The following is a 57671-nucleotide window of genomic DNA, read 5'->3' on the forward strand; positions in this document are numbered from 1 at the left end:
AACTCGGAAGTTAAGCTCTCCAGCGCCGATGGTACTGCGACCGAGAGGTCGTGGGAGAGTAGGTCGCTGCCAACCCTTTATTTAAAAAGCCCGCCCCGTTCTGCGTAAGTAGAGCGGGGCGGTTTTTTTTTGTTTTTTGGTCAGGGGAGAGCGGTGGGGATTGGGGGGAGAGCGGGCTGATGCTTACGCGCCGCGTCATCGATCGTGGCTGGTCGGGGCAGATTGAGCTGAGTATGCTTCGGCCGGGAGTGGTCTGAGGCGGCGTATCTAAACAGCAGGAGCGTGCGATGGGTGATGAGACTACGGAAGGCGGTCGGCTGGTGAGTTTTTCGGAGGTTGAGGCTGCCCGGGCGCGGGTGCGCAGCTATATTCCTAACTCTCCGTGTGCGCACAGCGAGGCGTTCAGCGCGCAGTTCGGGTGTAAGCTCTACCTGAAGCTGGAGAATATGCTGCGTACCGGTAGTTTTAAGGAGCGAGGGGCCTGCAATAAGTTGCTGCAGCTCAGCGACGAGGAGAAGAAACGGGGGATCATTGCGGCTTCTGCGGGAAATCACGCTCAGGCCGTGGCCCTGTATGCGACGACTTTTGGCATCGACTCTAAGATTGTGATGCCGGAGGGGACGCCGCTGGTGAAGATCTCGCGTACGCGGGGATTTGGCGGGCAGGTGGTGCTTCACGGCACAAATTTTGATGCGGCGTATGCGCATGCGATGGAGCTTGCGGAGGCTGAAGGGCGCATCTTCATCCATCCTTTTGATGACCCTGCCATCATCGCCGGCCAGGGGACCGTGGGCCTGGAGTTGCTGGAGCAGAATCCGTATATCGACACGGTTGTGGTGCCGATCGGTGGCGGTGGGCTAGCCTCGGGGATAGCCATTGCCATCAAGGAGACCAATCCCAAGGTTCGGGTGATCGGTGTCGAGGCGGAAGTGCTGGCCGGCATGAAGGCCTCGATTGCGAAGAAGTCGGTTGTTGAGCTGCCGCCGGCGACCACGATCTGCGATGGGATCGCGGTACGACGGGTTGGTGATCTGGCGTTTTCGACGCTCTCCCACTACCTCGATGATGTGGTGACGGTGAGTGAGGAGGAGGTCGCCAGTGCCATTCTCGTGCTGTTGGAGCAGGAGAAGATGGTGGTGGAGGGTGCGGCCGCGGCAACGATTGCGGCGCTTACTGCCAGAAAGATTCCCAACGTGGAGGGGCGCCGGGTTTGTGCGATTATCAGTGGCGGGAACATCGATGTGAACGTGATCGCGCGCATCATCGAGCGGGGGCTTGCGGCGTCGGGGAGAATATATCGGCTGGATTTGCAGTTGGCCGATACGCCAGGGGCGCTGGCGCAGGTGCTCGGGCAGATCGCTCGACTGCGGGCGAATGTGCTGGAGATTCATCATAATCGCACCTTCGCCGACGGGGCCCCTTTAGGTATGACCAATGTGGAGCTAAAGTTAGAGACGCGTGGTGTCGAGCATATCGAAGAGCTGCGCGCTGAGATGAAGGCGACCGGTTACAGGATTCTCGACCACCTCTGAGGTCGGGGAGACCGGCGCGTAAGCAGGGCGCTCGAAGCGGAGCGCAGGGAGAAGGGTTTGAGAAGAGATGCAAAACGACAGGGTGTGTTGACGGTTGGGCTGATGATTGTGGCCGGTCTGGCTGCGTTTGCGGGGTGCAAAGGGGAGCCGGCCGCTGACCCGGGTGTGCAGGGGGTGGAGGCTCAGGCGCAGGGAGCGGAGCCGGACCAGGAGGAGCCGACCGGGGCGGCGACCTCTGGCGAGGTTGAGGAGCGAAAGCATTATTATTCGCCCTACTATTTGACGTTGACGGGGGGAGACTTTGTGTTCCGGACCGTGACGTTTCAGGATGTGGGGATGAAGCAGCCTGAGCCCGGGCCAATGGCGCCGGAGGTGTTGGAGACGATCGCGCATTCTCTGGCCGAGAAGTTCACCGAGCATGAGGGGTTGACCTTTAGCTCGCAGGTCTTTGTCGATCGGGCGTTGGAGGATCCGAACAACCACCTCTTCTGCGAGTCGGAGCACCTTTATGTGGCGCTCTGGCGCGGGTATTCGCCGGACCGCTGGGGATACTCTTTGTGGTCGGGCTGTGCGGAGGAGCATCAGTTTGCCTGGGAGGAAGTGCTCGACCCGGTGGGGGTGGATAAGGATGTGAAAGGGTCGGTGGAGTACCTGACCGAGAGCATTGCGGAGAGCGTGAGCAAGGCCTCGGAGGCGAAGTGTTTTCTGGCCAACTGCTGAAGGGTTGCAAGGTGGGGGGATCGCGATGAGTGTGTTTCGCGCGGGGCTATTTGCGGGAACGGTCGTCGTGATCACCGGCGGGGGGACGGGGATTGGTCGGGCGCTGGCCCTGGCCTTTGGTGAGCTGGGGGCGAGGGTGGTGATTGCCGCCCGGCGCGAGGGTCCGCTTCGGGAGGTGGTTGAGACGATCGAGGAAGGTGGGGGACGCGCGCGTTTCTACACGCTGGATGTTCGCGATGAAGCTCGGGTAGAGGCGGTCATCGGGCAGATCTGGGAGGAGGTTGGCCCGGTGGATGTGCTGGTGAACAACGCCGGGGGCAATTTTGTAAGCCCTGCGGCGGCGATGAGCGTGGGTGGGTTTAAGACGGTGCTGGACATCAATCTGGTGGGGAGCTTTCTGATGAGTCAGGCGGTGGGGCGGCGCTGGCTTGAGGCAGGACGCGGAGGGAGCATCATCAACATGAGCGCGACCAACGCTGAGTCGGGCTCACCGCTGATGGTCCACTCCGGGGCGAGTAAGGCGGGGATCAACAGTTTGACGCAGACGCTGGCGGTGGAGTGGGGCGGGGCCGGTGTGCGTGTGAACGCGGTGCTTCCCGGACCGGTGCGTACTGAAGGAAGCGATGAGCGGCTGTGGACGGATGAGAAGGTCGTAAAACGTCTGGAGGATGGGATTCCGCTTGGGCGCTTTGCGCAGCCGGAGGATGTGGTGGGCGTGGTGATGTTTCTGGCGTCGGAGGCCGGAGCGTTTTTGACGGGGTCTTTGATTGCGGTCGATGGTGGGGAGCGTCTGCGGAGGTTGATCTTTTGAGTGAGGGCGAGAGGGTGTGGACGCGTTTGTATCCGGCAATGGTCTCGGTGTTGGGCGGAGTGGGATTGGGGCTGGCTCTGACGTATCTGGTCGGGGCGTGGCTTTCGGCGCAGCCCGGCTGGGAGTTGTGGGCAGACTTCTTTCGACCGAAGGCGATGGGCCTGATGCTGGTGCCCTACGTCTTTCTGCTCGCTCATCTCTTGCTGCGGGTGCACGTGGGGCATTTTTTGCTGTCGCGCGGGGAGATTGAGGCGGCTGAGCGTTATGCGAGCCGGCGTGCGCGCCCCTCGGTGTTGCGGAGTCGGCGGGAGGCTGCGAATCAGCGGGGAGTGTGGGCGCGGGCGCTGGTGCGGCAGGGGCGATACGATGAGGCCCGTCAGGTGCTCACGGAGGGGGTGAGGTTTGCGCCGGGCTATTATGAGGCGGAGCTTCGCCGCTGGATGATCGAGGTGGCGTTGCGGGAGGATGATCGGGAGGCGGTGCTCGAGCAGTTCGGGCTTCTGGGCGATGATCTGGGCAAGGGACATCGTCAGGCGGCGCTTCGCGCGTGTCGGGCGGAGCTGGCGCTGCGCCAGGGGGATATGAAGGGCTATGAAGAGGAGATGACCCGCTCGTTGTGGGCCGATCCCGGGCATCCGCGGGCGGGGGTTACGCGGACGCTGGCGATGGTGGAGTTCGCGGGAAAGGCGGCCGAGCGCAGCGATGCGCTGGCGATGCTTGCGCTTGTCGAGGGGCGAGTTGGCGACGAGATTCCAGCGCGTAGGAGTGAGTTGGCCGCGTTGCGCGCCTGGTTGCTGGCGGCGGAGGGGCGCGAGGAGGAGGCGCACGACGCGCTGGAGGAGTCGTTGTCTGGTCCGCAGGACGGCTGGTCGAGGCAGGTGATTGAGAGCGTACGCGCGGAGATCGCGGCGCCTGAGGTCGTGACGCCTGAGTAAGCGCAGCAGACCGCTGAGGACGGGGCAGCCGTAGCGGTCGAGGTGCGAGATGCGGGTACGCAGGGACTGTCGGGTGGGCCTGGCCTATAAGGTATGCGATGGGCGCGGTGAGCTGATCGAGGAGGTCAGTCGCTTTCAGCCCCGCTATTACATTCACGGCTACGAGCAGATTTTACCGGCGCTGGAGCGTTCGCTGAGCGGACTTCATTGTGGGGAGCGCTTCTGCGTGACGTTGAGTCCGGCGCAGGCGTTTGGGCCATACGATGAGCGTCTGTGCCAGCGGGTGGCGCGGTGGCGTTTTCCGGCGGACGTGATGCTTGTGGAGGGGGCACGCCTGGAGCTCGGGATCGACGATCACGGGCTGGGGATTGCGGCGGGAGCGGTGATGTTCTGCATCAAAGAGGTAGGGGCGGAGGAGGTTGTGGTCGACGGCAATCACCCGCTTGCCGGCAAGGACCTCATCTTTGATGGGGAGATTGTGGAGGTGCGGCGGGCGACCTTCCGTGAGTTGGAGGCGATGGGGCCACCGCCGGGGGCGCGTCTGCGTCTTTAGGAGCGCTGTCTGCTGTTTATGGCGCGATCGTCCATTGCAGGGGGGGCGGGCTGCTGAGCCCCGGGGTCTGCGCTGAGACGGGGCCTTCGGGGGTGAGGAGGAGGTCGGCGGTGTCGCTGAGGGATTGCTCAGAGAGCCAGATCGCCGGTGGGGTGGGGAGGTGTTGTGCGGCGGCGCGGTGGGCCAGGGCGGTGATGGCCAGTTGGGCGCGATCGGGACGAAACTCAAAGGCGACGAGCGCGCGGGAGAGGTCTTCGTGGAGGGTCCAGTGGCCCCTACGCTCGGGTACGAGGAGGGTGTTCTGGAAGCTCTCGACCAGGGGATTGCGAGAGGCGATCAGGGGAAGGAGGGAGATGGTGAGGCGTCCGGGGCGCAGGCCGCCCGCGGCACCCTGTGGGGGGAGGAGGTGTTGGAGAAGTGCGTCCCGGGTGGGGGCGACGGGGCTGACCTGCGGGGTCTGGGGCAGCCACTGGCCCAGGCTGTAGCGGGGCGCGTTGGCGTCGGGGCGGCCGATGATGAAGGGGTGCGCGTTGAGCGTGTCGCATTCCAGGGGGGCGTCGGAGCGCAGGGTGAGGTTGGGAGGTGACGTTCCGGGGGTGTCGGTGGCCAGGATGAGTTCGTAGGGGGTCTGCTCAAGGTCCTCTCGGAGCGCGGCGATCGCGGGTGTCTCCCACCAGTTTGAGGGGATGATAAAGCTCGCGCCGAGGTTTTGCTGGAGAAGGCCGCCGTTGCCGTAGCGAGGATCGTCGGGGTTGGAGTGGCCGAAGATCAGGGCGCGGATGCGCCTGGCGAGCTCATCGGCGTCGCGGGAGCGGCCCTCTTCCCAGGGATCGCCGCCCCGGTCGACGGGTTCGGCGAAGATGGCGATAAGCTGCGAGGTTGCGCCAGGAGGAGCCAGGGCCGCCCGGGGCAGGGGGGCTTCGCCATAGTGGAGTGTCAGACGAAGTGAGGTGGGGGCGCTGATGAGGCTCTCGCAATCGTGAGGCAGGGCGTTGAGGCGAAGTCGGGGCGGTGATGCTGATGTGTCGAGTGTGGCGCGGACGGGGCCATCGACGGTGATGCTCAGGGGGGCCTGCTCCCCCTGCAGGGTGAGGGCGGAAAGTGGCGCGTCGGCCAGGTCTTCGATGGCGTCGGTGCTGGCGAGGAGGTCGGCCGGGTAGGCCCGCAGGGGCAGGTCGGGAAGTTCGATGGACCAGTCGCCGCGGCTGAGGTCAGCCTGAAGGTCGAGGATGGCGAAGGGGGCGTTCTCCGCCATCCACCAGGTGGCCTGGTCGCCGTTATCGGCGCGGGCGGAGAGGGCCGTCCAGTCGCTAATGAGGAGCTGTTGGAACTCCCAGTGCTGCGGGGTGGGCGCGGGGGTGGGGGAAAAGGCGCTCCCACCGGGCAGGGTGAGCGTGGCGTCGCCGGCGAGCCGCCATTGCAGTTCGGGGGCGTCTTCGGCCCGGGGCCAGCGCGGAGCTTCTGCCAGGGGGGGAGCGGGAAGATCGATCGCGGGGTCGAGGGGAGGATCGACGTTTTGAGGCCAGAGCAGCAGGGCGGCCAGGGCCAAGAGGAGTAGCGCGGCCGCGGGAATCGCGATGCGGAGATATGGCGAGTAGTTGGCCATGGGCGGGCCTGTGAGGTCCGTCGATGTGAACGAGCATGGTGGGTTTGCGCAGGCTCATATGGGAGCGCTGCGCGAGGCCGCCGGGGTTTTAGGCGGGTTATGGGGTTGTATGCGCAGTGAGGCGTATGCGCCAGAAATTGGGGGTGTTGTCGACGACCGGGGAGAGGCGAGGGATCAGAAGAGGCTCCAGATCTCGCGCAGGGCGTCGCGCTCGTAGACGCGGGTCGGGGTGTGGAGTTGAAGGTGGGGGGCGCTGTCGAGGAGGCGTCGGATTTCGGTGGCGAGCACGCGCAGACGGTCGTGGGTGGGGCCGTCGAGCAGGGCCAGGCGTGTAAGCCAGGGGCGATCGGTGAGGGGAGAGACGGGGAGGTCGGCCGAGAGTGGGAGCGTTTCGCGGCGGGTGATGAGGGCCTCTCGGAGCTCGATGGTGCGCAGGATGTCGGGTTGGGCGGGGGGCGTCCAGATCAGGCGCGCGTCGGTGAGTTGACTGAGGATGCGGGCGCGGCGCAGCTGCCAGCTCAGCCGGCGCGCGCAGGATTGAAGGCGGCGGTAGATGGCGTCTTCGTCGAGGAGCGCGATGGGGTCGGCGTTGGTGTCTGCGTCGTCGTCGGTGTTGCTATCGGGGAGAGTGTCGTCTTTGTCTTCGGCGTCGGGCTCGGGGTCGGGAGGTGGCCAGAGTGAGGCGCCGGCGCGAAGCCAGGCTGTGAGCGGGCTGAAGGTGTGCGTGGTGAGGCGGTGATCGCGCGCGAAGCGCGCGCGGGCGCTTGAGGCGGCCTCGGTGGGCCAGGGCTCCTCCAGCGACCAGATGGCGCGGGCCTCGTGAAGAGCGCGAAGGGAGAAGAGCGGGCCGAAGCGGTGGTGTGAGTCGAGGTGCTCGGAGGGTTCGGCGTGGTGGTTTAAGAAGCGGGCGGGGCGCTCTCGGGGCAGAAGCGCCTGGTTGTAGGGCGGGGCGAGTGTTTTGATGGCGTCGACTTCAGCCAGGGCGGCCTCCAGCGCGGTGGCTTGAGGGTGGGTCTCGACCCGGGCGACCTGGGAGACGAGCTCCTGGCGAGCCTCACTGAGGCCGCGGCGGGTGCGGAAGTAGGAGTTGACCCGCGCGCGAAGATCGGTGGCTTTGCCGACGTAGAGGAGGTGGTTGCCGCGATCGTAGAAGTGGTAGACGCCGGGGCTGGAGGGGAGGCTCAGGCGATGCTCGCGCGCGATGGCGTAGCGCGACGCGTTCTCAGTGGCGGTTTGTGAGGCGGGGGACTCCAGCCAGCGCTCGAGCTCATCGAGGGTTTCGACGTCGTGTTCTTCCCAGAGCATCTCGACGAGATGGCGCCAGATAAAGGCGGTGGCCGCGACGTGTGCGGAGGCGCTGTGTTTGGAGTTTAAGCGGTGCCCGAAGAAGCCTGCGATGGCGGTCAGCCCGGCGCGGGGGATCTGCGGGAGGAGGCGTCGGGCGATGGCGTGGGTGCAGATCCAGCGCGCGTTGAGATCGGGGAGGGCATGCTGGAGGAAGCGGCGCTCGAAACGGGCATAATGGGCGATGATGAGGGGCCGCTCCCCCAGGCGTGATGCGATCTTCTCCCAGGCCTCATCTGGCGAGAGGGCGTCGGGCCGAGGCTCGTCGAGGCCATGCATCTTTCGGACGTGGCGCGTCAACGCGGCGTCTTCCGGCAGCGTGAAGGTCCAGCATAAGGGCTCCGCGTCGCCGGGGTGCTGCATGGCGAGCTCCAGGGGATGCGCCTTCGGCGGTGAGCCGCCGGTGGTCTGCACGTCGAGCAGGGTGGCGTCGAGTTCCTGGAGGAGCGGGGTGGGGCGTTGTTTTGAGGTCATCGGTGCTATGTTAACCTTCGCAACGTGATGATGTCAGCGCGTCCTCCCCGGTGGTGGCGAGGGCTGGCGGGCTTGTTCTGGACGTGAGGGTGTGATGGTGCGGCGAACTTCGTGGCTGGCGCGGTGGTGGTTTCTGGGGGGGATAGTGGGGCTACTGCTATGCGGTGGATGTATCGAAGATCCGGACCTATTCCAGCCCCGGGTGTTTGCCGATGCCGGAGATGTTGCTCCAGATGGGGATGATGGTGGGGTATGTGCGGCACAGCCCTTTGACTGCGAGGCGCAGGGCGGGTGCGGGCTCTTTGAGGATGGGTGCGGAGAGCAGGTCGACTGCGGATTTTGCCCGGGTGAGGAGCGGCTGACGCTGCGACCGGCGGAGGTGGTGCTGGAGCTCGGCGAGAGGGCCACGCTCGAGGCGGTCTGGCTCGGGGTGGACGGGGAGCGCGCGGTGGAGGAGGCGTTGCAGTGGACGAGCTCCTCAGACGCGGTGGCGGTTGATGCCGGCGGGGAGGTCGAGGCGCTGGCGCGTGGAGAGGCGGAGATCGTCGCTGAGCTTGACGATGGCAGTGCGCGGGCCGAGGCAAGCGTTTGGGTGGCGGCGCCGCTGGCGTCGATTGTGCTGGAGCTGGAGCCTGCCAGGGTGCATGTGGGGGAGGGGCGCGAGGTGAGCGTAAGCTACTTCGACGCGAGTGGTGCGCCGACGGCCCCCAGAGAGGTCGTCTTTTCTTCGAGCGATCCGTCAGTGATGGGGGTTGATGAGGCGGGGCGAGTGAGGGGTGTGGCCAGCGGCCAGGCGACGCTGCGCGCGCAGGTTGGCGAGGTTGAGGCCGAGCTTGCTGTGGAAGTCTACTTTGAGTGGCGGGATGTCGCCGCCGGTGGGGCGTTTAGCTGCGGGCTCTCGCAGGTGGGGCAGGCGTATTGCTGGGGGCTCAACACCCGCGGGCAGCTCGGTGATGGGACGCTGGATGGGCGGGCGGAGCCCCGGGCGGTTCAGGGCGAACTTCGTTTTGAGAGCCTGAGCGCGGGGCGGACCTTCGTGTGTGGTCGTAGCCCGGGTGGGGCCACGTATTGCTGGGGGGGCAACGGGGCCGGGCAGGCCGGGGTGGCCCGAACTCAGGAGACGGCGCGGGTGTTGGAGCCAACGCAGCTGATGCAACGTGCGGAGGGCGTGGAAGAGGCGGAGGCTCTGGCGATGCTTGATTCAGGGGCGGCGTACAGCTGCGGGGTGGTGGCAAACAGCGGGCGTGTCGTGTGCTGGGGCATCAATGATGAAGGGCAGATCGCACGAGCCCCGACCGGTGGAAGCGGTGACTTCTTCGATACGCCGACGCCGGTGGGCGATGCCTCGTTTATGGCGAGTGTGGTCGGGGCGGCGCAATCGATGGCGTGCGCTCAGAGCGAGGGCGGGGAGGTCGTCTGCTGGGGAAGTCAGGATGTGATGAATCTGGAGTTTCGGGAGAATGTAGGAAACATCATCACCGAGCCTGTGGCGCTGGAGAGCACCGTGAGCTTTGCGATGATGGAAGGGGGGACGCGCCATTTCTGCGGGTTGACTGCCGCCGGAGAGCTTTATTGCTGGGGGATCAACTCTAACGGGGAGCTCGCCAGTGGGGATGGCAACGATCAGAAGACGCCGAATCTGGCGGATACGGCCTCACGTTATGTGGAGCTTGCCGTGGGGGCGAGCCACGGCTGTGCGATCACCGACGATCGCGCGCGGCTGGAGTGCTGGGGGGCCAATGATCAGCGTCAGGTCAGCGAGGGTGGGGGTAAAGCGGAGTCTCCGCGTGCGGTGGAGCTGGGGGTGACGGGCTTTGATGCGGTGAGTGTCGGAGACAACCACAGCTGCGTGGTCACGCAGGCCGGAGATCTTCTGTGTTTCGGGCGGGGCGATGAGGGGCAGACCGGTCCGGGAGAGGGATGGCTGCGCACTCTGCCGCGTTTCTGAAACGGGCGATGCGTCGTGTGGGGTTGACGTGCATCACGGCATTCTAAACGAAAAAAAGCGCGCCCCGGCGGGGCGCGCTTTTTCGTGATGATGTTGGTTGCCGACGTTCAGTCGTCGTACTCGTCGCGCAACTTCTCCAGGCCGGTGGCCTCCACCTGGCGGATGCGTTCGCGCGTCAAGTTGAGCAACTCGCCGACCTCCTCGAGCGTGATGCCGCCGCGGTCGGCCACATCCAGCGCGCAGGTCTCGGAGAGCTCCCAGACTTCCAGGCCGGGGAAGTTCAGCTTGATCGAGCCCGTGTGCGGGTTGACGTCGAGGTAGAGGTGGTACTTGCAGGAGACGTAAGGGCAGGGGCGCTCGGCCATGCGGCACTGGTCGCGGTGGGCGGGGCGCTTGCTTTCAATGGAGTCGAAGACCTCGGCGATCTCCTGGCGTTCGGCCTCCGAGAGCTTCTTGAGGGCGATCGTCTTGCTACGACGAAGCCCTTTGCGGGCGCCGCGTTTGTTTGCGGTGCGCCGTCGCTTCTTGTTCTCAGCCATGCGCGTCGACTGCCTCAGGGGGTAGCGGGTGTGGGAAAAACTCCAGCCGAAGGTAAGCCGGGGCTCTCGGATGTGTCAACCGCGCTGGCGTCTGGCCACAGCGGGGCTTTCGAGCGGAGGTTGGGCGGGTGTGGGGCGTGCCGGGCCGGCGAGGGTTGCGGGGGCGCGGCGGGCTATGCGATGGCGATGAATGAAATCGCGGCGCGGCGACGTCTGAGGGAGAGCGCCCCGGGGCGGTCGGGCCCTGGCGAGGGCGGCGGCCGGACGGGCTTTGCTCGGAGCGCGGGCGCAATGGTGTTAGAGTGGCGCGCGTTCGGCACGGGCGGCTCTGGAGAGCGGTCCGGCGTGCGCCGCAAAGAGGGGCCGCTTTAAGCGACCTGGCAGTTGAGCGACGATGGCACTTCTCGATGACATTCAGTTTCGGGTCTACCGAAGTTACGTGAAGATCCCGCTGGTCTTCTTTCTGCCGGCGCTCATGCTGATGAGCCTGTGGGCGCTGGTGTATTTCGGGGCGAACCATCCGGCCAGTTGGAGGCTTGTCGAGGGGCAGCTGCATCGCGTGCTCGGGGGCTACATTGAGTTTGAGTACGCCGACCTGGGGCCGAGTCTGACCCGGGTGCGGGGCTACGAGGCGCGGATGCTCACGCCGGAGCGCGAGGCGGTGATTGAGGCTCCGGAGCTTCGTGCGGATCTCAGCGCGTTGATGCTCATCGGGGGGCGGCTGGAGTTTGATGAGGCCTATGTGCGGGAGCCGCGCGTCGGGCTGTATTTTAATGAAGATGGCGAGCTCAATATTCTGCGGGCGCTGGGGGTCGATAAACGTGAGGAAGACGAGGATAAGGGCGAGCCCGTCTCGGTGGGCTTCTCGCGGGTGCATCTTCAGGATGCGGACTTCGAGTTTGCGGAGACGCGCTTTGACTTCCGGGTGCCCGATATCGTGATCGACGGGGGCAGCGTGTACGTGGAGCCGGAGACGGTGCTCATCAACGTCGACGCGCTTGATATCGCCCGGGCGGATTTTCGCTTTAAGCCAGAACTCTTTCGCTTTGATGAGGAGCGTGGCGACTGGACCTTTGAGGTACGCGACTTTGCGCTGCGGGGCTGGCAGTGGGCCAACCAGGGCTTTGCAGTCGAGGAGGTCGTGGCCGACATTGAGGGGTTCGGGCTGCGCTTCGGGGGCACGATGTCTTTTCCGGATGAGGCGAAGGCCGGTGGCGGGGGGATGTTTTACGACGCCTGGGGGCAGCTTTCGGCGCCTTATCACAGCCCGCTTCTGCATTATTTTCTGCAGGATAACCTGCATTTTGACATCGAGCGCCTGGATCTGGAGGTGACCGGGAGTCTGGAGGAGATCCGGGGGCAGGGGAAGGTCAAGGCGGCGGTGCTCGAGGGCAACGGGCTCTTCTTTGAGGATGTGGAAGGGACGCTGGAGCTGAACAACCGTTTTGTGACGACCAGCGATCTGCGGGCGTCGTTTTATGAGGGGGAGCTTGAGGTTTACGAGGCGTTTTTCAACATCCTGAAGCAGCGTTTCGGGGCGTACGCGCGTATGGAGGATGTGGATCCGGCGCTGGTGGCGCTGGATCTCAATCAGGATCAGCCTTTTTTGCACGGGAAGATGAGCGGGGAGGCGATGCTCACAGGCGAGCTTCCGGTGGGCTCGGAGTTTGATCCGGAGCGGCCTTATGCGCTTCTGCACGCCGCGCACAGCCGCTTTTTGCAGGTGGAGGTGGCGAGCCAGGTGAGGTTGGTGCGGGACAACGACCTGCTCTTTCCCAACCAGGAACTTGTGATGGAGCGGGGCAGTGAGGTGTGGCTGGACTCCTGGCGGGTGGGGGTGCCCTATGCGCGGGTGCGCTCGGGAGAGGATCGCCTGCAGATGCGCGGCTACATTCAGGATATCGCGTCGATGCGGCTGGCGGACTATGCGCCTCCGCCGCGTTTCTGGGGGACGCTGGCCGATATGGCGCCCTATGCGGACTATTTCGGGATGGGCGGGCTGAGCGGGCCGGCGACTATCGATATGAGGATGGCCGGGTTTGTGGGGAGCCCCGAGCTTGAGCTTGAGCTGCGCATGGACGAGCCCGGCTGGAGGCTCGATGAGGCCAACACGCTGGTTGGCGACGGGCTGGCGCTCGATCTGCAGATCGACGATGGCGATGTGATCATCACTCGCGGGGAGTTCGACTCGAACTTTGGCAACCTGCGGGCTACCGGGCGGGTGGGGTGGATGGCCGGGCCGCCGGAGCCCGGTGCGCCGCAGCCCTGGCCGGTCTGGGAGCAGCGCGCGCGTCAGCCGGTGGATCTCGATGTGGAGGTGCGGGGGTTGGAGCTGGCGCTGATCAGCGCCGAGATTCACCCGGAGCTGATGGCCACCGGCAAGCTCGACGCGGAGGTGGAGCTTGGCGGGGCGTTGCAGGGCTTTGCCGGTGCGTTTGACGCGCGCTGGGAGGGAGGGTCGTTGCGCGGGCAGGTGCTTGAGCGCGCCCGCGCCCGGGGAGAGTTCAACCCGCGGGGTGTGGAGCTTGCGCGGAGCTGGGCGAACTTCGGGCCGGCCGGCAGGCTGAGTTTTGAGGGGCGCTACGATTATGATGGGGAGCTCGATGTGGAGCTTGAGGGGCAGTCGATGGAGCTCGGGCAGGTGCGCGAGCTTCAGGGCCTTCCGATGGCGCTCAGCGGTCAGGGGCGTTTTCATCTAACGGGGCGCGGCACCACCGAAGATCCGATCTTCTCGGGCGGGGCGGAGGTGCAAAACCTCGGGCTGGACGGGCGCGTGTACGGGGATGTGGCCGCGGCGATTCATACCATCGACGGGGTGGTGCACCTGGCCGGGGGGCTTCTTCCCTGGGTGTCGGTGTCGATGGAGCTGCCCCTCGACGGGGAGTCCCCTTATTACGCGCAGGTGGGCATGGAGGAGCTCAACTTGATGGCCTTTATGCCGGAGCTTCGCGACAACGCGATGCTCGATGAGGCGCAGGTCACCGGTGTGAGTGAGGTCTTTATCGAGCGGGACTTCTCGCGCTACCAGGCGCTCTTCTACCTGACGCAGCTTGAGGTGGAGAGTCGCGGGCGCACTATCACCAACCGCGGGCCGGTGGCGGTGGGGTATAACAACGGGGATCTGATTCAGTTTCAGCAGGCCACGCTGGGGAGCGGGGGGCGCTACTTCAACCTCACCGGCGGGGTGCTGCTCGATCCGCAGCTCCTCGATGTGCGGGTGGAGGGGGAGGTCGACCTGGGGCTTTTAGAGAGCGTGCGGGCGGGCTTTCCGGAGTATTTTCCCGACTTCTTTGTGGAGGCCACGGGCAGCGCGCAGATGGACATGCGCGTGAGCGGTCCACCAGAAAACGTACTCGCTGAGGGGGTTATCGACTTTGGGCCAAGCGACTGGGATGTGCGCTTTCTGCCTGAGCCGATTGCCCTGCAGGGCGGGCAGATGATCTTCAGCGACCAGGGCATTGAGATTCCCCGCGAGCGCCCCCTGGCCGGGGTGGTGATCGGCGGGCAGACGCGGGTGGCGGGCACCATCGGCTACCTCTCCAATCAGCCGCGCACCCTGGATTTGCAGATGTGGAGCCACAACATGAGCTACCGCATCCCGGAGATGGTGCAGCTGGCCTTTGATACCAACCTGCGCATGCAGGCGACCGACTGGCAGCGTTGGGAGACGTGGTTTGTGACCGGTGACTTGAACATCCTCGACGGGCTCTACACACAGCAGGTGCGCATTGTGGAGCAGCAGCTGGCCGGACGCGTGCTGGGGGCGTTTAACCGGCGGGCGCAGCGTTATGAGCAGAGCCTCTTTGAGTTGATTCCGGCGCTTAACGATGTGCGTTTTGATATGAACGTGCGCGCCCGCGATGGCTTCCGGCTGCAGAGCCTGGTGGAGCGGCTGGAACTCGACCTGGAGTTTCGTTTTGACTTGCGAGTGCGCGACACCCTGGTGGCGCCGCGCATCAGCGGTACGGTCGATGTGATCGACGGAGAGGTCGCGTTTCAGGGGGAGTCGTTTGAGGTGCGCTCGGGCACGGTGCGTTTTGATGATGATGTGGGTAACCCCTACCTCGACATCGTGGCCGGGGCTGATGTGCGCAACACCTGCCGGGAGTCGGACTTTCTCGATGAGCTCAGCTCGAATATGACGCTGAGCTCGAACCTCGACGCCACCGGTCAGGAGTATTATCACATCATCATGAACATCCGCGGGTATCTCGATAACCTGGATCTGCTCATGGAGAGCAACCCTTACGCCGATCAGCGCGATATTTTGAGTCTTCTGCTGACCGGGTGCACCGTCGATCAGCTCACCGCGTCGAGCGCCAGCCGCCCCACGCTGGAGATCGCGTTGGGACCCTTGCTCGGGCGGCTGGAGCGGGAGATTCAGGATGTGGTGAAGGTCGAGGAGTTCACGATCATGCCCGGGGTTGAGCGCACCCAGGTGCGCATCGGCGATACCCTGACGCGGCGGCTCTCCTGGCGTTTTCAGCTGGATACGGGGTTTGCCGATGCGACCGGCGGGCAGCAGTACCAGCTGGAGTATCGCTTAAGCGATCACTGGTCGACCGAGCTCAGTGAGCGAAGTCGCACCGAGACCAATCAGTTCTTGATCGACTTGAAGCTGCGCTACCGGCTGCCCCTGGATTGAGGGCGGGGAGTATGGCGAGGTTGTGGCGGGTGGCCGGGCGCAAGCCCTGCTGTCAGATGTAGGCCGGAGCGGGTGTGATTGAGGTTGGTGGACAGGCATGGCGAGGGGGCTGGCAGCGGGTCGCGCTGTGGATCCTTCTGTGGGGCATGTGCCTGTTGGCGCTGCCGCGAGCCTACGCCCAGACTAGCACCGAGGGTGATGGACAGGCGGAGGTGCCTGCCGTCGGCGAGGCGTCTGAACCTTTGCAGGCGCCGTCGGCCCAGTCGCCATCATCGGAGTCGCCAGGCAGTGGCCCGGGCGGGGTGGGGGTGCCGGTAAGTCCGCTCAATCCTCTGACCGAGATCTATGAGGAGCGGGAGGCCGAGCGGGCCGTCGATCAGGAGTTTGACGGGCTTCCGATCGGGCGTGTGGCGTTTCGCTGCGATCTGGAGCTGTGCCAGCGCCCGCTGGGGGTGGACCGGTTTCGGGAGCTGAGCGGTCTCTACGTGGGCCAGACCTACAGTCGTGACGCGATGGAGCGGGCGGAGCGCCGGCTGCTCAAGACGGGGTTCTTCTCGGCGATCACCGTGGAGCGACGTCGGGTGGGGGCGTCGGTCTTCGTCTCGCTGGAGGCCCGCGGCGCGGTGCTGATTCGTCGGGTGGGCTTTGAGGGGCTCAAACCTCCGCCCTTTGAGACGGAGCTTCGCAAGGTGCTGATGTACCGCCCGGGGCAGGTGTTTCTGGAGAGCCCGGAGCGGGCCCAGGCGCAGCTTGCCAGCCTGGCCGCGCTCTTTGAGCGCGAGGGCTACTACGACACCGAGGTGCGCATGGTGGTCAACCCGGTGGATGGGGAGCGCCACCTGGTGGATCTGGTCTTTCAAGTGGCCCGGGGGCAGGAGCGCTCCATCTGTGAGATCGGTCTGCGTGGGGTGCGCGGGATGACCGCCGCTCAGGCCCAGGATTTGCTCTTGAGCGATGTCTCGGTGCTCTCGCGGCGCGTGCCGCTTTTGCTGCCGACCTACACCACGGAGACGGTGCGTCAGGGGCGAGATGCCCTGATCGCCGAGTACCGCCGGCGCGGGTATTTTCGTGCCCGTGTGGTCGATCAGCAGGTCGAGGAGTACGGCGATGAGGGCTGCGTGCGCCTGCTCTTCGAGGTGGATGAGGGGCCTTACTGGGCGCTGAGCTTTGAGGGCAGCCGCCTCTTTGACGACGCCACGCTCACCGCGCAGCTACCCTTCTTTGAGTCGGGCTACGTCGATGCCGATGAGATTCGCGCCGCTGAGAGCGCCATCCGCCAGCTCTATGAGACCCGGGGCTACCCCTTCGCGCGTGTGGATGGTGAAGAAGTCGCCGAAGATCGCCTCAACCGCGCGCTGCGCTTTGAGATCGAGGAGGGGCCGCAGGTTCAGATCAACGAGGTCCGCATTCACGGGGCGCGGGCGTTCTCGGAGGCGGAGCTGCTCTCGGAGTTTGGCACCCAGGCCTTTGGCATCTTTGATACGGCCGGTTTTCTGCAGACCGACAGGCTTCTTGCCGACATGAGCGCGCTGGAGGAGCGGATGCGCGAGCAGGGCTACCTGCAGGCACTCGCACCGATCTTTATGCTGGAGGTGGATGACTCCGGTGCGGGGATGCGGGTGCGGGTGGAGGTGCGTCAGGGCCCGCAGACCCTCGTCGATCGGGTGGATATTGAGGGCATCCGGGCGCTGCCTGCGGGAACGCTCGAGGCGATGCTCTCCGTGAAACCCGACGATCCCTTTGTGCCGATGAACGTGCGTGCCGATCAGTCGAGGATCTCGCAGTATTACGGCTCGATCGGCTATCCGCTGGCGAAGGTCACCACGACCTGCCGGCTGCTTACTGGCGAGGTGGTTCCCTGTGAGGCTCCGCAACTTCCGCAGACATGTCGGGCGACGAGTTTTGCGGAGCTGGAGCGCGGCCGCTGCGAGTGGCGCGAGGGGGTGACTGCGGCGCTGGCGTGTGAGCGCGTCGAGCGCAGCCCGGTCTGCGAGTTCTCCGGCGGGGTGATGGCCGAAGCGGTGCGTGTGCAACATCGCATTGAGGAGGGGCCGCGGGTGCGCGTTGGCGAGGTGCTGCTCAAGGGGAACTTCCGCACGCGCTCCTCGGTGATCTACCGGGAGTTGCCCCTTGCCACAGGCGATCGTTTCGACGTGCAAAAACTCATCGAGGGCCAGGGCAATATGCGCCAGCTGGGCCTCTTCGACTCGGTCAGCATTGAGACCATCGGCCTGGAGAATGTCGAGGAGGGAGCCGAGGAGATCGAGGCTGCGCTGATCATCAGCGTGGAGGAGTCACGGGCGCGTTTTGTGGAGTTCAGCGTGGGGCTGGAGGGGCGAGATCTGCTCGGGGAGAGCCGCCGCCTGCTGCTGACTGGCGAGGCGCAGTTCACCGACAACAACCTCTTTGGCACGGGCCAACGTTTTCGGCCGCGGCTGATCTCGGCGGTCGATACCCTGGAGCTTGCGCAGCTGGCGCGCGCCGCCGGCGAAGGGGGGACCGGGGAGCGGGGGCTGGACTACCTCTTTGGCGCAGAGCTTATTTACAGCCATCCGCGTTTTTTAAAGAGCCAGACCGGCATCGATAAGCTCTTTTTGACGATCACACCTTTTTATCTGCTCGATCTTCTCGGGGTGACCAACGACCAGGTCTTGCGCGAGGAGTGGGGGCTTCGCCTGGAGCTGCGCAAGGAGCTTGAGGAGATCGCCGACCGCCTCTACCTGACCTTCGGCGTGGAGGCCAAGCAGGCCGCGACCTGGACGGCCAACGACCCGCGCATCGCTGGCGAGCGCATCTTCTCGCCACGGCGGGCCACGGCGAAGTTGTTGCCGGAGATCAACTTCGACCGCCGCGACAGCCCCCTCAATCCGCGCTCCGGCTACTATGTGGAGATCAAGCCCGAGCTCGTCAGTGGTGATGCGCTCAGCCAGGACGGTGAAGATCTGATCGGCGACAGCTACCTGCGCCTCTCGGCCGCCCTCAGCGCTTTTTTCAGCCTGGATGCGCGGGGCGACTACGTGCTTGGCCAGGGGCTGCGCTACGGTCAGATCGTGCCCTTCGCCGAGCGCCAGAGCCTGGTGCCCCCCGATGAGCGCTTCTATCTGGGCGGGGTGGGCACCGTGCGCGGCTTCCCCACCAACGTGCTCGGGCCGGTGGGGGCGCGCCAGCAGCCGCTGGGCGGCGAGCTGATGATGAGCTATACGGCCGAGCTGCGCTATCCGCTGATTAAGGAATGGAGCGTGTACGGGGCGACGTTCTTCGACGCCGGGCTGCTCGTCGACTGCTTCGATGAGGCCGGCCGACGAAGCTCCGCGCAGTGTTTTGCCAACGCCTTCCCCGATGAGGCGCCCCTCTCACGGGTGCGCACCACCGCGGGGCTGGGGCTTCGCTATTTGATCTTTGACCAGATTCCCCTCCTCTTCGACTACGGCGTGGTGCTCGACCGCCGCCCCGGCGAGAGCTTTGGGAGTCTGCACTTCAACCTCGGGTATTCGTTTTGAGCCGACAGAATCCATGGGGCCACCAAAGGTGGCACAGGGCGGTGTTGCCGCTGCTGGTCGTGCTGGTGATGGGAGTGACACTGCTCAGCGCGGTGCGCCCGGCCCAGGCCTACAACACGCCCTGGGGCAAAGGGTTAAGCCGCCCCGAAGATCTGGTGATCAGTCTGGCGACGTTTAGCCCGGGCGATCAGATCCCGCAGTGGTTTGGTCACACCGCACTTGTGGTCGAAGATCGCCGCTACAACACCGCTCGCCTCTACAACTACGGGATGTTCTCGTTTGGCGATGGGATGTTGATGAACTTCGCCATGGGGCGGCTGCTCTTCTGGGTGGCGCCGGCGCCGGTGGCGCCGACCTACCAGTTTTATATTGCCGAAGACCGTGACGTGCGTGTGATCGAGCTGAACCTGCCGCCTGAGGCTCGGGCGGAGGTGGCGGCGTTTCTGGCCGATAATGTGCGCCCGGAGAACCGCCAGTACCTCTACCATCACTACGACGATAACTGCGCCACGCGGGTGCGTGACATCATCGATAAGGCGGTGGGCGGGCAGTTTAAGGAGGCATTTTCGCATGATGATGCGCTGACGCTGCGCGGGCATACCCGGCGCCACTCCCAGCACCTTAAGCCGATGGACTGGCTCTTGATGTTCCTGATGAACAACGAGATCGACCGCCCCATCGCGGTGTGGGACGCGATGTTCTTGCCGGAAGTGCTGGAGGAGGCCGTGCTCGACTTTGAGTATGTCGATGCCGAGGGCAACACCCAACCTCTGGTGCTGCGCACCCATCAGGTGTTCAAGTCGAGTCGCGCGCCCACGCCCGAGGCCCCGGCGACGCACTGGCCCTTCTGGCTGGGCGTGGGCGTGCTTCTTGGCGCGCTCAGCGCGCTGCTGGGCTGGCGGGCACAGCGCCACCCCGAACGACGCGGACCCCGGGTGGCGTTTGGCCTCTACCTGGGCGCATTCGCCGGCCTCTTCGGTCTGGTGGGCACCGGGCTCTTTGTGATGGCGGCGATGACCGATCACACCGTGACCTACTGGAACCTCAACCTGCTCCTTGCCAACCCGCTCACCCTGCTCGGGGCTTTCGTCGCGCTGCGGGTGGCTTTTGGCAGTGAGGGGAGCCGGCGCGGGCTTCGCCTTATCTGGCGCGCGCTCGCTTCGCTCGCGATCCTCGGGTTGCTCGTACAGCTGGTGGGGCTTATCTGGCCGGCCATCTTCCAGAACATGCTCCTTCCCCTGGCCCTGCTGCTCCCCTGGGTGCTCGGCTCGGCGGCCGGCGTGGAGCTGGCCTGCAAACCCACCGAAAGGACGCAGAGCGAGGCATAACGCGTCGCGGTCTCATCGCGAGACGTTGATATGCGACGCGCTTGAGACGCGCGTGTGATGTCTGAATCTCAGGCAACGCCACGCGGGCCCGGAGGGCCAAAAGTCCAACGCCGGGATGACCTCAGCGCTCCACCCACCTGACGCGCTCCTGCCCCGGCCTCAATACCCGAAGACCTGCACCCAGTAGGTTGAAAAACGCGCGCCCGGCTCCGCATCAAAGAGCCCCACGCCGATAAAACGGGCGTCGGGGTTCATCAGCACCCGGCAATGATCGTCGGAATCAATCCAGCCCCGCACCAGCGCTTCGCCAAGGCGAAAGGTCGCCGCGATGTTCTCGCCAACGGGCTGCCCCTCAAAACCGGCGCGCTCGGCGCGCTCCACAAAATCACTGCCGTCGCTGCCGGTGTGGCTCAGCGCTCCCATCGCCGCCAGATCGTGAGCGTGGGCGGTGGCGGCCATCTCCAGAGCCTCATCGGCTTCGACCGGCCCGACCGCCTCCATCGGCCCGTGCACCCCGCAATCCTGCGCGCGGGCGCGGGCACGATTGGTCGCCTCCACCACCTGCGCGATGCGCGCATCGAGGGGAGGGCGATCCAGATCTTCGAACTCCCAGTTATCCGTGGGCTCGCTCAGAGGATCGACCCCCTCGGCCGGCGGCACACACCCCGCACCCACCATCAGCAGGAACAAAATGATAAGAAATGTAACACCCGGGAGGCGCGCAAAGTCTTTCGAAGTACGTCTCGAAGTCATGATGGCGGGCTCAAACTGGCGATGGAAAAGGGTGTAGAATGGCGAGTGAGGCGTCTAGCCCCGGTCCAGCATTCACGGCGCGCTGAATGGGTCGCCGGGCACCCATTGTAGTGACCAACGATCCATCAACCCAGCCCCATTCCCCAAAATGATAAGAATTGTAATGCCCGGGCACCGCCCACAGACGCTCAACATCGAGATTACGCGCCCTGGTTGGCGGGGGAGTGAAGCGGCAGTTCGAGGATGAAGGTCGAGCCCTGGCCCAGCTCGCTCTCCACGCGGATCTGGCCACCGAGGCTCTCGGTATAAGAGCGAACGATCCACAACCCCAGCCCCATTCCTTTGGTCTGTCGACTGGAGATCACACGTTCAAATCGCTCAAAGATCCGCTCCCGATCTCTCGGCGCGATGCCCTCGCCGCGATCCTCGACCTCGACGCGGGCGCCGTCGGCGTCGCAGAAGACGCGCACCTCAATGGGCTGGCCGCCGCCGTATTTGATGGCGTTGGAGACGAGGTTGGTCAGGATGTGGTCGAGGCGATCCAGATCCCAGATGCCGTGAACGCCGGGCGGGGCGCTGAGGGAAAGCTGGCAGCCCGCATCTTCGAGGGCCTGCTCAAAACGCGAGACGACGTCGCGGGCCACCACGCAGAGATCGCAGGGCCCGAGCTCCGGGGCCATTCCCCCGTCGATGATGCGCGAGACGTTCATCAGCTGGTCGATGAGGCGATCGAGGCGGTTGACCTGCCGGTCGACCGAGCCCAGGCGATCGACGACCATCTGCGGGGTAAAACTCTCGGGGTCGCGGGTGGCGAAGCGCCGCAGCATCTGGGCGTGCAACTTCAGCGTACTCAGCGGCGTGCGCAGCTCGTGGGCGGCGATGGCGATGAAGGTGTCGCGAGCTTTGACCGCCTCGTCGAGCTCGGCGTTGGTCTTTTTGAGGGTGTGGTAGAGGCGCGCCGTCTCTACTTTCATCGCGGCGTGGGAGGCGATCCACTCGATCAGCGCCAGATCGGTCTCATTGTACGCGGCGGTGGTGGTGTGGCGTCCCATCAGGAGCGCGCCGATGCAGTCACCCTCGGTGGTGATCATCGGCGCGGCGATCAGGCTGTGGATCTCGATGTCCAGATCCACACTGGAGCCGGCGGGAAGATGCGGCTCCAGCAGGCGCGGGTTCCAGCGGGGGCGAAAATAATACTCGCGGCGGGCGATGATGCGCTCAATAAGCCCGTCGCCGGCGCGACTCTCTCCCGAGGAGAACGCCCGGTGCAGCGCGGCCAGCGCCTCGGGGTTGGGGTGGAAGGCCGCCGCCGGAAAGACCCCGCGCGCCTCATCGACCAGGTAGACGATGCACAGATCGAAGACCACATCGGCGGTGGCTCGCGCCAGCCGGCGCAGCACAGTGCCGTAGTCGAGCTCGGTATTGGCCATCGCCCGATAGAAGCGGATCTGGGCGTCGGCCTCGGTGCGTTCGCTGAGCTCTTCGGATCGATCGTCGAGACCCTCGGAGCCTTGCTCCAGGGTCTGCGAGGGGTGGTCGGCCATACAGACTCCGCAAAAGGGGTGGCGCGCGACGTGTGCAGTGTAGCAGAGCTGAGCGGGATCGGAAGAGGAGCAGATTTTGCGTGGCGGACCGTGTTACGAATCTGTTTTGGGGTTGCCGCCCGGCTTTCCACGCTCTAATAATTGGGACCGCCTCCCCCCGGGGGCGATTTTGTCGGCAGCGCTTTGTGCGCGGCCTTATTTCGAGAGACGACTCGAAGCTCGGAGGTGCACGTGAGTTCGCAGAGTACGAAGACCGGTTCAGGCCGCCGCGCGCCCACGTCCGTCTCGGATACCGCTTCGGGGTCGGGACCGATCCAGATCGAGATCCGTGGCCAGAAGATGACGATTCGAAGTGATCGCGACGCGACCTTCGTTCGAAACCTGGCGCGTTATATCGACCATAAAGCTGAGGAGCTGCAGAGCGCCGCTCCCAGTGCGCCCATAGATAAATTGATGATGTTGGCCAGCATGAATGTGGCCGAGGAGCTCTTTGAGGCCCGAGAGGAGCTGCATCGCATGCGCGTGCAGCTCAAAGAGACCACCGAGACGCTCGTTGATTTGATCAGTCAGGTCGAGGAGGCCTGAAGGCGCGATCGAAGTTTATCCATCCGACCCCCACCGCGGTGTCTGAGCCCGAACCGAACTTCTGAGCTCGCGACAAGGGTGCCTGTGAGGCATCCCGAAGACGAGTGCAGCGGTGAGCCCAGCAGACGCCCCAGGTTTGCAAAAGACGCGCTTGCGAAAAGAGCTACGCGCGCGGCGTCGGGCGCTGGATGCACCCCTGCGCGAGCGCGAGGCTGCAGCGCTTTGCGAGCAGCTGATGGGCGCGCCGGAGTTCTTCGCCGCGCGCCACGTTGCCGCCTACTGGGCCGCAGGCGCCGAGCTCAGCGTGGCCGCCGCCCTCTACGAAAAACTCAGCCAGGGGGCCCGCGTCTACCTGCCGCGGGTCAACGCCTCCGACCGTCTCGACTTTGTCGACGCCGGCCAGCTCGACCGGCTCACACCCGGCGCCTTTGGCATCCTGGAGCCCGAAGGGCCGGCCTGCGATTTGAGCCAGATCGACCTCTTTGTGGTGCCGGGCCTGGCCTTTGACCGACGCGGCCATCGCCTGGGCTCGGGGCGTGGCTACTACGACCGCGCCCTGGCCGGGGTCACACACGCCTTATTGATCGGGGTGGGATACGACTGGCAGCTCATCGATGAGGAGCTGCCCGACGAGGCCCACGACCGCCCTATGGACATCATCGCGACGCCCACGCGCTGGCATGTGCCAGACCAGGCGTCGTCTTTACATACATCGAAGGAGTAGGACATGGAGCTGATGCTCTATCTGATCGTCGGCGGGATCATCGGGGTGGTGCTGGGCACCCTCATGGCCCGCACTCGCGCCCAGGCTCAGCAGCAGGAGCTCGTCGACCAGCGCGTGGAGGCGCTCAAAGATGAGACCGTCGAGAGCACGCGTCGGCGCGTTGAGAATGAAGTGCGCGCGGAGCTCAGTGAGAGCGTGCGCGCCGAGCTTGTGGAGAAGTTCACAGCCGAGGCCAAAAATGAGGCCGAAGACGCCGCTCAGCGCATCAAGCGCGAGGCCGAGGCCGAAGCCGATAAGCTCATCAAAGATGCCGAGATCAAATCCCGCGAGGTTGTACTCGCCGCACAAAAAGAAGGCGAAGCCGAGCTCAAGAGCCGCCGCGCCGAGCAGCAGAAGATCGAAGAGCGTCTGAGCAACCGCGAGTCCAACCTGGACGCCCGCGCTGAGCGCCTTGATGAGCGTGAAGAGGCCGTGAAGACCCGCGAGCAGCAGGTCGCCGAGAGCGAGGCGCAATTCTCCTCGCGTGAGCTGGAGCTTGAGCGTCAGCGCGGTGAAGTGGAGCTGGTGCTCGAAAAAGTCGCCGGCTACAGCGCCGAGCAGGCCCGCGCTGAGCTTGTGGCGCGTATGGTCAACCAGGCGGAGCTTGAGGCCAACCGCAAGATCAAGGTCATCGAAGAGCAGGCCGAAGAAGAGGCCGATAAGCGCGCCCAGAAGATCATCAGCGTGGCCGTGCAACGCTACGCCGGCGACTTTGTGGCCGAGAAATGCGTCAGCGTCGTGAGCCTTCCCTCCGACGATATGAAAGGTCGCATCATCGGTCGCGAGGGCCGCAACATTCGCGCGCTGGAAGCCGCCAGCGGCGTCGACATCATCATCGATGATACCCCCGAGGCGGTTATCGTCAGCGGCTTTGACCCGGTGCGCCGCGAGATCGCGCGCCGCTCCCTCGACAAGCTCATCGCCGACGGTCGCATTCACCCCACCCGCATCGAAGAGGTGGTGGCCAAGACCGATCAGGAGGTCGCCCAGAGCATCAAAGAGGCCGGTGAGCAGGCGGCTTTTGAGCTGGGCATCCACGGGCTGCACCCGGAGCTCATCAAGATGGTCGGGCGGCTCAAATACCGCACGAGCTACGGCCAGAATATGTGGTCGCACTCCATCGAAGTTGGCTTTTTATGCGGCCTGATGGCCTCCGAGCTCGGTGTGAACGTGAAGATGGCCCGGCGCGCCGGTCTTCTGCACGACATCGGCAAAGCGCTCACCCACGAGCAGGAAGGAAGCCACGCCATCATCGGCGCCGACCTCTGCCGCAAGTATGGTGAGCATGAGATCGTGCGCAACGCCGTGGCCGCGCACCACAACGACGAGCCCCAGAACTCGGTCATCGCCCACCTGGTCATCGCCTCCGATGCCCTGAGCGGCGCGCGCCCCGGCGCCCGACGCGAGATCCTGGAGACCTATGTGAAGCGCCTCGAAGATCTGGAGCGCATCTCCATGAGCTTTAAGGGCGTGGAGAAGACCTACGCCATTCAGGCCGGCCGCGAGATCCGCGTGATGGTCGAGCACGGCAGCATCGACGACGCCGGCGCGTTTGCGCTCAGCCGCGACATCGCCCGCAAGATCGAAGACGAGCTCACCTATCCGGGCCAGATCAAGGTCACCGTCATTCGCGAGACCCGCGCTATCGACTACGCACGCTGAGTTTTAGGTGTGTAAGTCTTTGAAAGTTAAAGTTTATTTGAAAATTGGAAAAGCCATGACGCAACAAACCACCGAGTTTCAAAGCGACGTTCTCAACGAACTCGCCTGGCGTGGATTTATCTACCAGCAGACCCACGAGGAGCTCGACGAAGAGCTCAGCAAGGGGCCGATGACCCTTTATTGCGGCTTTGATCCGACGGCGTCGTCGCTCCACGTGGGGAACCTGGTGAGCATCATGGGCCTTGCGCATTTCTACCGCCACGGCCACCGCCCCCTGGCGCTGGTGGGCGGGGCGACGGGGCTTATCGGCGACCCCTCGGGGCGCAGCACCGAGCGCAACCTGCTCGATGAGGCGACCTTGCAGGCCAACCTCGAGAGCATCGGCGCGCAGCTCGAGCGCGTGCTGGGCGCCTCACGCACGATGCACCGCTCGGAAGATGCGAAAGCCGGCGAGCCGGTGGCGATGGTGAATAACGCCGACTGGTTTAAGGAGTGGAGCTTTATCGACTTCTTGCGCGAGGTCGGAAAGCATTTTCGCGTCAATCAGATGCTGGCCAAAGATTCGGTGCGTGCGCGTCTTGAGGAGCGCGAGCAGGGCATCAGCTACACCGAATTTAGCTACATGCTGATTCAGGCCTACGACTTTTTGCACCTCAACCAGAACGAGGGATGTCGCCTGCAGGTCGGCGGAAGCGACCAGTGGGGCAACATCACCGCCGGCGTCGACCTGACTCGCCGGCGCACCGGTGAGTCGACCTTTGGTCTGACCTTCCCGCTGATCACCTCGGCCGACGGCAAGAAGATCGGTAAGAGCTTAGGCGGCGCGGTCTACCTCGACGGGGAGATGACCAGCGCGTACGCCTTCTACCAGTACTGGATCAACCAGGGGGACGCCGACTGCGGGCGTTTCCTGCGCCTGTTCACGTTTATGCCCCGCGAAGAGATCGAGGAGCTGGAGGCGAAGATCGACGCCGGTGAGAACCGCGGTGAGGTGCAGCAGCGGTTGGCGCGCGAGGTGACGACGCTGATTCACGGGGAAGAGGAGTGCGAAAAGGTCATCCGCGCAAGCCGCATGCTCTTTGGCGAGAAGATCGAGGGGCTCAACGACCGCGACTTGCAGTCGATTTTTGCCGAGGTGCCCTCGACCGAAGTGGAGCGTGGGCGCCTGGTGGGCGGTGAGCTGGGGCTTCTGGACGCGCTGGTGGAGACGGGCCTGCAGAAGTCCAAGGGTCAGGCGCGCCGGCTGCTGGAGCAGGGCGGGGTCTACATCAACAATGAGCGCGTTGAAGACGTGAATAAAGTGCTTGGCGAGGAAGACCTGGCCAGCGAGTCGATGCTGGTGCTGCGCGCCGGCAAGAAGCGCTACCACGTGGTGCGTTTTGTGTGAGTGCGCCCGAGTGAGTGAGCCCGAGTGAGTGAGGCTGGCGCCGGCGAAGAGGGGGGCCAGAAGATCGCGCTGGCGCTGGCGCTGAGCGTAGTGCTCACGTTGTGGGTCGCGCTTTGCGAGCCGCCCCCGCGCGAGGCCATCGGGCGATTTCTGGGCGTTGTGGGGCTGAGCGCGTTCTTGCTGGGGTGGGGCGTGCGGGGGGGATGGACGTGGCTTAACGGGGGGCCACGCTGGCGCGGGGTGGCGGTGGTGCTGGCCGGCGCGATGGCGCTGCGCGTGGCGGCGTGGATGGCGCCGGTCTCGCTCTCGGATGATGTGTGGCGCTACGTGTGGGACGGGGCGATCGTGGCCGGCGGGGAGAACCCTTATGCCGAGACGCCGCGTGAGCGTGTGACGCGCCTGAAGGGGGAGCCGGATGACGCTGCGATCGATGCCGGGGAGGTGGGAAGGGCGTCGTCGTGGGCAGAGCTCAAGCGGCTGAACAGCCCGGATTACCACACGGTGTATCCGCCCGGGGCGCAGGCGGTCTTTGCTTCTGCCGAAGTCGTTGCGAGGTGGCTGGGGGGTGTATCGGAGCGGTGGTTGCGCCTCTTCTTTGTGGTGGCCGATCTTCTGGCGGTGCTCCTGATCATGCGCGCGCTCATCGCGATGCGGCGCGCTGTGGGGTGGGCCACCCTCTACGGGTGGCATCCGCTTGTGGTGTGGGAGGTTGCCGGCGGTGGGCATACCGAGGCGCTGGCCGTGGGCCTGATGGTGGCGCTGGTGCTGATGCTGGGGCGCAGCGCTCCCTGGAAGATCGGGGTGGTGATCGGCCTGAGCGCCCTGGCCAAACTTACCTTTCTGATCGTGAGCCCGCTTGTGGGCGTGGCGCTGTGGCGGCGCGGGCGTTTTCGCGATGCGCTCATCGCTGCGGTGGTGGCAGTGGGCGTGCTTACGGCGGGCTATGCGCCCTTCTGGTTTGAAGACCTGATCGCCAATCAGCAAAAAAGCGTGGCGCTTTATGCGGACGTGTTTTCGTTTGATGCGCCGCTTTACTACGCGGCGCGCTATCTTCTGGGCTACCGCGAAGGCGTCACCGAGCCGGTCACGCACGTGCTTTCGCCGACGTTGCAGCTGGCGACGATGCTGGCGATCGCGGTAGCCGCACTCTGGCAAAACGGCACCCGGGAGCGCCTGGCGTTGGCGATGGTGGTGGCATGGGGGGCGTATCTGGTGTTTAACCCGGTGCTGCATCCCTGGTACGCGCTGGGACTGCTGGCGGCGGCCGCGCTGGCCGGCGCCTGGTCGGTGAGCCTTGCGGGGCTCGGGCTGATGCTCTCGTATCTTTTTTATGTTCCGGCGGTGGGACGCCCCGAGGAGATTCTGGTGATGGTGGTGCAGAGTGTGTGGGCGGTAACAATGATCGGATGGCAGGCGGGCCCGAGGGCCATTGCGTGGGCGCTGCGCCGACGCGCAAAGACCAAGTTCAACGCCGTGCGCCCTTACCTTCGGCCTGGCGACAGGGTGCTCGACCTGGGGGCGGGGGAGGGCTTTGTGGGTGAGCTTGTGGCCGGGGCGGGCCACGAGGTGATGTTGGCGGAGGTCGACGATCGCAACCGCACAGAACTTCCGATGGTCACCTACGATGGCGAGTCGTTGCCCCTGGACGATGATCAGTTTGACGTGGCGATCATCGCCTACACCCTCCACCACGCTCGACGCCCCGATAAAGTGCTGGCGGAAACGTCGCGGGTGGCGCGTCGCCTGGTGATCCTGGAGACGGTCTATGAGCGGGAGTGGGATCGCAGGCTTGTGACCTTCCTCGATCACAGCGCGAACCGTCTGCGGGGGATGGCGCCCGAGCCCCTCGCGTTTGATCGGGTGGAGGGGTGGCTTGAGCGCCTTAATGCCCGGGGGATGAAGGTGCTCACCTGGCGGTGGCTCGGGCGCGGGGTGCATCGCCACGTAATCATCGTGGCGGAACGGGAGAGATGAGCACAATCCTGGCTTTTTAACATTAAAGGCCAGGGCGTTCACGCATTGCGGTGGCGAGCGTGCGCTGGGTTGAGCAAGAAACAAAGAAACCGACTCATGTGCATGAGTCGGTTTCTTGAGCGTCCCCTACGGGATTCGAACCCGTGTCGCCGGCGTGAAAGGCCGGTGTCCTAGGCCTCTAGACGAAGGGGACAATCAGCCCTCAAGGGGCTGAAGATCCTGCTATGTGGTGCTACGTGTTACAGACGTGGTCACGATGAAGCGGTGTGACCGAGCGTCCCCTACGGGATTCGAACCCGTGTCGCCGGCGTGAAAGGCCGGTGTCCTAGGCCTCTAGACGAAGGGGACGTGAGCCGTGGTGGGCTCGAACCACCGACCCGCAGATTAAAAGTCTGCTGCTCTACCAACTGAGCTAACGGCCCAACATGTTCGACAATCAACCGTGGTTGTTTGCCAAACCACCACCGGAGCTTGGTGTCTCCGGCTGTTTCGTTTCCGGGGTTTCCCCCGAAACGGAAGCTATATCTACAGCTGCCCCCCCGGGGTGTCAACGGGTTTCTGCAAAAATTATCCGCTCAGAGCATAATTATTCCCGCGGAGTGTGGATTCGTAAATGATTTCAGGTGCTTAAGGTTAATGCTGTCCGGGCTGAGGGGGCCGGGGAGATGGGGATCATGCGTCTTGGGCCGATGTTTGATAGGATCGCGAGCGCAGGGCCACCGGGCTTTGAGCGCGCAGGCGGGGGGAATGTGGCGATGGCAACGGCGGCTTCAATCAAGGAGGTCTCGTTCTTCGAGCTTGCAGCGCGGTTGGAGATGGCACGTAGAAAACAAGGACGCTGGAGGGATCGACGCGACACGGTGACCGCACGTCGCAAACGCCGTCGTGTGCACCGTCGTGACTTTCCGGCGAGCCACTCCTATGTGCCGGCGCCTATTGACCCCAGGGTGGCCACGCGCGGAGTGCAGAGCAGGCTGCTGGGCGCAGCGGGGCTGGCCGCGCTCACCGTGGTCTGTGTGATGGCGGTGATCTTTGCCCCCGGGTTGTCGTACGATACGGCGTTTCTGCTGACGATGGGCACAGGCTCACTGGGCCTGGCCATCGCGTTGATCATGGGCGCGCGGCGCGAGGAGATCGTGCACGGCATCGCCCATGACTTGAGCGATGGTGCCGGCGAGCTGCCGGCGCCGCTGCGGCTGGACCTCCATGATCTGGGGGAGGACGGCTCGCTCAGGTTGGAGGGACCGGCCCAGCTCGATTCGGAGACCTGGAGCTGGGAGCTGGCAAACCCCGCCCCCGAAGAGCGGGTGTTTGCCGAGCGAGGCAAAGGTCCTCGGCCCCCTTACTCCCCGCGGTAGATGCAGCTCGACTCGCAGGTCTCGTGGATCTGCAGGCTGTGCAGCTGTGGCAGCACAGGCTTGATGCGCTCCCACATCCATCCGGCGAGCACCTCCGAGGTGGGGTTTTCGAGCCCTTCGATCTCATTGAGGTAATAATGGTCGAGCTGCTCGACGATCAGCGGCTTTACCGCAGCCTTGATATCGCCATAGTCCAGAAGCCAGCCCATCTCAGGGTCGACCTCGCCGCGTACCGTCACCGTGACGCGGTAGGAGTGGCCATGCAGGCGCTGGCACTTATGCCCTTCGGGCACGTTGGGGAGGCGGTGGGCGGCCTCAAAACGAAACTCTTTAACCAGCTCGACGATCATAACTTTGGTCTGGGGCAGGGAGGGGAGGTTGGGGGCATGGAGCCCGGGGCGCTTCTCGACTATAGTGCCGGGCGCAGATCGCGCAGTCCGTAACGTAAGCCAGTGATGTGAGTCAAATCCAGATGCAATCACCCTTTTTAAAGGCGCTCGCTGCCGGTCCCGTTGTCTTTGACGGCGCGATCGGTACGCAACTCTACGAACGCGGCATCTACATCAATAAGTCCTTTGATGACGCGAACCTCTCCCGGCCGGACCTTGTGGCGGCGGTGCACGCCGAATATTTGAGCGCGGGCGCCGAGGTGATCACGACCAACACCTTCTCGTCGAACCGCATCAAGCTCAAACGCCACGGGTTGGAGGAGCGTGCGGCCGAGATCGCGAGCGCCGGGGCGCGGATCGCCCGGGAGGTCGCCGGCGATCTGGCGCTGGTGGCCGGATCGGTGGGGCCGACCGGTCGCACCCCGACGATGCTCACCGAGCGCGAGCTCGAAGAGATGCGCGAGGCCTTTCGTGAGCAGATCACGGCGCTGGCCGAGGGCGGGGTCGATGTGATCGTGCTGGAGACCTTCCGTCAGCTGGCCGAAGTTCGCATGGCGCTTGAGGCTGCGCGCGAGGTCTGCGACCTGCCGGTGATCGCGCAGATGAGTTTTGACGGAGAGCGTCGCACAGGGGACGGCGCCGACCCCGAGCGGGTGGCGATGCTGCTGGCCGACTGGGGGGCCGACGTGGTGGGCGCCAACTGCATGGAGGGCCCGCACGTGCTCTACGACGTGGTCGTGGACATGCTCAGCTGCGGACTTCCGGTGATCGCCCAGCCCAACGCCGGCTACCCGCGCAAGGTCGATGAGCGCCTCGTTTATATGGCGACCCCCGAGTATTTCGGCGTGTACGCGCGCCGCTTCTTTAAGGCGGGTGTGCGCCTGGTGGGGGGCTGCTGCGGCACGGGGCCGGAGCATATTCGTCAGGTCTCGGCGGCCGCGCGCATGCTGGGAGGGGGCCGCGCCAGCGTGGAGGTCAGCGCGGCGCGTATGCCCCGCGAGGAGGCCGAGCCGGAGCTTGCGCAGAGTCAGAAGGTGCCCACCCGGCTGGCCGAGAAGATTGAGGCGGCGCATCGCTCCCGGGCGGCCGGTGAGGCTGTGAGCCGCGAGAACTTCGTGGTGAGCGTGGAGGTCAATCCGCCCTCGGGGCTGCGCGCCGACCGCGCCATTGAGGCCGCGCGCATGCTCATTGAGGGGGGCGTCGATGTCATCAACATCGCCGACGGCCCGCGCGCCTCGGTGCGCATGGCCAACTGGGCGCTGGGGCGCATGCTCCAGGAGTCGCTCGATATTGAGGTGATTCTGCACCTGTGCGGCCGCGACCGAAACCTGCTCGGGCTGCAGTCGGACGTGCTGGCCTTTGAGGCGCTCGATCTGCGCAACCTGGTGGTGATCACCGGAGATCCTCCCAAGGTGGGCGATTATCCGCACGCCACGGCGGTCTTCGATCTGGATAGCGTGGGGATTCTGCGCATGATCAATAACTTCAACCGAGGCGTCGATCCGGCCGGAAAGCCCGTGGGCGATGCCACGGCGTTTTATTGTGCGTGTGGGGCCGAGCCGGCTGCCGCCGACTACGAGCGGGAGCTGCGCCGCCTGGAATTAAAGAAGGCCGCCGGCGCCCGTTTTGTGATGACGCAGCCTGTTTATGATCCGGCGGTGCTCGATCGTTTCCTGGCCGACATCGCGCACCTCGATCTTCCGGTGCTGGTGGGGCTTTTGCCCCTGGCCAGCGCGCGAAACGCGGAGTTTTTGCATAATGAGGTGCCCGGCATGGCCGTGCCCCTGGAGGTGCGCGAGCGCATGCGCGCCGCTGGCACCGGGCAGGCCGCGCGCGCCGAAGGCGTGCGCATCGCCCAGGAGACTCTGGAAGCCGTGGGCTCGCGGGTGACCGGTGCTTATATTATGCCGCCCTTCGGCCGCTATGAGGCCGCCCTTGAGATTTTGAGCTGTCTTCCCGGCTACGCCCAAACCCCGGCCACTGAGGAGGCGCGCTGAACCAGCGCGCAAACACGCTATGACGATTTATGAGAGCATCGTCGATCTGGTGGGAAAAACCCCGCTGATTCGCCTGAGCAAAGTCACCGGGGATTGCCCGGCCGAGATCGTGGGCAAGGCGGAGTTTTTTAACCCGCTGGGGAGCGTCAAAGATCGCATCGGCGCAGCAATGGTCGCCGACGCCGAGCAACGCGGCGTGCTTGTGCCCGGCGGGCTGATTGTGGAGCCCACCAGCGGCAACACCGGCATCGCGCTGGCCTTTGTGTGCGCCTCAAAAGGCTACAAACTCGTGCTGACCATGCCCGACACCATGAGCCTGGAGCGGCGCACGCTGCTCAAGGCGCTGGGGGCCGAGCTTGTGCTCACCCCCGGCTCGCTGGGGATGCAGGGGGCGGTCGAGGAGGCCCGGCAGATGGTCGAGTCGACCCCGGGGGCGATCATGCTTCAGCAGTTTCAGAACTCTGCCAACCCGCAGATCCACGCCGAGACCACCGCCGACGAGATCTGGACCGACTGCCAGGGGCGCATCGACGCCATCGTCACCGGCGTGGGCACCGGGGGCACCATCACCGGGGTCACGCGCACACTCAAAGAGCGAAACCCTCACTTTAAAGCCATCGCGGTAGAACCGACCGGAAGTCCGGTGCTCTCGGGAGGTGTGGCCGGGCCGCATAAAGTCCAGGGCATCGGCGCGGGCTTTGTGCCCGACATCTACGAGGAGGCGCTCATCGACGAGGTCCTCACCGTCGACGATGACGAGGCCTTTGAGATGGCGCGGCGCCTGGCCTGTGAGGAGGGGCTTCTCGTAGGTATCAGCGCCGGAGCCAACGTGGCCGCAGCGATCCGCGTGGGGCGCCGCCCGGAGTTTGCGGGTAAGCGCATCGTGACGATGCTCTGCGACACCGGCGAGCGCTACCTCTCCACGCCTCTTTTCCGTGAGCTTTGACGCCGGTCGCCCCCGTGGCTCAACCGCCGGCAGGACACCATCATGAAGTTGAAACGCCCTCATCCCCGGCTCAGCGCCAGCCCTCCGGGCAACGAGCGCCGAGGCGTGCTGGGATTTTTTAAAGACGCCATCGAAGACATCCAGGCGGTGCGTCGCGGCGATCCGGCCGCGCGCACGCTGGCCGAGGTGGTCACCACCTACCCGGGCCTGCACGCGCTCTGGATGCACCGCCTCTCCCATCGCCTGTGGACGCACGGCCACCATCTGGGCGCGCGTATCCTCAGCCACTACAGCCGTCATCTCACCGGGGTGGAGATTCACCCCGGGGCGGTCATCGGCCGCCGGGTCTTTATCGATCACGGCATGGGCGTGGTGATCGGGGAGACCTCGGTGGTGGGCGACGATTGCCTGATCTACAAAGGTGTGGTGCTCGGTGGTACAAGCCTCAAGCGCACCAAACGCCACCCGACCATCGGCAAAGGGGTGACCATCGGCTCCAACGCCTGCATCCTGGGCGCGGTCACCATCGGCGACGGCGCGCGCGTCGGCAGCGGCTCGGTGGTGGTTAAAGATGTGGAAGCCTGCGCCACGGTGGTGGGCATCCCGGGGCGAGTGGTCTCCAGGGAGGAGCGCAAGACGGTGGGGCCGCCGGACCTCGATCACGATCGTCTCCCCGACCCGATCCAGCGCATCGTGCGTGATCTTCTCGACCATATCGACAGCCTCTCCAACCGCCTGCACATCCTGGAGCAGCTCGTCGACTTAAGCCCCGAAGAGCTTGCCGAGAAGCTGGAGCGTCACGAACTTCAAGACGCCCTGGAGCAGGAGTTTTTGAAGGCCTACCAGGACGATGACGTCGAAGATGGCAACAAACCCGCCGGTTAAGGGCGATCCTCGTCCGCGCCGTGAGCGATACTTCTATGGGAGTGATGATGGCGACCTTTGCACCGACCCGACACATCTTCGCGCTGGGCGCAGCGTTTTTCGTTTTTTTTCTGGTCGCCAGCGCCTCAGCGCAGCAGGCCGAGGACCCGAGTGCGCAGGAGCTTGTCGATCAGGCCATTGAGCGCAATGCGCTCGGGTTTGAGTCCGGCCGCGCTCAGATCACGCTCATCGTCTACGATCGCGCTGGGGAGCGGCGGGAGCGACGTCTGGATGTCCGCTCTCGCCGCGCCGATGAGCGTGGTGCGACCCGCGTGGAGCTCACCGATCCGCCGGAGGTCCGCGGCCAGTCCTTCCTCTTTGTGGAGCAGGCCGAGGGCCAGGACGACGTCTGGATGTACGTGCCCGCCTTCAACGTCACGCGACGCGTGGAGGGACGTCAGAAGCGCGGCGCGTTTTTGGGCACCCACTTCACCTTTGCTGATCTTGAGAGCCGCGATCTGCGCGAGGCCACCTACCGCCGTCTCCCGGATGAGACCATCGGGCAGACCCCGGTCTACGTGGTCGAGGCGCGGCCTACCGACGCGGCATCAAGTGACTACAGCCGCGTGGTCACCTACCTGCGCAAAGAGGATCAGATCCCGATGCGCACCCGTTTCTTCGGCAAAGATGGCGAGCTTGAGAAGACGCTCTTTAGCGAGAAGTTGAACACCACCGAGGGCGGGCGCAGCTACATCGAGCAGATGACGCTGCGCTCAGAGCAGGGTGGCTACACCACGATCGTCATCAACGCGCTCGACCCGAATGTGGAGCTTCCCGAGTCGGTCTTCAGCCGCGAGGATCTGGGCCGGTGAGCTGCCCGGAGGTGCGACGAGGGTGGGCGGGGGCAATCTCGGGCTGTGCGATCCTGCTGAGCGTGGCCAGCGCCGGGGCGCAGGAGATCCTCTACGATCCGGAGAACCCGGCGTTTGAAGAACAGGCCGAGGCGCCGGGGGACGATGCGCAGGGCGATGATGGCGAGGAGAGCGCCGGAGGCTCCGAGGTGCTTTATGACCCGGAGAATCAGCGCTTTGAGGATGAGACAGGCGGAGCGCCGGCGCTCCGAGAGCCCCTGGCACCGAGCTCCAACGCCTCATTTCAAAACACCGAACTGACGCTCATCGCCGGCATCGGCCTCTTCGCCGACCTGGCCCATGACGCCCCCGGCGAAGATCTTTTTGAGACCTCCACCGAGCTCGGCCTGAAGATCACGCATGACGCCTCGGCCAACCTGAGCGCGGTGATCGGGGCGCGCGCCACCCACCGGGCCGCGCGCCCCGAGGGCGGCCCCTGGCGCGCCTACGACGAGGTCGCGCTCGATGAGGCCTATGTGCTGTGGCGAAAAGATCGCTGGCGCCTGGCCTTCGGAAATCTGCGCACCCCCTGGGGAAGCACCGACATCACGCGCCCCGGCGATGTGATCAACCCCACCGATCTGCGCTCGCCAGGCAGCGCCGGGGCTTTTGGAGCAACCCTGCCGCAGCTCACCGCTGAGGCCTCCTACGCCTTCGACGCGCTGACCTTAAGCGCAGTCGTCGTCCCCTTTTTCAAACCCAACGATGTTGCGCTCTTCGGGCAGGACAGCGCGCTGGCCACCCGCCAGAACCCCTTTATCGCCGAGCAGCTCCCCTTTGTGCTGCTCGCAGAAGATCTGCTCGACCCCTCGATCTGGCCCCTGGCGCAACCTCTCCTCCAGGCCACTCGCCGACCCATGGCCACCCCGGCCAATATGAGCGGCGGGCTGCGCGCGACAACCACGCTGGCCAACACCGATCTGGGCCTGGGCGTCTTCTACGGCTGGGATCGCACCCCGAAGATCGAGCTCGATGAGGATCTTCGCACGCTGCTCAACATCATTGCCGAGGACGGGCAGTTCTTCGCCGACTTCGATTTTATCGGTTTCACCGCCCGAAACCCCGAGACGGTCGCCCTCTCGCAGCGCATCTCCACAAAAGCCGAGGCCGGGGAGACGCTTTTAAGCTCGGAGTTTCAGCGCCGCCTGACGCTGCTGGCGGACGGCGCGCGCTATATCGGTCCGATTGGCGTGCGCGCTGATGTGGCGTTTTCTCCGGGGCGCATCTTCTACACCACCGAGTTTGAGGCGGTGACCCGCGCCAGCGTCTTCGCCGCGCTGGGCCTCTCCTACGAGCGCCTCTTAAGCGACGAGCGCGCGCTGGCGCTGACGCTGGAGGGCTTCTGGCTGCATCCCTTTGCCGCCGACAGCGCGGTGCAGCGCGCCTTCAACGACCCCGACGAGGGCGGCGATCCCGCCGCGCGCCTGCTCCTCTTTGAAGGGGGCTACTACGGCGTGGCCGGCGCGCTGAACTGGGGCACCGGCCTCTGGAAGATCGATGTGCAGGGCGGGGCGATGGTCTCACTGGCGCCGGGCGACGTGATCGCACAGCTTGCGCTGGAGCGACCGATTGTGGGTGGCGCGCGCGCGCGGCTCAGCGCCAACCTCTTTGCCGGCCCGGACCCGGCCGAAACGCTCAGCCTGGGCGGGCTGTGGTCGGCCAACGATCAGCTGGCGTTGAGCGTCGTCGGCCGCTTTTAATCGCATGTCAGCGCACAAAAAAAACGCCGGCCCCCAGGTAAGGACCGGCGCTTCTTTACGCAGGTGCAAACCCCCGAAGGGGCCGGCGCTGCGGCTTAGCTCTGCACGCCAAAAAGTCGCGCGAAGTCGTCGAGCAGCGCGCTCTCTTCTTTGCTGATGGGGTTGGTCAGCCCGAAGAAGCCGCCGGAGGCCGCGGCCACCGCTTTGCTCCAGTCCATGACGTTCTGGCCCATCTCCCCGTTGGGATCTTCGTCGATGAGGTTGGCGATGACGGCGTTGGCGCGGCTGAAGAAGAGGTCGGTGGGCTGCTCTTCGAGGAGCATCTTCAAGAAGGTGCCCGCCGCGCTCTCATCGGCGATGCCGAAGCGGCGCGCCAGCTCCTGGACTTTGTCATTCTCGGCGGAGGAGATGCTGCCGTCGGCCCAGGCCATCTGAATCATCGGGATCAGGGGAAGCACGCGGGCGGTCTCGGCGTCGAAGCCAAGCTCCATCGCCTCGGCCGCTACCTCGTCCCGGGTGTTGAGCGTGGCGGCGATGGCCTCACGTTCTTCCTGGCGAATGGCCTCGAGCTGCTTTTCGCGGCGAAGACGCGCGAGCTTCTCGCGTTCTTGTTGCTGGATGTACTTTTCTTCTTCTTCGCGCGGGGTGTTCTTATCAGCCATGGATCAGCGCTCCATTTGGTCGGTTTTCAGAGATATCGCAGACGCGCGCAATATAAGTGCCCCCCGGGGTGCAGGCAACCGTTATTGGAGGGCGGCAGATCGGGGTACTTACGGGGCGAGGGCGACGTCCTGTCGCACGGTCGCTCAGAACGCGTTAACGCCAGGCGTCTTCGGCCTCTTCACGAAGCTGGCGAGCGCGCTCGCGCAGTTCTTCGACCTGGGCCTCCAGGCGCTCGCGCTCCCGGCGCAACGCACGCACGTTGCGCTCGGTCTGATCTTCGCTCAGCGCCGGGGCACTCTCGTCGATCTGCTGCGGGTCGACGAGGCTCTCGATGAGCACGCGTTCGGTCGAGGGTTCAAAGTCGGCGCCGGGCTCCGGGGTGGGCTCGGCCTCCGGTGTGTCGAAGTCCCCGCTTCCCACGTTGGGATCTTCGCCGGACGAGTCGAAGTCATCGGTGGGGGCACCGGGCTGGGGATCGGGGCTTGCGGCGTCTTCCGAGACAGGCACGCCTTCCTGGTCGCCGCGGGGCGTGTCTCCGTTGGCGACCTCGCGCTCCTGACGAGCAATGGCGCGGGCGCGGTCGTTTTCTTCGAAGAAGCGCTCGCGGGTGGAGAAGTCACGCGCGCGCCGCATCAACGCCCGGGAGCGCTCCAGCTCATTGAGGCGCGTCTCCACGGTGGTGAGGCGCTCTCGGAGCTGGGCTTCGGTGTCTTCGAGCTCGTCGGCCACGGCGAGTAGATCGCGAGGGTGTCCGCCCTCAACGAGGTGGGCGTCGGCGAGCACGCGCTCGACGCGCTGCGGATCGACACCGGGGGCCACGTCGCGCACCTGCGCCTGCGTGCGGCTCAGCGCGTTGAGCTCCTCGATCAGCGCGAGCTGTTCGCTGCCGGAGCTGCGCGCCACGCGTTGCTCCAGCTCGGCACGCCTGGCCGCCAGGGCGTCGATGAGCGACTGACGGGCGCGCTCCAGCTCGGCCTGCTGCGTCAACAGCGCGATCTGGTGCTCGCGCACGCCCTCCACAAGGGTGTGGCTCTGGCGAAGCGCCTCTTCGAGCTGGCGGCGGCTGGCCTGACCGCGGGCCTCGTCGGCTTTCAGCTTTTCGAGGCGTTCTACAGATTTCTGATACTCGCCAAGGGCGCGCTCCAATCGCTGACGGGCCTGCTCCACCGAGCGCTGACTCTGCTCCCAGCCCTGCTGCGCCTCGGGCAAGGTCTGCCCGATCGCCGCGCCTGACCACAACATCAGGGCGACAAAGCTCGCCATGGCGAGTCGCAGGAGTCTATGGGAAAGGGTGGGGCGCATGGTCTCTCACAGGGGCTGATGACGCATCATCGCGTCGTACCCTGACACTTTTGAGCAAAGATCGATCCAACATTGCCGCGTTTCGAAAAAATGTGAGGCCGGGCCTCGACGATCTCAAGGCTTGAAGGTCGCCAAAATCCCGTGGTATGCAGCACGACCGGTCACGAACCTCTTTCTTTTTACGCGTTTGACGCACTCTGGCGAGGCACGTCCATGGAATATCACGACGGCGCTCAGGCGCCTTACCAAGGCCACCTGGGACGCACTGCGCAGACCTCGGTACTTATCAGCAGCGCCGCCGGGCCGGTTTTCCCGGCCAGCGTTTATACCGGGATCAACACCCAGACGCACCCCGAGCTTCGCCAGCGCCTGATCGAGGGCACGCTCAACGTGGTGGAGTGCCCCTTTGATGAGGGCCGCACCTACGATCTGGCGATCTCGGTGATTTATCACGACGAGAAGCGCCGCCTCTTTGTGCTGGTGATCCCGGAGACCTTGCGTCACGAGGAGTTTAAGCGTCGCAGCGCGCTGCTCGAAGAGCTGGCGCGCGAGCGCGAGGTGCTGCCGAACTACGTGCGCAACTTCCACACCATCTTTGAGCCCGCGCGCCTCATTGCGCTGGAAGAGGCCGCCGACCGCGCCGCCGAGGCCGGCCAGTCGCAAGCGCCCACGCCTCAGGATAGCTCGGAGGTGGGTGAGGCAACCGTGATCACCGCCGTGCCCTCAGCCGGCCCCTCCGAGGCCGAGGAAGCCCTCAAGGCGGAGCTCGACGCCCTTAAATCCGAGATCGCCGGGCAGCGCGAGAGCCTCGAAGAGGCCCGCGCCCAGCTTGAGCGTGCACAGCACGAACTTGAGAACTCGCAGAACACCTTTGAGGAAGAGCAAGAAGCGATCGCCCGCGATCGCGAGCAGCTCAACGAGGTCGCCTCCCGCGTCGAGCGCGACAGCGCGCGTGTGCAGGAGACCCGCGCCCGCCTCGAAGAAGAGCGCACGCGCCTCGAAGAAGAGCGCGCCATGCTCGAAGAGGCCCGCCGCGCCCTGCAGGTCCAGGAACTCAACCTGGAGCAGGAGCGGCTGCGCCTGGAGCAGGGCGCCCAATCTTCCAACGCCGAAGAAGCCACCCAGGTGGTCACCGACGATCAGTTTATCGAGGTCATGAACCCCGCCTCTGCGCCCACGCCTCCCGGCGCGGCCGCTGATAGCGCCGAGCGCGCCCGTCGCCCCGAGCCCTCTCGCCATCAGCTGGCGCGCGCCACTCCGGCCGAGCTCCCCGAAGACTTCGACGCAGTCGCCGGCGGCGAGTTGGTGTTTGTGCGCGAGAGCTCCGATCTGGTGCAGGTGGGCTACTCGCTCAGCGATGAGCGCGTCGCGACCTTTGACGATGCCGCCGAAGTTCGCTTCTTCTTTCAACTTCATGACGTCGCCGGCGTGCCGGTGATGGCGCTGACGCTGGCCGCGTTTGACGACGCCGGCGATCTTCTCGACGCGGTGGCCGCGCCCCTGGCGGATGTCGACGATCACGAGCGCGCCGTCCTCGACACCCTGGCACGCGACCAGCATCTGAGCCTTGTGATCTACGGTAAAGACGCCAGCCCGGCGATCTCCTGGGAGGGCGGGGCGCCCATTGCCGCCAACATCGCCTGGGCCCGGGAGCGCGCCCGCGCCTGGCGCGAGGCCTTTAAGGGCGACGACTCCGAGGCCCGCGCCGCTATCGCGCTTGGCGAGGTCGAGCTCGTCGGACAGATGCGCCACCCCTTCGTCGACGGGCGCTTCTCGCGCATCGACAGCGCCTCCGAGGCCCTGCTCGCTGCCGGCGTCGTCGGCTACTGGTCGCGCTCCGAGCAGGTCGCCTACCTCATCGGCAACCGCGCCTTCCCGCTCTCGCACTTCCGCGAGATCCAGAAGCGCGTCGCTCGCCAGGCGCTCAACTGGGGCATCGCCCTGGGTGACGAGCTCCAGCAGGTGGCCATCGATGAGTCCATCATCACCGATCGCATCAGCCTCACTCAGCGCCTGCTGGCGAGTTTCGCCGAGCTCTGCGTCGGCGTTCGCCCCAATGACCTCGACCCCCTCCAGCAATGGGAAAACTGGGACGCGCTCATCCAGCTGGCGCAAAGCCACGGGGTGACCCCGGAGCCCGACGTGCTGGAGTTGGCCGAGCTCAGCCTCAAGCGCGCTCAGGACTACGAGGAGATGCTTGACGCCGAAGACGACAGCGTGGAGGCCGAAGCTATCGACCTCGACGATGACGAAGTGCTTGAGATCGTTGAGGAATCCGAGGTCGACCTCGACGCGATGATCATCGAACACACCGTCCCGGCCAGCGGTACGACCTACTTTCTGGTCGACACCACGCTGATCGAAGAGCTGCCGGCGATGGAGAAGGCTAAACGCAAAGATCTCCACTCGCGCCTTGGCGATCCGGCCGGCCGCCTGGAGGTCGCCCAGGTGCTCGTGGAGCGCTACTCGCCAGATGCCTTGAGCGAGGTGCTCGAGGAGAGCGAGAAGATGAGCAGCGCCGAGCGCGACGCGCTGGCGCGCTTTATGGAAGCGCGCGCTGACAGGCTCACCGCCCATCTGAGCAACCTTTTGCCCACCTCCGGCGCTGCGGCCACCTTGATCATTGCGCGCACGCTGGTGAAGGCCGGTCACGCCGAGGCGATCGACGCGCTGCTAAAGGCCCTGGGCGATGAGCACCAGCGCGGAAACCCCGACGAGCTCGCCGGCGTATTGGCCGGTTTTGGCGACGCGCTGGTTGACCCGCTCTCTCGCGCGATTAAGTCGAGCCCCGAGGATGAGCACCTGGCCCTTGCGCTGGCTCACCTCGACGCTGCGCGCCCGGGCACCCTGGATTCCCTCGCCAGCGACCGCAGCAAACACCTGCGCCGCGCCGCAAAGCGCGCGCGCCAGCTGGCCGGCTAAGCCCGGTCACTCCACCGTTTACTTCCCGGCGCCCCGGCTCCATAGTGGGGGGACCTCTGCGCCCCCTCACTGTGGCGCCCCGCTTAATCACCAGCCAGACGCGGTTCACGCATGCTCATCGGAATCTTCAGCGACGTTCACGCCAACATCGACGCCCTCAAGCCGGTCGTGGAGGCTTATAAGGCCCACGAGCCCCCCATCGACACCTTCGTCTGCCTGGGCGATGTCGTCGGCTACGGAGCCGAGCCCAACGCCTGCTGCGAGGTCGTTCGTGAGCTGGCCGAGGTCACCATCCTCGGCAACCACGACGCGGCGGTCTGCGGTCGCATGAACTACGCGTACTACTACGACGCCGCCCGCAACGCCCTGGACTGGCACGCCAACAAGCTCGAAGAGACCCACCACGAGTGGCTGCGCACGCTCCCCTACCGCGAGGACTGGGATAACCTGTGCTTCTGCCACGGCTCGCCCATCAACAAAGAAGACTTCGAGTACGTCTTCAACCTCCAGCAGGCCAACCAGCTCATCGAGCACTGGGACGAGCTCAACGAGATCACCTTCATCGGGCACTCCCACCTGACCAAGTCCTTTAGCCTGCACCCCGAAGACGGCGCGGTGGAGGTCTTCGGCCCCACGATCACGTTTGAGGAAGGGCGCAAGTACATCGTCACCGTGGGGAGCGTCGGGCAGCCCCGCGACAACGACAACCGCGCCTGCTACGGCGTCTACGACACCGAAGCGCGCACCTTCACCTTCAATCGCGTGGAGTACGACATCCGCGAAGCCGCCCGGAAGATCTTCGAGTCGGAGCTCTCCAGCGACTTTGCCAAGCGCCTCTTTTTCGGCATCTGATCCCCCCTCAACATATGACGTAGCGTGTGGCGGGAGGCTTTAGCCTCCGCCGCCCTCAAGCACGGCCATAAAGTGGTCGACGCTCCAGGCCGCCAGCACGTCGTCTTCCCCGTGCTCGGTGGCCTGCTCACCAAGGATGAGCTGAAAGGGCGCCGAGAGTAGCGCCTGCTCCGGGCTCTCCATGGCCTCGAAGGTGTGAAGTCTCCGCCCGCTGTGCAGAGCCCGCACACTGACCTCCTCGCCCACGCTGAGCAGCGCGTCGCCGATCGTGAAGAGCTCGAGGTTGCCGTAGAGCAACAACTTCTCGCGGGCGGGCATCGCCTGCCAGCGCACCTCACCGTCGACCACCCGAAAGCAGGTCGTCTCACCGCGGTCGGTGCGCACGATGCCATGCCACTGCCCCTCAATCTCAATCGGTAGCGCCGGGGTGGGCTCGTAGAGCCCCGCGCTGAGCAGGTCGATTCGCCAGCTGACTTGAGGCTGCACGGCCTCAAGCGCGATGCCGCAGAGCGAGACCTGCCCGTGCCGCTCCACCGGCACCACCATCCACTGGTCGATAAAGCTCGGCGAGCCGCAGACCCAGCCTGCCAGACGCACCTGCCAGACCGAGCGCCCGGTAAAGGGATAGCACGCGTGCACCGTGGAGCCCCGGTGGTGCGCATCATGGGTCACCGCGTAGTAACGCCCCTGGTGGACCATCACCCCGTTCTCGGAATGCCCGCCGATACGCACTCGCCAGAGCACCTGCCCCTGACCCGGGCTCAGCGCGATGAGCTGCCCCTCGGTGGTGCGCGCGCAGATCAGCGGTCCATCAAAAATCAACGCGCTAAAGCGCGCCGGACCCACCGCAAAACGCCAGCGAACGACCTCGCGATCCAGGTCCACACCGGCCATCTTTCCCTGATCGCTGGCCACCACCAGTAGTCGCTCCGCAGGGTAATACGCCACCTCGTGGAGCGCCCCAAAGCCGGTGCCCAGCGCCACACTACCCGCCGGCGCTCCGCTCGCAACTTCGAGCCAGCGCACCCGTCCCTGACCCTCGGCCACCACCACCCAGGGGCCGGCCGCACGCGCTCGCCACCGCGCCTCCACTGGCGAGCGAGCCTCACTCCAGATCCAACGCTCCTGCCCGCTGCGCGCGTCGAGCATCACGGTGCTGATCGGCGTCGACACCAGCAACCCGCTCCCCACCAGCCTGGCTGTGCTCAAGTCCAGCCCCGCGCGCCGGTACTCCCAGCGCGCTCTGGGAAAGAGCGTGTGCACCTCGCTCAGCGGCCAGGCAAACCCCGGCGCCGGCGCCGCCTCGGGCTCCTCGGGCTGCATGTGGCCCTGGGCCCGCAGGTACGCCTCGGGCGCGTCGTGGTAGAGATCGTTGCCGCAGAGATCGCGATGCCACCGGCGCAGGTTCTGCACCTCTTCATCCAGATCCACAAAGCGCTGATTGAGCTCCAGCCGCGGGTTGAGTTCCAGCAAATCCTGCACGAAGAGCTCGGCCAGCGTCAGCATCCGGTCCAGACACTCGGTGGGGCTCACCGACCAGCGCTCCCCGGAAACCTCCACCTCCCAACGCGATCCCTCGTCGCGAACCTTAAAATCGAGGTGAGGCAGGGGCTCGATCAACTCCAGCGTCCCCTCGCTGCGCGCCTCCAGGTGGCTTAAGAGCTGCCGCGCGCGATCCAGCAGGCTCCCCATACCCAGAAAGGGGTATCTTGGCGAAAGCTCCACCGCCGCATCACCGAGCTCCGCCCGCAACGTGCCGGCAAAGAGCAGCGCATGCAGATCAAAGACCTGCTCGCCATGGTAGCCCCGCAGCCCGGCGTCGTCGCTCACCAGCTCGTAGCCCAGCGTCAGCCCCTCGGTCGAGGAGGTCGCCGAGGCTCGGTCGGCCAGCGGCTCCCGCTCAATGGGCACCGCCGCCCCGTAGCTGAGCTGGCGCCCCCGCTTGAGCACCCCCAGCCACTGGCTGAGCTGGCGCACGTAGCGATCCGAAGAGAAGCGCTCCGAGATGCTAAAAAGCTCCCGCAGCAGCTCCTCGGCCGCCTCGGTCAGCGCGCCCACAAACGCCGCTGCATCGATCGGAAGATCGCGCGCCACCACCTGCTTCTCTCGCCCCAGGCTGTAAGCGCTCACAAAGAGCTTGCGCTCGCGCGCCACCAGCACAAGCTCCCAGGGCTCGTGTGGAAACTCCAGAATCACCTTGGTGCGCGTCCCCTGGGAGAGCGCCACAAGCCCCTCCAGAAGCCCGCCGACCACCCCGAAGATGGCCTCCTCGGGGATCGACGCGGTCAAGTTGGTGCCGTCGACCACGATGTCGATGATGTCGCAGATCTCCAGCAGGCTCATCGCGCTCTCGGCCGGCCGCAGCGGATCGAGCGCGCTCAGGTAGCGCACATCTTCCTTCCAGCCTCGCCCCACGATGATCTCAACCTGGCTCATGAGCCCTCGCCATGCACCACCGCCCGTCCACTGGCGGTGAGCTCGCGCCATAAGGTCTTGCCGACCTCAAAGTGGCGCTCCAACGACCCGAGGTCAGCCTCATCGATGTAGACATGATCGATGCGATCGGCGCTTAAAACCTTGCCGAAGATCGTGTTGGCCAGCTCCGGTCGCGCCAGCACCGAGACCTTGTGGTAGAGCTCGCTGCACACCACCAGATGAAGATGGTTCTCGGCCATCTCCCGCGACGGCGCGATGCGTTCTTTGACCCCGTCGGCCCGGTAGAGAGGCTGGGTGTTGCTGCGCTTCTTCTCCTTCTCGGCGGTGCCGGCCTCATCGGACTCCAGCGTCTGCGCGAAGCGCTGCAGCACCACCGAGCGGATCGCCTGGTAGGCGTCCTCCACGTAGGCGGCCTCCCCGGTGAGTTCCAGGTCCAGGGAGTGCGCTTTAATTTTGAGTCGATTCTGGGTCATTGGGGCCTCGAAGATCATCTCGCGTCAGCAGAACAGGGCGATCGCCCGCAGCATTTCGGCCCGCCAGGCGAAGCCCGCGCTGCGCCTCAAGTATAGGCCGGGGCGCCTCCGCACCACAAGGTAGGGCGTGGCCCGGAGGCGCTCGCGCAAAAAAAGTTGGGGTCTCCACGCAAGATCGCCGCAGAACGCTCGATAACAGGATCAGGGCGCATCATCTGCCCATCGTTCTTCGGCAACGGATTGACCCAGGAGGCAACTATGTCCGGCATCAACGGGATCGGCTCCCCCAACAGCCCACCCATCTCTCAAGACCTCGCTCAGACCGCCAACCCTAACGGGGGGCGTTTTCGTCAGGTGCTCTCCAAGGTCGCCGACGGCGGGTTGGCCGCGGTGGCCGCTGTCGCCCCGATCTTTCCGGGCGGCCAGCTCGTGAGCATGGCCGCCAATGGCCTGCGTGAACTCAAAGCCACCTCCCCCGGCGGCCTGACCCCCGGAGGCCAGGGCGACCAGCTCGATCGCATGTTCGACATGCAGAAGCAGAGCCAGGTTTTCAACCTCCAGTACCTTCAACTTCAGACCGAGATGCAGGCCGACAACCGCCGCTTCTCCACCCTCTCCAACCTGATGAAAGTCCGCCACGACACCGCCAAAGCCGCCATCAACAACATGCACGCCTGATCGTCTACGGAGCCCTTATGCCCTCATCTCAACACCCCGAACTCGCCACGCCCGAAGACGCCCGTCACCGGGCCCATCAAGAACTTCAACGGGCCTATCTGCTCATCACCTACGGTCACTGCACCGAGGCGCTTGAGGCCTGCGAGCGCGCCGCCGAGCTGCTGCCGAATCACCCGCTGCCTCTTACTCTTAAAGGTGGGATCCTCATTGCCAGCGGCCAACTTCCTCAGGCCATCCGCACGCTGCAGCAGGTGCAACGCAGCCACCGCGGAGACATCCTGGCGAGCATCTACATGGCCGAGGCCTGTTTTCTGGCCGGACGCCACCGCCGCGCCTGGCGCGTGCTCGACGACATCGACGCCGACGCCCTGGCACAGAGCCCGCACGCCGAGCTCGCGCTCGCGCTCCGAGAGACCTGGTCGCAGATCCCCCCCGACGAGCTGCCGAAACCCCTTCAGGTCAACCTCGACGATGAGCCGCAGCCCATCGCCTGATTCGAAACCCGCTGCGCTCCGGAACTTGCGATCCGGAGCGCAGCACGACTCCTTACCTCGCTAACGTGTCGCGTCGTCACAGAGCGCCGCGCGCCCGGCGAACTCAACACGTACGTTTTTCTGCCGGCGCGCCGCGGCGACCGGGCTCTCGGAGTGATGTGTTATGAACATCTCAAACCTGCCACCGATCATTGAGCAGGGCGCTTTCGATGACTTCGAGGCCTCGCTTGAACACCGGATCACCGCCGCGATCTCCGGCGCCGCCCCGCTTGAGGGCGCCCCGGCGGCCGCCTCCGATGCCGCGCCGGAGGTCAGCGCGCCGGCCTCGTCCTATTCGGCCTTTCCGGTGCATCCGGCCACCGCCTCGCTCGCGACGCTGGTCGCCGCTGCCATGCGCGACCCCTCACTCGCCGCCGACCTCCCCCGGCAGGGGCTGGAGATCATCGTCGACCAAAAACTCAGCGCGCAGCCCGCGCTTAACCTCCCCGGCGCCCGCGAGGCCCTGCTCAACGCCATGGCCACCGACCCCCATGTTCTCTCCGAGCTCACCAGCATCATAGTCGACCTCGTCGACCGGCTCGCCAGCGCCGCCGGCCGGAATCTGGCGAGTCCTGCCGATCCCGAAGATCCCCCCGACTCCCCCTGAACTCGCCAGGCCTTGTCCCCTCTTCACAGGCTGCCTCACCGAGGGGGCTCTGCCCGATTGCGCCTTGCTCGCCAGTGCCTCGCAGCGCTATGTTGGAGCCCTCGCATGATCGCGCCTGCGCCCCCGAGCGAGACGGCGCGATGAGCACATGGCTTCGCGGAGTTTTTAGCCTATGAGCGCACAACTTATGGAACCGGCCGCCGAGATCCCCGGCTTTCGCGTCGGACACTGCCCTCAATGCCAGCGCACCGTCCTGGCCGCACATGATCTCGAGGGCGATGAGCTCGTCGAGATCTGCATGCATTGCTCCTGCAACCTCTCCTCCGGCGCCCGCGAGAGCCTGCGCTGGGTGGAGGCCCACGACCTGGTCGAGCTCGGCTACTTCGTCGACGGCTTTGAGCCCGAAGACTGCGACTCCCACGGGGGCTGCCGTGATGGCGCCTGCGGCGTGCGCCAGCCGACCTGATCTTTTTAGACGATTCTACGACCCCAGCTTTTGCTTTTCCCTTTGAGGAGGCGTTGATGCAATACGAGGTGTTCATCCCGGCGGCCGAAGAAGATGGCTTCGATGTGACCATTCAGGTCGAGGCCAGCAACTGGACGCAGGCCCTTAAAGCCGGCCTGGAGCGCCTCGGCGAGGGCATGGTTCGCAACGTGATGTGCGACATTAAGAGTGACAACTCCATTCACGTCACCGACGCCACCAGCCAGCGGGTCTTCATCATTCGCGAGCTTGAAGCCCAGGCCGACGCCGAGCCCGAGCCTCCCCAGGCGGCCACCGTCAAGATGGAACCCCTCGCGCGCCCCGAGCCCGAGGCGAAACCCGAAGCGAAACCGGAACCCAAACCTGAGCCGAAGGTTGAGGTTCAGCCCGAGCCCAAACCCGAGCCGAAGGTTGAGGTTCAGCCTGAGCCCAAACCCGAGCCGAAGGTCGAAGCAAAGCCCGAGCCCAAACCTGAGCCGAAGGTCGAAGCAAAGCCCGAGCCCAAACCCGAGCCGAAGGTCGAAGCGAAGCCCGAGCCCGAACCCGAACCCGAGCAATGGCAGTCCGACGACGGCAAAATGCGCATCAGCTCCTCGACCTTCGAGACGCTGCAGCGCGAAGACGTTGAGGAGAAGCCCCGCGTCATCAGCGAGTCGCGCAATAAGACCGACGAGCGTAGCGCGGTGTCCATTGGCCGCACCGACGAGAAGGTTGCCGCCAACCTCATCGAAGATGTGTTCCTGGAGATCCAGGCCATCCACGAAAACAACATGGCGCTCGAAGACGTCGTCAACTTCGTGATGGACATGGTCATGGAGAAGCTCAACGCCGAGAGCGGCTCCATCCTCTTCGCCGACGTCAACGGCCGCGAGCTTTACTTCGCTGCGGCCCGCGGGCCCAAGGCCGATGAGATCATGAGCTTCCGCGTGCCGATGGGGCAGGGCATCGTCGGCTTCTGCGCCCGCGAGGGCGTCAGCCTGGCGATCAGCGACGTGCACCAGGACCCGCGTTTCTACAAAGAGATCTCGGAGTCGCTGGGCTACGAGACCACCAGCCTGGCCTGCTCCCCGGTGCAGTTTGAGGGGCGCGTCTACGGCGCGATCGAAGTTATCAATAAGAAGGGCGCGAGCTCCTTTGCCGGCCAGGAGATCAGCGCCATGGCCTACATCGGCCGTCAGCTCGCCGAGTTCATTCATGAGCTGATCATGGCCCGCGAGAAGATCGAAGGCTGAGCCTGCCGCAGCCCTCGTAACGCATAAAAAAGCCGCCGCTCCTTCGGGGAGCGGCGGCTTTTTTACGTCAGATGTCAGGGGCGGCGAGTTTAGAGGCCGGCAAAGGCCATGCTGAATCCGAGCCAGGAGAGCACCAGCGCGATGCCCCACTGCAAAAAGACCTGCACCACGCCCACGCCCATGCTCTTGAAGAAGCTCGTGTTGTAGGCGCTCATCACGACCAGCAGCCAGATCAGCGGCTTGAGCACCCAGCCCAGGATCGGCACAAGCCCCACGAAGAAGAGCAGCACGTTCAGAAAGAGCGAGATCCCCACCGCTTTGGAGAGCGCGTTCGACGTGTTGCCGTGACCCACCATCGAGAGCGCCGCTTTAAGCGCGATGGCCTGCACGATGAAGCTTACGAAAAAATATAGGATGGCTGACATTAGAATCCTCGCGACATGTTCGGCGCCCCGGGTGGTGTGTTCGCACGGGATGGAGGCGCGCAGCTAACCTGACTCGCCAATGGCGAGTTTCCCCACTGATCGCAAACATACGCGCCGGGGCAATTTCTTCCAACATCCCGCGCCGGCGTCGACAGCGTCGGGGCCTTCGGGCTACAACCTGCAAAAGGGGCCAGTCAGGGCCCGCGATGATGACCTGGATGATGAGCCGCGCTATGGCCCACGATTTCTATGATGATGAGCAGGCTCGAAGCCGCGCCTGGTCTTCGCTCTTTGGTCTTCTTCAGACCCGCGCGCAGCGCTCGCCAGCGCGTGGCATCTACATGCGCGATGAGCGCGGCGCCCAGGAGTTTCGGACCTACTCCCAGCTGCTCGCCGGCGCGCGTCGCGTGGCGCACGCGCTCAAAGACCGGGGTGTCGCCCCTGGCGAGCGCGTACTGGTGGCGCAGCCCACCTGCTTTGATGCGTTGATGAGCTTTTTTGGCGTCTGCGCGCTCGGCGCGGTGCCGGTGCCGCTTCCCTGGCCGCGCGAGATCGACGCCTTTAAGGGGCTCACAAACCTGATGCGCTGGCGGCGCATCGCGCGCCGCTATGATGCGCGCGTGTTGCTCTGCGCCGACCTGGGGGTGCGCGCCGAGTCCGGCTGGCCAGGCGTCTGGCCCCCCCACCCGCTGGAGCACGTGCTCGACCCGCAGCGCCTGCTCGCCGGCCAGCCCGCCCATGTGGAGTTTGAGGCCTATGAGCCTGATCCCGATGAGGTGGCCTACATCCAGTCGACCTCCGGGACGACCGGGTCGCCGCGCGGGGTGATGCTCACGCACGCCGGCCTGCGCATCGCGCTTGAGGCCATTGGCCGGCGCATTGAGGCGTCTTCCAGAGATGTGCAGGTCTCCTGGCTGCCCCTCGATAACATCATGGGGCTGGTGGGCGCGGTCTTTTTTGCGATGCACTGGGATATTCGCCTGGTGCTCATGCCCCCGGAGCGTTTTCTGGACCAGCCCGAAGACTGGTTCTGGGCGATCCACGACCACCGCGCCACGCTGAGCCTGGCACCGAACTTCGCCTACAACTACAGCGTACGTCGCTGCCAGAACTCCGCGCTGGAGGGGCTGGACCTCTCGAGTTGGCGCATCGCGATGAACGGGTCGGAGCCGGTGCGCGCCCAGCATATGCACCGCTTTCGCGAGCGCTTTAAGACCTTCGGGCTGCAAAACTGGGCGCAGATGCCCGTCTACGGCATGAGCGAGGCCACCCTCGGCATTGCTTTTCACCCGGCCGGGCAGGCCCCGCGCATCGACGGCATCAACCGCCGCACTCTGGAGTGGGAGCGTCGCGCTGAGCCCCTTCCCGAGGCCGGCGCGCCCTCACCTTATGAGCGCATGCACGTCGTCTCGGTGGGCCGCCCGCTGGACCCGGTGGAGCTCTGCGTGATCGACGCCCGGGGCAACGAGCTCCCCGAGCGATGTCTGGGCGAAGTGGCCATCAAGGGCCCCACGGTGATGGCCGGTTATGTGGAAGCCACGGTGCGCGACCCGGGCGAGGTTCAACCCACCTGCCTTCGTGACGGCTGGCTGCTCACCGGCGATCTGGGCTATGTGGCCGACGGCGATCTTTTTTATGTGAGCCGCCGCTCCGACTGCATTGAGGCAGCCCGGGGCAAACGCCTGATCTTCCCCGAGGAGGTCGAGCTTTTTGTGGATTCCGTCGACGGGGTGCGCTCGGGCAGCACGGCGATATTCGCCGCTCCCGACCACGGCGATGAGGATCGCCTGGTCGTGGCCTTTGAGGTTCAGACCGGCGCCGACGCCGACGAACTCGACGATCGCATCAACGCGCTGCTCGCTGCCCACCTCGATGTGCATCCGGTGCGGCTGATGCATCTGCCGCCGCGCTCGGTGCCGAAGACCGCCTCGGGCAAGGTGCGCCGCCAGCTCTGCGCTGTGCTCTACGCCGACAACCTGCTCGGCCGCCGGCGCTCCGGCTGGCCCGCTCCGGGCGCCCTGCGCGCAAGCCTCAGAGACCTCTCCGAGGCCCTCTCCGCAAGCGGGGAGTCGGCATCACTGCGTCTCAAAGCGCTCTTTGGCGGCGAGTCCAAAGACGAGTGACGGTCGCCGTGTCATAAACGCGCCCGCGGGCGCAACCTCGTCGTTGTGCAAGAGGGCGGGGCGCACAACGTCGTCTTCAGCTTGCCCGCCCACACACTCGCCCCTCCTCCACGCGGCGTAACACGCAGCGCTGCCCCAGACGGCAATCCGCATCTTCTTCGCACGCAGTGCGACAGCCGGACGGCTCACACACAAGCCCCGGATCGCACTCGTAATCGCTGCGACACAGGGGCACCTCCTCCTCCGGACCGCAACCGCTTCCGAAGATCAGCACCATCGCCGCCAGGGCCGCCGCCCACGTCCGAGTCTTGGACTTTGCCATCGTCGTCTCCAAACAAAACGGGCCGCCATCGATGCGATGGCGGCCCGTCCTTTACCTCAAGCGTCGAGGTGTCACATCAAAGCGATGCGACTTACTCGGCAACTTCGGGCAGCGAGACCTGGGTGCCCAGCACGCCGGTCATCGCTTCAGCGTTGAGGGGAACCTCATCGCAGTTGTCCGGGGTGGAGACGTTGCTGCCGGCGTCGGTGCAGATGTAGACGTCGTAGTAGTCAGCAGCGGTCTGCGCGGTGTCGTTGCAGGCCGGACCGAACTCACCAACGGTGATGGTGTGGCTCTCGTCGAGGAGGATCGGGTCGTCGTTCCCGTCCAGGAACTGCACGTAGAGCGAGCCGCCGCAGCCCAGGGCCACAACGGTCTGGTCGGTGAAGTTGGTGTCAAACTCGGTACCGTCGTCGCCACGCACGAACGCCTCATCAACCGGGCACTGGTCGACCAGGTTGGGGGCCGCGCCGTCGATCACGTCGAAGTCGTTGATGAAGTCCGTGCCTTGAGCGTAGTCCGCCCCAACCGAGGTGCCGTAAGCGATCACGGCGCCGGTGGAGTCCTGAAGCTGCACGTACATGATCTTGGCACCGGCGGTGTTGTAGCCAAACGTGGAGTCTTCGCAGCGGTCCGGAGCTTCCACGTCGGTCACGTCGTTGATGCGCACGGTGTAGTACTCGGGGGTCTCCTGGCCGGGCTCAACGCAGTCACCGGTGAACTCGTCACAGATCAGACCGTCGGAACACTCGTTGCCGGCGTCGCGGCAGTCATCACCGGGCTCTTCAGCCGCGCGGCAGACCATGCCTTCGGCGCCACCGGGGCGAGCGACACACTCTTCGCCGGTGGAGCAGTCCGCGGTGCTTTCGCAGGTATCCACGCAGATCGTCAGATCGCAGACCTGACCGCCGGTGCAATCGTCGTCGAAGGTGCAGGACTCTTCGCCGTTGTCGATCTCACCACACGCCGCCAGCAGACCCAGGCCGCCGACCGCCACAAAAAACAATCCCGCTACATTACGCTTGATGTCCATAATCACTTCCTTTTCATGGGGTTTGAGTCGAAGACCTCTTCTCCGAGAGACCCGATGGCCTCACGCTCAGAGCTCTTGCAACCTTCTTGCCAAATCACACCAGCACTTCCAAAAAGACACACACGCGAGTTGCCTGGCGCAAGCGGCTTCGCTTCAACCTACCCGCCACCTGGCTCCGTCGCTGCTGCTATCGAGGCGCTTTATATACGATGAGGCTCACAGAGTCACCACAAATTCAGTGAAGCCCTGTTGCGCCTCGACTTCCGCTTCTCCACAGTCGCTTTCCACCTCGATGGCCTCCGGCTCTCCGGCACAGAGGGTGGCGCGGTAGTTCCCGGCGGGCAAATCCGAGGGGGGCTGCACCTCATGGCCCAGCGGGCAGATGGGGCTCTCCGCGAAGATCTCCACGCTCCAGTCAGCCCCGGGGGAGACACGGTCGCCGTAACCATCGACAAACTCGACGAGCATCCAGCCGCCGGGGCCACCCAGAGAGCTGAAGCGAGCCTGAGCGGCGTCTTTGATGCACATCTCCCCCTCGTCCAGCGCCACCGGGGCGGGCTGGAGGTGGGGCGCGAAGGGCTCCTCGCCGGTGGGCTCGAATCGGAGCACGCGACCGTAAGCTTCGGCGCTTCCCGAGGGGCTGCGCGCGATCACCGCGCCGATACGCACCGGCGCGACCTCCGGGGCGACCGGGTCCGCTCCTGCGTCGCCGAACCCCGTATCGAACCCGGCGTCTGCGTCGGTGCCGACGTCGGCTCCGACATCTCCCCCGGAGCCCGGATCGGGCTCGGGAAACCTCTGCTCAATCAAGAGCACCAGGGCAGGCTCCAGCCCTTCGGAGGCATCTTCTTCCGTGGAGGCATCTTCGCCGGAGCTGGTATCCGTGGCGCCGGCGTCGCTCTCATCAACGCGGTAGGCGCAGCGGCCGTCGAGCCCGCAGAAAACCCGTGCGCTGTTGAGCTCCTCGCGGCATTGCTCATCGCTGGAGCACATCACATCGGAGGGGACCCGATCATCGATAAGGCAGGCGTCCACCGGCTCGACCTCCCCGCTGCGCTGGTAGCTCAAGCAGCGGCGGCCCTCGGAGCACTCACTGTCGTCGGCGCAGGCATCCACGCATTGAAGATCGATGCAGTGCTGCGTCGACTGGCAGTCGGCGTCGTAACGGCAGAGGTTCTCGACGAGCTCGCTGCATCCCCCCGAGATCAGCAGCGCGCAGGTCAGAAAAAGTTTGAGCAGCACCTTCATACGTATCCTGCCGGGGAACAGATGGAGTAGAGTTGCACCAGCGTTGGGTAAAGCGTCTGGCATCCAGCGCCTAGGCGCCGGTTGTGTGTGCCATATATGCAGATCGCAGGCCAGAAGATCAAAGGTTTCCCCCGGCGGCGCGCTTGAGTTTACGATCGAGGGGCAAGCCGCTATGGTCCGCCGGCGAGCTCGTGCTGCAGTGGTGCGGCGCAGGCCTTGTGTGATCACCAAAAATGATTGGAGCACCGCCCATGTTGCGCCGGATCTTGTCTCGACCCCCGCTGATCGCTCGCCTCCTGGCGCTGGGACTTCTCGCCACGGCACCTGCCGGCTGCGCGAGTGGACCTCAGCAGCAGGACCTCTCGTACAGCGATCAGGCCGAGGCCTACTTTCAGGCCGGTGAGCAGCGCTTTGAGCGCCGCGACTACCTCGAAGCGATGCGCCTCTACAACACTGTGCGAAACCAGTTCCCCTACAGCCGCTGGGCAGCTCTGGCGCACCTGCGCATCGCCGACGCGTATTTTGAGCAGGATCAGAACGCCTCGGCGGTCGAGCAGTACCGGGCGTTCATTCAGCTCTACCCGCGCCATGAAAAGGTGGAGTACGCCCACTGGCGCATCGCGCTCTCCTTCTACGAGCAGATGCCCTCGGACTTCTTCGTGCTGCCGCCGGCCTACGAGCGCGACTTAAGCTCCACGCGCGATGCGGTGCGCGAGATGCGCATCTTCTTGCAGCGCTACGAAGACTCCGAATACGCCGCCGAGGCGCGCGGCCTGATGCGCGACGCCCAGCGTCGTCTGGCCGACTACGAGTTCTATGTGGCGACCTATTACCTGGAGCGCGACAACCCCCGCGCCGCAGCGCAGCGCCTGACCCACCTCTTGCGCAACTTCGCCGGACTGGGGCTCGACCCGGAGGCGCTCTTTTTGCTGGGCAAAGCCTACCTGCAGCTCGATGAGCCGGGCCGTGCGCTCACCGCCTGGACCGATCTTATCGAGGTTCACCCGGCGCACCCGCGCGCCACCCAGGCAAAGAAGTTGCTTGAGGAGCGTGGACTTCATCAGGTCGAAGAGACCGAAAACGCGGGAGAAGAGCAGGGGGGCTGAGCGCCGAAAGTTCGCCGCGTTCTAAAAGGACGGTCATTGAAAAAACCGACGCCTGCGGGCGTCGGTTTTTTTGTGTGCTCCCGCTCCCTGACTTTCGGAAGGTCTGCTGAGATGCTGTGCTCATAGATGGCGAGCGCGACCATGGGGCTCAAACGCAGCAAGCCCGCCATCTCTGGCGGGCTTGTTGGTTGAAGCCGGGTGCAGCTCTCGAATCTTAGCGCTTGGAGAACTGGAAGCGCGCGCGGGCGCCCTTCTGACCGTACTTCTTACGCTCTTTGACGCGGGCGTCGCGGGTGAGGAAGCCACCGCGCTTGAGGGGCTCGCGCATGCCGCCGTCGACCAGCAGCAGGGCGCGGGCAACGCCGAGTTTGATCGCTTCGGCCTGACCGCTCTTGCCGCCGCCCTGGACGGTGCAGAAGAGGTCGAACTTGCCCAGGGTCTCGGTGAGCTCCAGGGGCTGACGAAGGATCATCATCAGGGTGTCGCGAGCAAAATACTCGTCGGCGTCCTGACCGTTGACGGTGACTTTGCCGGCGCCGGGGCGCAAAAAGACGCGCGCGCTGGCTTTTTTGCGACGACCGATCGCGTGATACTGTTCCGCTTGTGCCATGAGAATCTCTCTCTTTCTATGCGTCCACATCCGGGACGCTCACTTTACAATTAAAGTTCGAGCGCCTGGGGCTGCTGAGCCTGGTGCGGGTGCTCGGCGCCGGCGTAGACTTTCAACTTCTTGATCATCTCGCGGCCAAGCTTCGTCTTGGGCAGCATGCCCTGGACCGCGTAGGTGATGACGTTTTGCGGCTTCTTGTCGAGAAGATCGCCGGCAGTGATCGACTTAAGGCCACCCGGGTAACCGGAGTGACGGTTGTAGACCTTGTCGGTGAGCTTCTTGCCGGTGAAGGCGATCTTGTCGGCGTTGACGCAGATCACGAAATCACCGCAATCGACATGCGGGGTGTAGGTGGGCTTGTGCTTGCCGCGCAAGATCGTGGCGATCTTGGCCGCCGCCCGACCCACCGTCTCCCCTTCCAGGTCGACGACAAACCACTGACGGTTAACTTCCGATTCTTTGGCGCTGAAGGTTTTCATCTCGCTTCCATCCACTTGTCCGGCGTGATGCCAGGAGCCTGTTTATCTCTTCTCGTTTTACGAAAAAACGACGGAAATTCGGTAACGCAACGGGATCGCGCCGGGCGCGACGGTAGGGAGCGCCGCATTGGCGGGGCTCCTGAAAGGGGGCTTGATATAGCGTCGGCCCCACAGGGTGTCAAATCGAATGTTGGGAGCGCACCCGTGCCCCCTTATAAGAGGGCTTGTGCTGGCAACCCGACGGGATTGTCTCTAAAATAGTTGCGAGCAGGTGAGGATCTTCGCAACATTTTGTGGCATACTTGGCCAACGCTACTTCAGCGACAACCTGACCGCCTTAAAGACTGAGCCCGAAGTGCTCGCGGGCTGACCGATACCAGGGTGATGATCATGGCGCGACTCGCGTTTTCTTATCGATGGATGTTGACCGCCTCGCTGGCACTGGCGCTTCCGCTGGCAGCCTGCGGGGATGATGAGCCGCCTAAAACAATTGATCGCGAGGACACCGATCCCGATGCGGACGCCGGTCCTGACGCCGATGGTGGCGATCCTCCCGACGCCGAAGACGCCGGTGACACCGACCCGGATGCCGACGGTGGCGATCCTGTCGACGATCTCTGCGAAGACGTTTCCTGTGAGGCCGGCGAGCTCTGTGTGGAGGGTGAGTGCGTGCCGGAGCCGGAGGAAGGCTTCAGCTGCGCGGCACCTTTTGAGGTGGGCGCGCTGGAGATCGGCGCGACGGCCGAGTTCAGTGCCAACCCTGACGGCCAGCCCAACACGCTGAAGACGCGCTGCTCGCTCCCCGATCACGACACCAGCCCCGAGGCTGTCTACGCCTTTGAGGTCGACGAGCCCGCCCGCGTGATCGCCAACCTCACCGGCTCGGGAACCGGCCTCGTGATGGAGCTTCGCGAAGACGCCTGCTCCGACGCCGAGGCCGAGGGCTGGTGCAGCGAGGGCGTCAACACGCGCACCTTCTTCGCCTATCCGGGTACGCAGTATTACCTGATCGTCGAGGCGCGTCGCGACTTCAGCGTCGGAGACTTCACCCTGGAGCTGACCACAGAAGAACTCGTCTGCGATTCGCCCGGGAGCTACTCCTGCGATGGCGACAACCGGGTGCTCTGCTTCAATGGTGAAGAAGAGCGATCCTTTGCCTGCGGCACCGGCTGCGAAGATGGAAGCTGCCTGGGTGATACCTGCGACAACGCGCTGGAAGTCACCGCCTCGGCGACCTTCACCGGCGAGTTTCTGGCGTTCACGGGTGAGATCAACCTGGAAGACTCGCCGAGCTGCTCGACCGGCGGTGACGTCGGCCCGATCACCTCGGGGCAGGAGCTGATCTTCTCGCTCCCCGGCCTGAGTGCCGGCCAGG

General features: G+C 65.0%; 46 protein-coding genes, 3 tRNA genes and 1 rRNA gene (1 of these 50 running past the window's edge). 31 read left to right on the top strand and 19 right to left on the bottom strand.

The annotated features are described in order from the left end of the window. From rrf to FRC98_RS03715, 6 genes are all read left to right on the top strand, one after another. Positions 1-75 (top strand): 5S ribosomal RNA (rrf, locus tag FRC98_RS03690); the annotation flags it as partial. Between the two features lie 242 nt (positions 76-317). Further along, a complete protein-coding gene (ilvA, locus tag FRC98_RS03695; RefSeq protein ID WP_146980557.1) occupies positions 318-1532 on the top strand; it encodes a threonine ammonia-lyase in 1215 nt (404 codons plus the stop codon). An 84-nt stretch (positions 1533-1616) separates the two neighbouring features. After that, positions 1617-2252 carry a hypothetical protein gene (locus FRC98_RS03700; protein WP_146979962.1) on the top strand — a complete coding sequence of 212 codons (636 nt, stop codon included), beginning with the start codon at positions 1617-1619 and terminating at the stop codon, positions 2250-2252. Positions 2253-2277: 25 nt separating this feature from the next. Beyond that, the gene (locus FRC98_RS03705; RefSeq protein WP_146979963.1) at positions 2278-3063 is read left to right on the top strand and encodes an SDR family oxidoreductase; all 786 of its coding nucleotides are present in this window, start codon (positions 2278-2280) and stop codon (positions 3061-3063) included. Beyond that, complete coding sequence (locus FRC98_RS03710; protein WP_146979964.1) at positions 3060-3998, top strand: tetratricopeptide repeat protein; 939 nt, start codon at positions 3060-3062, stop codon at positions 3996-3998. Before FRC98_RS03705 ends, FRC98_RS03710 begins: the two co-directional genes overlap by 4 nt. Positions 3999-4047: 49 nt before the next feature. Further along, positions 4048-4551 (top strand): FKBP-type peptidyl-prolyl cis-trans isomerase, encoded by a 504-nt coding sequence (locus FRC98_RS03715; RefSeq protein WP_146979965.1) that lies wholly within the window; start codon positions 4048-4050, stop codon positions 4549-4551. 16 nt (positions 4552-4567) lie between these two features. Here FRC98_RS03715 and FRC98_RS03720 read toward each other — a convergent pair whose 3' ends face one another. Continuing rightward, on the bottom strand, positions 4568-6157 hold the full coding sequence (locus tag FRC98_RS03720; protein ID WP_146979966.1) for a hypothetical protein: 1590 nt from the start codon (positions 6155-6157) through the stop codon (positions 4568-4570). 174 nt (positions 6158-6331) lie between these two features. After that, entirely contained in the window at positions 6332-7975 is a 1644-nt protein-coding gene (locus FRC98_RS03725; RefSeq protein ID WP_146979967.1) for a 3'-5' exonuclease, read from the bottom strand. A 94-nt stretch (positions 7976-8069) separates the two neighbouring features. Here FRC98_RS03725 and FRC98_RS03730 point away from each other — a divergent pair, with 94 nt between their 5' ends. Then, positions 8070-9923: an Ig-like domain-containing protein gene (locus FRC98_RS03730; protein WP_146979968.1), complete on the top strand. Its 1854-nt coding sequence runs from the start codon at positions 8070-8072 to the stop codon at positions 9921-9923. Positions 9924-10030: 107 nt separating this feature from the next. Here FRC98_RS03730 and FRC98_RS03735 read toward each other — a convergent pair whose 3' ends face one another. Further along, positions 10031-10462 carry a sigma factor-like helix-turn-helix DNA-binding protein gene (locus FRC98_RS03735; RefSeq protein WP_146979969.1) on the bottom strand — a complete coding sequence of 144 codons (432 nt, stop codon included), beginning with the start codon at positions 10460-10462 and terminating at the stop codon, positions 10031-10033. 394 nt (positions 10463-10856) lie between these two features. On the opposite strand from FRC98_RS03735, the gene FRC98_RS03740 reads away from it, so the two are divergent. The 3 genes from FRC98_RS03740 (at position 10857) to FRC98_RS03750 (ending at position 19935) form a co-directional block, all read left to right on the top strand. Further along, positions 10857-15107 (top strand): translocation/assembly module TamB domain-containing protein, encoded by a 4251-nt coding sequence (locus FRC98_RS03740; protein ID WP_146979970.1) that lies wholly within the window; start codon positions 10857-10859, stop codon positions 15105-15107. A 74-nt stretch (positions 15108-15181) separates the two neighbouring features. Beyond that, on the top strand, positions 15182-18607 hold the full coding sequence (locus FRC98_RS03745) for a POTRA domain-containing protein (RefSeq protein ID WP_146979971.1): 3426 nt from the start codon (positions 15182-15184) through the stop codon (positions 18605-18607). Positions 18608-18675: 68 nt separating this feature from the next. After that, complete coding sequence (locus FRC98_RS03750; RefSeq protein WP_146979972.1) at positions 18676-19935, top strand: Lnb N-terminal periplasmic domain-containing protein; 1260 nt, start codon at positions 18676-18678, stop codon at positions 19933-19935. Between the two features lie 159 nt (positions 19936-20094). On the opposite strand, the gene FRC98_RS03755 is transcribed toward FRC98_RS03750, so the two are convergent. Both FRC98_RS03755 and FRC98_RS03760 read right to left on the bottom strand, forming a co-directional pair. Then, positions 20095-20688 carry a CAP domain-containing protein gene (locus FRC98_RS03755; protein WP_146979973.1) on the bottom strand — a complete coding sequence of 198 codons (594 nt, stop codon included), beginning with the start codon at positions 20686-20688 and terminating at the stop codon, positions 20095-20097. A gap of 200 nt (positions 20689-20888) precedes the next feature. Continuing rightward, positions 20889-22232: a GAF domain-containing sensor histidine kinase gene (locus tag FRC98_RS03760; RefSeq protein ID WP_146979974.1), complete on the bottom strand. Its 1344-nt coding sequence runs from the start codon at positions 22230-22232 to the stop codon at positions 20889-20891. A 231-nt stretch (positions 22233-22463) separates the two neighbouring features. On the opposite strand from FRC98_RS03760, the gene FRC98_RS03765 reads away from it, so the two are divergent. From FRC98_RS03765 to FRC98_RS03785, 5 genes are all read left to right on the top strand, one after another. After that, on the top strand, positions 22464-22817 hold the full coding sequence (locus FRC98_RS03765) for a cell division protein ZapA (protein WP_283809633.1): 354 nt from the start codon (positions 22464-22466) through the stop codon (positions 22815-22817). Between the two features lie 151 nt (positions 22818-22968). After that, positions 22969-23541 (top strand): 5-formyltetrahydrofolate cyclo-ligase, encoded by a 573-nt coding sequence (locus FRC98_RS03770; RefSeq protein ID WP_230467244.1) that lies wholly within the window; start codon positions 22969-22971, stop codon positions 23539-23541. Positions 23542-23544: 3 nt separating this feature from the next. After that, positions 23545-25242 (top strand): ribonuclease Y, encoded by a 1698-nt coding sequence (gene rny / locus FRC98_RS03775; RefSeq protein WP_230467245.1) that lies wholly within the window; start codon positions 23545-23547, stop codon positions 25240-25242. A 55-nt stretch (positions 25243-25297) separates the two neighbouring features. Beyond that, on the top strand, positions 25298-26629 hold the full coding sequence (gene tyrS / locus FRC98_RS03780) for a tyrosine--tRNA ligase (RefSeq protein ID WP_146979977.1): 1332 nt from the start codon (positions 25298-25300) through the stop codon (positions 26627-26629). Positions 26630-26653: 24 nt separating this feature from the next. After that, the gene (locus FRC98_RS03785; protein WP_146979978.1) at positions 26654-28603 is read left to right on the top strand and encodes a methyltransferase domain-containing protein; all 1950 of its coding nucleotides are present in this window, start codon (positions 26654-26656) and stop codon (positions 28601-28603) included. A gap of 120 nt (positions 28604-28723) precedes the next feature. On the opposite strand, the gene FRC98_RS03790 is transcribed toward FRC98_RS03785, so the two are convergent. The 3 genes from FRC98_RS03790 to FRC98_RS03800 form a co-directional block, all read right to left on the bottom strand. Further along, positions 28724-28796 (bottom strand) — tRNA-Glu (locus FRC98_RS03790). 82 nt (positions 28797-28878) lie between these two features. Next, positions 28879-28951: transfer RNA gene (locus FRC98_RS03795), tRNA-Glu, on the bottom strand. Position 28952: 1 nt separating this feature from the next. Further along, positions 28953-29025 (bottom strand) — tRNA-Lys (locus FRC98_RS03800). A gap of 525 nt (positions 29026-29550) precedes the next feature. Between FRC98_RS03800 and FRC98_RS03805 the strand changes: the two genes are divergently transcribed. Then, complete coding sequence (locus FRC98_RS03805) at positions 29551-29961, top strand: hypothetical protein (RefSeq protein WP_146979979.1); 411 nt, start codon at positions 29551-29553, stop codon at positions 29959-29961. Here the strand turns inward: FRC98_RS03805 and queD are convergent. Then, a complete protein-coding gene (queD, locus tag FRC98_RS03810; RefSeq protein WP_146979980.1) occupies positions 29946-30311 on the bottom strand; it encodes a 6-carboxytetrahydropterin synthase QueD in 366 nt (121 codons plus the stop codon). The genes FRC98_RS03805 and queD overlap by 16 nt on opposite strands. Positions 30312-30433: 122 nt before the next feature. Here queD and FRC98_RS03815 point away from each other — a divergent pair, with 122 nt between their 5' ends. From FRC98_RS03815 to FRC98_RS03835, 5 genes are read left to right on the top strand one after another with little or no spacing between them, the layout of a single operon-like run. Next, positions 30434-32347 carry a bifunctional homocysteine S-methyltransferase/methylenetetrahydrofolate reductase gene (locus tag FRC98_RS03815; RefSeq protein ID WP_230467246.1) on the top strand — a complete coding sequence of 638 codons (1914 nt, stop codon included), beginning with the start codon at positions 30434-30436 and terminating at the stop codon, positions 32345-32347. 19 nt (positions 32348-32366) lie between these two features. Next, a complete protein-coding gene (gene cysK / locus FRC98_RS03820) occupies positions 32367-33293 on the top strand; it encodes a cysteine synthase A (RefSeq protein WP_146979982.1) in 927 nt (308 codons plus the stop codon). 42 nt (positions 33294-33335) lie between these two features. Continuing rightward, positions 33336-34178 carry a serine O-acetyltransferase gene (gene cysE, locus FRC98_RS03825; RefSeq protein ID WP_146979983.1) on the top strand — a complete coding sequence of 281 codons (843 nt, stop codon included), beginning with the start codon at positions 33336-33338 and terminating at the stop codon, positions 34176-34178. A gap of 47 nt (positions 34179-34225) precedes the next feature. After that, complete coding sequence (locus tag FRC98_RS03830) at positions 34226-35029, top strand: outer membrane lipoprotein-sorting protein (protein WP_230467247.1); 804 nt, start codon at positions 34226-34228, stop codon at positions 35027-35029. After that, the gene (locus FRC98_RS03835; protein ID WP_146979985.1) at positions 35026-36768 is read left to right on the top strand and encodes a hypothetical protein; all 1743 of its coding nucleotides are present in this window, start codon (positions 35026-35028) and stop codon (positions 36766-36768) included. Before FRC98_RS03830 ends, FRC98_RS03835 begins: the two co-directional genes overlap by 4 nt. Positions 36769-36863: 95 nt before the next feature. Here the strand turns inward: FRC98_RS03835 and FRC98_RS03840 are convergent, their stop codons facing one another. Beyond that, positions 36864-37430 (bottom strand): tellurite resistance TerB family protein, encoded by a 567-nt coding sequence (locus FRC98_RS03840; protein WP_146979986.1) that lies wholly within the window; start codon positions 37428-37430, stop codon positions 36864-36866. Positions 37431-37584: 154 nt separating this feature from the next. Then, positions 37585-38733 (bottom strand): coiled-coil domain-containing protein, encoded by a 1149-nt coding sequence (locus FRC98_RS03845; RefSeq protein ID WP_230467248.1) that lies wholly within the window; start codon positions 38731-38733, stop codon positions 37585-37587. A 213-nt stretch (positions 38734-38946) separates the two neighbouring features. Between FRC98_RS03845 and FRC98_RS03850 the strand changes: the two genes are divergently transcribed. Continuing rightward, positions 38947-41655 carry a CpXC domain-containing protein gene (locus FRC98_RS03850; RefSeq protein WP_146979988.1) on the top strand — a complete coding sequence of 903 codons (2709 nt, stop codon included), beginning with the start codon at positions 38947-38949 and terminating at the stop codon, positions 41653-41655. 111 nt (positions 41656-41766) lie between these two features. Then, on the top strand, positions 41767-42507 hold the full coding sequence (locus FRC98_RS03855; RefSeq protein ID WP_146979989.1) for a metallophosphoesterase family protein: 741 nt from the start codon (positions 41767-41769) through the stop codon (positions 42505-42507). Between the two features lie 39 nt (positions 42508-42546). Here the strand turns inward: FRC98_RS03855 and FRC98_RS03860 are convergent, their stop codons facing one another. Both FRC98_RS03860 and FRC98_RS03865 read right to left on the bottom strand, forming a co-directional pair. Further along, positions 42547-44943 (bottom strand): outer membrane protein assembly factor BamB family protein, encoded by a 2397-nt coding sequence (locus FRC98_RS03860; protein ID WP_230467249.1) that lies wholly within the window; start codon positions 44941-44943, stop codon positions 42547-42549. Then, positions 44940-45416: a hypothetical protein gene (locus tag FRC98_RS03865; RefSeq protein ID WP_146979991.1), complete on the bottom strand. Its 477-nt coding sequence runs from the start codon at positions 45414-45416 to the stop codon at positions 44940-44942. The genes FRC98_RS03860 and FRC98_RS03865 overlap by 4 nt, the downstream gene beginning before the upstream one ends. 258 nt (positions 45417-45674) lie before the next feature. Here FRC98_RS03865 and FRC98_RS03870 point away from each other — a divergent pair, with 258 nt between their 5' ends. From FRC98_RS03870 to FRC98_RS03890, 5 genes are all read left to right on the top strand, one after another. Continuing rightward, the gene (locus tag FRC98_RS03870; protein WP_146979992.1) at positions 45675-46094 is read left to right on the top strand and encodes a hypothetical protein; all 420 of its coding nucleotides are present in this window, start codon (positions 45675-45677) and stop codon (positions 46092-46094) included. Positions 46095-46111: 17 nt separating this feature from the next. Further along, the gene (locus FRC98_RS03875; protein ID WP_146979993.1) at positions 46112-46588 is read left to right on the top strand and encodes a tetratricopeptide repeat protein; all 477 of its coding nucleotides are present in this window, start codon (positions 46112-46114) and stop codon (positions 46586-46588) included. A 163-nt stretch (positions 46589-46751) separates the two neighbouring features. Further along, positions 46752-47234 carry a hypothetical protein gene (locus FRC98_RS03880; RefSeq protein WP_146979994.1) on the top strand — a complete coding sequence of 161 codons (483 nt, stop codon included), beginning with the start codon at positions 46752-46754 and terminating at the stop codon, positions 47232-47234. 172 nt (positions 47235-47406) lie between these two features. Further along, positions 47407-47700, top strand: a complete 294-nt coding sequence (locus FRC98_RS03885; RefSeq protein ID WP_146979995.1) for a hypothetical protein — start codon at positions 47407-47409, stop codon at positions 47698-47700. A 56-nt stretch (positions 47701-47756) separates the two neighbouring features. Then, the gene (locus FRC98_RS03890; RefSeq protein ID WP_146979996.1) at positions 47757-48950 is read left to right on the top strand and encodes a GAF domain-containing protein; all 1194 of its coding nucleotides are present in this window, start codon (positions 47757-47759) and stop codon (positions 48948-48950) included. An 89-nt stretch (positions 48951-49039) separates the two neighbouring features. Here the strand turns inward: FRC98_RS03890 and FRC98_RS03895 are convergent, their stop codons facing one another. Next, positions 49040-49375, bottom strand: a complete 336-nt coding sequence (locus tag FRC98_RS03895) for a hypothetical protein (protein WP_146979997.1) — start codon at positions 49373-49375, stop codon at positions 49040-49042. A gap of 233 nt (positions 49376-49608) precedes the next feature. Between FRC98_RS03895 and FRC98_RS03900 the strand changes: the two genes are divergently transcribed. After that, positions 49609-51498 (top strand): AMP-binding protein, encoded by a 1890-nt coding sequence (locus FRC98_RS03900; protein ID WP_230467250.1) that lies wholly within the window; start codon positions 49609-49611, stop codon positions 51496-51498. Positions 51499-51574: 76 nt separating this feature from the next. Here FRC98_RS03900 and FRC98_RS03905 read toward each other — a convergent pair whose 3' ends face one another. From FRC98_RS03905 to FRC98_RS03915, 3 genes are all read right to left on the bottom strand, one after another. Further along, positions 51575-51820 (bottom strand): hypothetical protein, encoded by a 246-nt coding sequence (locus FRC98_RS03905; RefSeq protein WP_146979999.1) that lies wholly within the window; start codon positions 51818-51820, stop codon positions 51575-51577. Between the two features lie 91 nt (positions 51821-51911). After that, positions 51912-52853 carry a hypothetical protein gene (locus tag FRC98_RS03910; RefSeq protein WP_146980000.1) on the bottom strand — a complete coding sequence of 314 codons (942 nt, stop codon included), beginning with the start codon at positions 52851-52853 and terminating at the stop codon, positions 51912-51914. 216 nt (positions 52854-53069) lie between these two features. Continuing rightward, positions 53070-54101 carry a hypothetical protein gene (locus FRC98_RS03915; protein WP_146980001.1) on the bottom strand — a complete coding sequence of 344 codons (1032 nt, stop codon included), beginning with the start codon at positions 54099-54101 and terminating at the stop codon, positions 53070-53072. Between the two features lie 266 nt (positions 54102-54367). On the opposite strand from FRC98_RS03915, the gene FRC98_RS03920 reads away from it, so the two are divergent. Further along, positions 54368-55207: an outer membrane protein assembly factor BamD gene (locus FRC98_RS03920; RefSeq protein WP_230467251.1), complete on the top strand. Its 840-nt coding sequence runs from the start codon at positions 54368-54370 to the stop codon at positions 55205-55207. 214 nt (positions 55208-55421) lie between these two features. Here the strand turns inward: FRC98_RS03920 and rpsI are convergent, their stop codons facing one another. Beyond that, complete coding sequence (gene rpsI / locus FRC98_RS03925; RefSeq protein ID WP_115603640.1) at positions 55422-55817, bottom strand: 30S ribosomal protein S9; 396 nt, start codon at positions 55815-55817, stop codon at positions 55422-55424. Positions 55818-55867: 50 nt separating this feature from the next. Continuing rightward, a complete protein-coding gene (gene rplM / locus FRC98_RS03930; protein WP_146980003.1) occupies positions 55868-56296 on the bottom strand; it encodes a 50S ribosomal protein L13 in 429 nt (142 codons plus the stop codon). Positions 56297-56686: 390 nt separating this feature from the next. On the opposite strand from rplM, the gene FRC98_RS03935 reads away from it, so the two are divergent. Beyond that, positions 56687-57671 carry the 5' portion of a hypothetical protein gene (locus tag FRC98_RS03935; RefSeq protein WP_146980004.1) on the top strand. Its footprint extends 218 nt past the window's final position, so the window shows 985 of its 1203 coding nt (coding positions 1-985); its start codon is at positions 56687-56689; its stop codon lies off the right edge, out of view.

The sequence above is a fragment of the Lujinxingia vulgaris genome (genome assembly GCF_007997015.1).
Classification (GTDB): Bacteria; Myxococcota_A; Bradymonadia; order Bradymonadales; family Bradymonadaceae; genus Lujinxingia; species Lujinxingia vulgaris.

Coding starts and splice junctions, on each gene's coding strand:
- FRC98_RS03735 (WP_146979969.1), bottom strand. CDS start 10,462: ATGGCTGAGAACAAGAAGCGACGGCGCACCGCAAACAAACGCGGCGCC.
- FRC98_RS03715 (WP_146979965.1), top strand. CDS start 4,048: ATGCGGGTACGCAGGGACTGTCGGGTGGGCCTGGCCTATAAGGTATGC.
- tyrS (WP_146979977.1), top strand. CDS start 25,298: ATGACGCAACAAACCACCGAGTTTCAAAGCGACGTTCTCAACGAACTC.
- FRC98_RS03730 (WP_146979968.1), top strand. CDS start 8,070: ATGGTGCGGCGAACTTCGTGGCTGGCGCGGTGGTGGTTTCTGGGGGGG.
- FRC98_RS03905 (WP_146979999.1), bottom strand. CDS start 51,820: ATGGCAAAGTCCAAGACTCGGACGTGGGCGGCGGCCCTGGCGGCGATG.
- rny (WP_230467245.1), top strand. CDS start 23,545: ATGGAGCTGATGCTCTATCTGATCGTCGGCGGGATCATCGGGGTGGTG.
- FRC98_RS03845 (WP_230467248.1), bottom strand. CDS start 38,733: ATGCGCCCCACCCTTTCCCATAGACTCCTGCGACTCGCCATGGCGAGC.
- FRC98_RS03760 (WP_146979974.1), bottom strand. CDS start 22,232: ATGGCCGACCACCCCTCGCAGACCCTGGAGCAAGGCTCCGAGGGTCTC.
- FRC98_RS03900 (WP_230467250.1), top strand. CDS start 49,609: ATGGCCCACGATTTCTATGATGATGAGCAGGCTCGAAGCCGCGCCTGG.
- FRC98_RS03870 (WP_146979992.1), top strand. CDS start 45,675: ATGTCCGGCATCAACGGGATCGGCTCCCCCAACAGCCCACCCATCTCT.
- cysE (WP_146979983.1), top strand. CDS start 33,336: ATGAAGTTGAAACGCCCTCATCCCCGGCTCAGCGCCAGCCCTCCGGGC.
- FRC98_RS03855 (WP_146979989.1), top strand. CDS start 41,767: ATGCTCATCGGAATCTTCAGCGACGTTCACGCCAACATCGACGCCCTC.
- FRC98_RS03890 (WP_146979996.1), top strand. CDS start 47,757: ATGCAATACGAGGTGTTCATCCCGGCGGCCGAAGAAGATGGCTTCGAT.
- queD (WP_146979980.1), bottom strand. CDS start 30,311: ATGATCGTCGAGCTGGTTAAAGAGTTTCGTTTTGAGGCCGCCCACCGC.
- rpsI (WP_115603640.1), bottom strand. CDS start 55,817: ATGGCACAAGCGGAACAGTATCACGCGATCGGTCGTCGCAAAAAAGCC.
- rplM (WP_146980003.1), bottom strand. CDS start 56,296: ATGAAAACCTTCAGCGCCAAAGAATCGGAAGTTAACCGTCAGTGGTTT.
- FRC98_RS03750 (WP_146979972.1), top strand. CDS start 18,676: ATGGGAGTGACACTGCTCAGCGCGGTGCGCCCGGCCCAGGCCTACAAC.
- FRC98_RS03865 (WP_146979991.1), bottom strand. CDS start 45,416: ATGACCCAGAATCGACTCAAAATTAAAGCGCACTCCCTGGACCTGGAA.
- FRC98_RS03910 (WP_146980000.1), bottom strand. CDS start 52,853: ATGGACATCAAGCGTAATGTAGCGGGATTGTTTTTTGTGGCGGTCGGC.
- FRC98_RS03740 (WP_146979970.1), top strand. CDS start 10,857: ATGGCACTTCTCGATGACATTCAGTTTCGGGTCTACCGAAGTTACGTG.
- FRC98_RS03880 (WP_146979994.1), top strand. CDS start 46,752: ATGAACATCTCAAACCTGCCACCGATCATTGAGCAGGGCGCTTTCGAT.
- FRC98_RS03885 (WP_146979995.1), top strand. CDS start 47,407: ATGAGCGCACAACTTATGGAACCGGCCGCCGAGATCCCCGGCTTTCGC.
- FRC98_RS03705 (WP_146979963.1), top strand. CDS start 2,278: ATGAGTGTGTTTCGCGCGGGGCTATTTGCGGGAACGGTCGTCGTGATC.
- FRC98_RS03875 (WP_146979993.1), top strand. CDS start 46,112: ATGCCCTCATCTCAACACCCCGAACTCGCCACGCCCGAAGACGCCCGT.
- FRC98_RS03860 (WP_230467249.1), bottom strand. CDS start 44,943: ATGAGCCAGGTTGAGATCATCGTGGGGCGAGGCTGGAAGGAAGATGTG.
- FRC98_RS03915 (WP_146980001.1), bottom strand. CDS start 54,101: ATGAAGGTGCTGCTCAAACTTTTTCTGACCTGCGCGCTGCTGATCTCG.
- FRC98_RS03840 (WP_146979986.1), bottom strand. CDS start 37,430: ATGGCTGATAAGAACACCCCGCGCGAAGAAGAAGAAAAGTACATCCAG.
- cysK (WP_146979982.1), top strand. CDS start 32,367: ATGACGATTTATGAGAGCATCGTCGATCTGGTGGGAAAAACCCCGCTG.
- FRC98_RS03815 (WP_230467246.1), top strand. CDS start 30,434: ATGCAATCACCCTTTTTAAAGGCGCTCGCTGCCGGTCCCGTTGTCTTT.
- FRC98_RS03830 (WP_230467247.1), top strand. CDS start 34,226: ATGGCGACCTTTGCACCGACCCGACACATCTTCGCGCTGGGCGCAGCG.
- FRC98_RS03755 (WP_146979973.1), bottom strand. CDS start 20,688: ATGACTTCGAGACGTACTTCGAAAGACTTTGCGCGCCTCCCGGGTGTT.
- FRC98_RS03725 (WP_146979967.1), bottom strand. CDS start 7,975: ATGACCTCAAAACAACGCCCCACCCCGCTCCTCCAGGAACTCGACGCC.
- FRC98_RS03895 (WP_146979997.1), bottom strand. CDS start 49,375: ATGTCAGCCATCCTATATTTTTTCGTAAGCTTCATCGTGCAGGCCATC.
- FRC98_RS03850 (WP_146979988.1), top strand. CDS start 38,947: ATGGAATATCACGACGGCGCTCAGGCGCCTTACCAAGGCCACCTGGGA.
- FRC98_RS03720 (WP_146979966.1), bottom strand. CDS start 6,157: ATGGCCAACTACTCGCCATATCTCCGCATCGCGATTCCCGCGGCCGCG.